The following is a 57,671-nucleotide window of genomic DNA, read 5'->3' on the forward strand; positions in this document are numbered from 1 at the left end:
CCCGGAGTCGCGAACGCCCTCTCAGGCCGAGACGCGGGTGGTGTTCACGCACTCGGCGACGTCCAGGACCAACAGCAACCGGCCCTCGGTCTTGTACGCGCCGGTGACCAACTGCCGTGACGGGCCGGTCAGTGTGGCCGGCGGGTCCTCGAACAGCTGCTGGTCGAGGTAGGCGACCTGCCCGATCCGGTCCACCAGCAGGCTCACCGGCTCACCCGCATACCGCACGATCACGTTCATGACCACGCCGGACATGTCCCGGCGGGGCAACCCGAACTGCACACGCAGGTCCACCGCGGCGATCACCTGCCCGCGGAGGTTGAACAGGCCGCCGATCGCGTTCGGCGCCATCGGCACCGGCGTGTACTCGCTGTACGACAGCACCTCCTGCACGGTCTCCACGTCCACGCCGAAGAATTGGCCCGCGACCTCGAAAGTGACGAACTGACGACTGGACATGCGAGACTCCCCGAGGTTGTGGCCGCCGGAGGACATGCCACGACGGGTCGCCAGGTTTATCGGACGTTCGAGTCCCGAGCCAAGGAAACAGCGCGATCTCCCGTAACCGGCACACCGCGGCGCAGGTGAGCGCTGCCGGCGGCCCACGGCCCACAAGGACGGCACCGGTCCGGCTCGGCTACCGGTCGCTGAGCACCAGCTGGAGCTCGAAGCGGACACGGGGGTCGTCGAGGTCGTCGCCGAGGAGCTCGCGCAGCCGGTTGAGGCGGTAACTGACCGTCTGCGGATGCACGAACAACTCGGCGGCGACGGCCGTACGCGAACCCCAGTGCCGTAACCAGCTGGACAGGGTGAGCAGGAACGCCTCGCGCTGGCTCGACCGCAGCCCCGCCAGGGGCGCGAGCCGCTGGGCGGTCAGGACCGCGAGAGCGCCGGGTTCGCCGCGCAACGCCAGCGCCGCGAAATGGTCGTCGACGAAGACCGGCTCGCGGCCGGTGGTGGTCAGTTCGGCCGCGCGTTCGGCGAGGCGGACGGCCTGCGGCACCTCGGTCCACGGCAGCGCCGGCCCGACCACGGCGTCCCGGCCGTCGAGGGCCTCGGTGAGCGCCGCCCGGTCGGTACGCGTCCCGGCGCGCAACAGCAGCACGGCGTCGCGGCCGCGTTCGGCGACCACACCGTCCGCGCCGAACCGGAACCGGGCGTCGCGGGCCTGGTCGGGTGGCAGCAGCACCGGCACGACGACGTCGACGGCCGGCCAGCCGATGCCGGCGGCGGCCTCGCGCACCGACTCGGGCGGGCTGCCGCCGGCCAGCAGCAGATCGGCCAGCTGGCGCCGCCGCCGGTCGCCTTCGCCGGCCTGTTCGCGCAGCTGGCGGGCCAGGCCGTCGGTGCAGGCGCTGGCCAGCTCGTCGATGAACGCGCTGGTGGCGTCGGACAGGTCGATGACCTCGGCGACGCTGACCGGCCGCTGTTCGGTGAGCGCCTGGGTGGCGGTGCGCAGCAGCAGACGGGACGCGACGCGCAGCGAGGCGAGCAGCGCTTCCGGGCCGCGGTTCTCCCGCGCCTCGGCGGCGCCGAGCGCCACGAACACCTCCCGGATGCGCGGCGGCAGCGCCGGCTCGTCGGTGCCGGCGAGATCCAGGAAACGATCAAGAGCGACCTGCACGGCGGTACGCACGTCGCGCTCGAATTTCTCGCCACCGGCGTCGCTGCTCTCCCCCACCGCGGCGGCGATCGCCTGCACGGCCGCGGGCAGGCGGGGCCGCATGGCGACGGCCAGATCCGCCGGCAGGTGGAGCCAGGGCGAATTTGTCACGCCGTGATAAGTCACCCGTTCATTCTTACTGGTTCGCCGATGATGCTTCGATCGGGAAGCCGGACGACGATGGTTCGGGTAGGACCCCCGCGACCTGAGGATCAGCCGTGAAACATCGCCTTTCCCGTCAGCACGTCGTCGACATGTGCCGGACGATGCTCGACCGCGGTTATCTGAAGGCGACCGAGGGCAACGTGTCGGTCCGCATTCCCGGTCATGAGCTGTACGCGGTGACGCCGAGCAACTACGACTACGACCGGATGCGGGTCGAGGACATCTGCATCGTCGACTTCAACGGCAAGCACGTGCCCGACCCGGGCGGTGCCGGCGGCCTGGTCCCGTCGATCGAGTGCGGGATGCACGCCAACGTCTACCGCGAGCGCCCCGACGTCAACGCGATCGTGCACACCCATCAGCCGTACGCCTCCGCGCTCGCCTTCCTGCGCAAGCCGATCCCGGCGCTCACCGACGAGCAGGTCCGCTTCCTCGGCAAAGAGGTCGCGATCATCGACTACGCCCCGTCGGGCACCGGCTTCCTGGCCAAGAACGTGCAGAAGAAGGTGGCGAGCGGCGACAACGCGTTCATCATCGCCAACCACGGTGTGGTGGCGCTGGGCACCGACCCGGACCGGGCGGTGTTCAACATGGCGCTGCTGGAGAAGGTGTCGATCGCCTATCTGATGGCGCTCACGTCGGAGGCGGGCAAGGTCTACACGATTCCGGACACGATCCGGGAGATCGCGTTCAGCAAGCTGCGCAAGGACGAGAAGCGGATCGCGGCGCAGATCACCGAGGCCGTCGAGCCGGTCCGGGTGCCGGAGGACGAGGAGCTGCCGACCAGCACGGTGGTCGAGACGCCGGCGGAATCCGCGAGTTCGGCGGAACTGGGCTACTCGATCAGCGAGTATCTCGACGTGGACGACACCATGCGCCGGCTCAAGGCCCTGGTCGCCCAGCCCTTGCGCGGCCTGCGCCACGATGCCCTGCTCGACACGCTGAACTACTTCGACACCAAGTGCACGGCGTCGAAGGAGATCACCGAGCGGGCCAAGAAGCGCATCCCCGGCGGGGTCCAGCACAACCTGGCGTTCAACTACCCGTTCCCGCTGGCCGTCGACAAAGCCGAGGGCGCATACCTGACCGACCGGGACGGCAACGTCTACATCGACTTCCTGCAGGCCGGCGGCCCGACGATCCTGGGCAGCAACTACGCGCCGGTCAACGAGGCCGTGGCCGACGTGATCAAGGCGTCGGGCCCGGTCACCGGCCTGTTCCACGAGTACGAGCTGAAGCTCGCCGAGATCATCAACCAGTACATGCCGCACATCGAGATGTACCGGTCGCTGGGCTCCGGCACCGAAGCCGTCATGGCCGCGGTGCGCGCCGCCCGGGCGTACACCAAGAAGAAGATGGTCATCAAGGTCGGCGGCGCCTATCACGGCTGGTCCGACACCGTGGTGTACGGCCTGCGCGTGCCCGGCTCGTTCCGGATGAACGCCAAGGGCATCCCGTTCGGCGCGACCGGCCGCACCCGGGAGGCGTTCCCGCACGACCTGGGCACGCTCAAGCGCAAGCTGGTCGAGAACCGGCTGCGTGGTGGCACCGCCGCCGTGATCGTGGAGCCGCTCGGCCCGGAGTCCGGCACCCGCCCGGTGCCGAAGGACTACAACGAGAAGGTCCGCAAGCTGTGTGACGAGTTCGGCGCGCTGCTGATCTTCGACGAGGTGGTGACCGGCTTCCGTACCGGCATGGGCGGCGCCGCCGGCTACTTCGGGGTCACTCCCGACCTGACCGTGTTCGGCAAGGCCGTCTCCGGTGGCTACCCGATGGCCGGCGGGGTGGGCGGCCGCGCCGACATCATGGCGGTGTTCGGCTCCGGGCTCGACGGCAAGCACGGCGCGCACATCCAGGTCGGCGGCACCCTGTCGGCGAACCCGCTGTCCTGTGCGGCCGGGTACTTCGCGATCAAGGAGATGGCCCGCACCAACGCGCCGGTGATCGCCGGTCGGGCCGGTGACCGGCTGACCCGTGGCCTGCAGAAGCTGATCGACAAGTACGGGCTGCCGTATGTCGCGTACAACCAGGGCTCGATCGTGCACCTGGAGTCCAGTGGCGTGCTGATGCTCGACATGCGCAACCCGGTGAAGCTGTTCAAGGAGAACAAGGGCCGCAAGACGCTGATGGAGCAGATGGGCGCCGCCTACGCCGCCCACGGCATCATCACGCTGGCCGGGTCGCGGATGTACACGTCGATGGCCGACACCGACGAGGTCATCGACGACGCGCTGTCCCGGTTCGACCAGGTCTTCGCGCTGGTCGAAGGGGTCTGACGTTGGCGCAGGTGGTAAAGGGAGCGATCCCGCCGCAGATCCTGGCGATCGACCTCGGTACGTCGGGGATGAAGGCCGCCCTCGTCGCGGCCGACGGCACGGTCACCGGCTGGGCCGAACGGCCGGTCCCGCTCGTGGTGCTGCCCGGCGGCGGGGCCGAGCAGGACCCGGTCGCGTGGTGGGACGCGCTGGCCGAGGTCGTCGCCGACCTCGGCCGCGACTTCCCCGACCACGTCCGCGCGGTGACGACGATCTGCTCGTCGACGCAGGGCGAGGGCACGATCGCGGTGGACGCCGCCGGTGAGCCGTTGACCCGGTGCATCAGCTGGCTCGACATGCGCGGGGCACCGCACCTGCGTAGGCAGTTCGGCGGCTTTCCGGCGTACGACGGCATGTCCGTCTTGAAGATCGCCCGCTGGCTGCGGCTGACCGGTGGCATGCCGTCGGTGACCGGAAAGGACCCGGCCGCGCACATGCTGCTCGTCCGGGACGACATGCCCGACGTGTACAGAAAGACCAAAACCTTCCTCAACGTCCTCGATTGGATCAATCTGAAGTTGACCGGCCGCACGGTGGCGACAGTCGACTCGATCCTGACCTCGTGGGTCACGGACAACCGGAAGGCCCCATCCATCCGGTACTCCCCCACGTTGGTCGCCGCCAGTGGAATCGACGCGGACAAGTTTCCGCCGATCGTGGCCTGCACCGAGGTGATCGGCACACTGGCCCCCATGCTGCCGATCACCTCGGTCTCCCCTCCTCGGTGCAGGTGGTGGCCGGGGCGATCGACAACACGGCGGCGGCGATCGGGGCCGGCACCATCGGCGACAACGAGACCCATCTCTACCTGGGCACCTCGTCGTGGATCGCGGCGCACGTGCCGAAGAAGAAGACCGACGTGCTGACCGGCATCGCGTCGATCCCGTGCGCGATCCCGGACCGCTATCTGATGACCGCGCTGCAGGCGACGGCCGGCGCCAACCTGACCTGGCTGCGTGACAAGATCGTCGAATACGACGACCCGATCGTCAGCGCCGGCCACGTGAGCCGGGACGAGGGCACCATCTTCGACGCCTTCGACAAGATCATCCCGATGGTCCCGGCCGGCGCCAACGGCGTCATCTACACCCCTTGGCTGTACGGCGAGCGTGCGCCCGTGGACGACCCGAACCTACGGGCCGCCTTCCTGAACATCTCCCTCGACACGACCCGCTCCGACCTGCTGCGCGCCGTCTTCGAGGGGGTCGCCCTGAACACGCGCTGGCTGGCGAAGGCGGTCGACAGGTTCCTCGGCGCCCCGGTGCAGTCGATGGTGATCACCGGCGGTGCCGCCCGTTCCGACTCGTGGTGCCAGATCTTCGCCGACGTCCTGGGAGTGGAGATCCGCCGCGACGCCAACCCGGTGACCGTCAACGCCCGCGGTGCGGGCTGGATCGGAGCGGTCGGCGCGGGCCTGATCGCGTTCGACGACATCCCGGCCCTGACCCGCAACGACCACGTCTTCACGCCGGGCCCGGATCACGACCGCTACCTGGAGATCTACGACATCTACCAGGACCTGCACAAACGCCTGGCCCCGGTCTACCGCCGCCTGAACCGGCAGACCGCCTGACGGCATCGAGCCGCCTGGGGCCGGCGGCCGCCACCGCCGCCCCAGGCCCCCCCTTCAGCTGATTACCGTCAGAGGCTCAGCACGCGGCGGGCCTCGGTCGCGACCGCCGGTGACGTGACCGGTGACCAGGCGGCGAAAAGCTCCGTGAAATGGTCGCGGTGCGCGGTCAACAGGGCCGGGTCGTGTTCGAGCACGTCCAGCTCGTTGACGATGCTCAGGTCGACGAAGGGCGTCAGCTGCCAGTCGGCGAGCCGCACGACGCCGCCGGTGAAGCGGTCGGTGATCCGGTGCGTCACGGCCAGGTCCGGCCAGGACCGGTCGCGATCGCAGGCCCCGTACAGATAGACCAGCTCCTCGGCGTCGGGGCCGATCAGCTCGCGCAGCGTGTCACGCTCGCGCCAGAACAGCAGCGCCAGATCGAAGCCGTCGGTGCCGTACGCCGCATGGGTCAGCCCCGCGGCCTGCACGTCGGCGTAGTGGCCGAGGCCGGCCAGACGATCCCGGACCCGGCACAGGTGGGCGTAGAGGGTGCCACCCGGATGCTGGATCGTCTCGGTGCCGCGCTCACGCAGCCATGCCTCGACACTCATCCGCCGAATGTACGAGCATGATCACCATTTCGCCGCCGCGGAGCGTGCCGAACGGACCACACACCGCTCCCCCACCTGGTCAGCCCTCATGCGCGAATCTCGATTGCCGTCGAATCGTGCCTTTGGCAGGGTCCAGGGCCATGGGAGCACTGGACGCGGTAGCCGCCCGGGTCGCCGCCGGGGCCACCGTCGAGTTCCGTCCACGCGGTGGTTCGATGGTTCCTCTGGTGCGCAGCGGTGACCTGGTGACGGTGGCACCGGTGGTCGCGGCGCGCGTCGAGCCCGGCGACATCGTCCTGGTCCGGGTCGCCGGCACGACCTACCTGCATCTGGTGTCGGCGGTCGACCACGAGCGGCAGCGGGTGCAGATCAGCAACAACCGGGGCCGGGTGAACGGCTGGACCGGTCACGCCCGGGTCTATGGGATCTGCGTCGCTGTGGGTGGGCGCCCGCGCCCGCGTACCGCCGGGAAATCGCCCTGATCGGTGACCGTGCGGGTCTCGGTGTCGTAGGAGCGGACGCCGACGGCCTCGCCGGAGATCGCCGGGATCCCGGTGAGCAGCGCCAGCGCGCCGGCCCGCTGCGTCTCGGGCATGTTCAGGGCCAGGCTCACGTGCGGCGCCCAGACGTCCGGCGTGTGCAGCGGGTTCTCCGCGTCCAGGGCCCGCCACACCTCGGCCTGCAACTCCCGCAGCCGCGGGGAGTCGGCGTCGCGGACCAGGGCCCGGCCCAGCATGCGGACCGGCCCGAGACGGACCGGCACGGGCAGCCGCACCGGCGGCAGCGTCTCCAGGGACGCCGCGACCGCCAGGGTGATGTGCGGACGGTTGCTGGGGTGCGTGTGCGTGGCGAGGCTGCGCAGGCCGGCGACGTGCAGCATCCGCCACAGATCACGGACGGTCGCGTCGAGGGTGTCGTCGAGCACCAGTTCCACGGTCCGCACGGTCTCCGATGCTGCCACAGACCGGCGGGCTCCTCCGCGGAGAGGGTGATCAGCCCAGCTCGTGCAGCCGGCCCTCGATGAGGTCGCGCAGCCCGGCGTACCGGTCGCGCAGGATCCCGCCCAGGCGGTCGATCTCGGCCAGCGCGGCAGCCCGTTCCCCGGCCAGGCCGTGCACCGCGGTCGCATGCCGGTGCCGGGCGTCGCTGTCGATGGTGGCCGCCCGGAGTTGTGCGTCGCTGGTCACCTGGTCGGCCTTGGCCCGGGCGTTGTCGAGCAGGATCTTGGCCTTGTCCTCGGCTTCGCGCAGGTGGTCGTCGGCGTGCCGCTGGGCCACCGCGAGCACCCGGTCGCCGGTCTCCGCGGGCCGCTGTGCCGTCTCCCGGGCGCGGGCGAGCTCGGCGGTCAGGGCGCGGGCCTGCTGTTCGGCTCGTGCCTGCTCGGACCGGAGCCGGTCGAGCTCGGCCGCGACGGCTGCCGCCTCCTGCTCCGGCGCCGCCTCCCGGAGCCGTTCACGTAGTGCCCGGTTCTGGCCGTTGAGGCGGGTGAACGCTCGCTCGGCCACACCGAGGAACTCGTCGACCTGTTCCCTGTCGTAGCCGCGTTCACCCGGCATCGGGTCGCTGAACGCCACGTTGTGGATGTCCGCCGAGGTGAGGGGCATGGTGGATGTCCGTTCGGTCAGATCGGGGTCCGCCTGGGCCGGCGCGGTGAAGGCGGGCGGCCCGGGCGGCTTTCGGCGCTGGACGGGTCGGAACGAGCGGCCCGGATGACGGGGCGGCGAGTCGGGGCGATCAGATCGGGGCCAGGGCCCGGAACACGGTCGCCTGTCCGGCCGGCACCTCCACGAGTCGCACGAGACCGTCGGCCCGGACCAGGCGATGGTTCGGGAAGTTCACCGAGCGCAACGCATACCCGCCGGCGGACGCCTCCGGGCAGAAGGTCGCGTCGGCCCGGTAGAGGGCGCTCGGCTCGGCCCGCTCCACGAGGAGGACGTAGTTGCGATGCCGCAGGTGGAAGCCGGGGAACTCGGCCGACTCGAAGGACACGCAGCGGGCGTCCGCGAGTCCCTGCCGTACCACGAACCGCCCGCTCGGTCCGCCGGCGGCACTGTCGGCCTCGATGCGGGCGACGAAGTCCCGGTTGCGCAGCCGGTGGCCGGTCAGTCCGGTCACCCCGACGCCGACGGTGCGGCCCACGGTGAAAGCCGGATCCGCCGCGGGCGAGGTGCCGGCCGCCGAGGTCGGGGAGGCCGGACCGCGGCCGGGGCGGGCGGTGCTCTCGACCCGGACCGTGCGGATCTCCCGGGTCGGCACGGCCGACTCCGCCGGCGGTGAGGGGAGCACCGACACCGGTGGGGTCGCCTGGCCGGGCACCCACTCCGGGGCGGGGAGCGCGCGCTCGGGTGTTCGTGCCGAGTCGGTGCCGATCACCACGACCGCCGCGATGCCGTAGCCGATGACGGCCAGGCCGGTCGCCGCGGCCAGCACCAGAAGCGGGCGGCCGGAGCGTACGGGTGGCGGCCCGTCGAGCCGGTGTGGGCCGGGCCCGGCGCCGGTGGTGGCGTGTTCCGTACCTCCCGGCGCGCGCGGTGGAGTCCATCCGCTGATGCGCTGGGTCTCGGAGTTGTCGGCCTTCGTCATCTGGTGTGGGGCTCCTGGTCACGACAAAGGTCAGCTGGGGCGGGACGGCGTGTCCCTGACAACGTTGTCAAGGGAGTGAACGTTAGCCGCCCATCGTTGTCAACAGATTGTTTCGGGAAGCTTTGTTTGCCGTGGTCAGCGAAGCGTTTCGACGATTGTGCCACCCCTGACATCGTTGTCCCGCTCCCGGGCTGCACTTACGCTGTACCCCGATCAGCATCACGGGGGACGGGGAACACGGGTGGCACCGGAACGGGCGTCCCGCGGGCGAGGCAACGGCCGGCCCACGATGAACGACGTCGCCAAGATCGCCGGCGTCAGCCTGAAGACGGTCTCCCGCGTGGTCAACAACGAGGAGAACGTCTCCCCGCTCCTGGTGGCCCAGGTGCGCAGCGCGATCGAGATCCTCAACTACAGCCCGGACATCGGGGCCAGCACCCTGCGGCGCAACGACCGGCGTACCGAGATGATCGCGCTGCTGCTCCAGGACGTCGGCAACCCGTTCTTCGCCACCCTGCACCGGGCCGTGGACGACGAGGCCCGCTCCCGTGGCGTCCAGGTGATCACCGGCAGCCTCGACGAGTGCTCCAACCGCGAACGCGAGCTGGCCCGAGCCATCACCATGCGCCGGGCCGACGGCCTGATCATGGCGACGGTGAGCGCGGACCAGAGCTACCTGGCGTCGGAGTTGCGGATCGACACCCCGGTGGTGTTCGTCGACCGCCCCGGCCACGGCTTCCCCGGCGACACCGTTCTGGCCACCAACGCCCTGGGCGCCACCGAGGCGACCCGGCACCTGATCGCCCACGGCCACCGCCGGGTGGCCTGCCTCAGCGACCATGTCCGGATCCCCACGGCCCGCCTCCGCCAGGACGGCTACCGTGCGGCGCTGCGGGAGGCCGGCATCGAGGCCGACGAGCGGCTGATCCTCGACGACCTGGGCTCCGAGTCGTTCGCCGAGAGCCGGGTGCTGGAGCTGTTCCACCGCCCCGATCCCCCGACCGCCCTGTTCACCGCCCAGAACGCCGTCACGATCGGTGCGATCCGGGCGCTGCGCCGTCTCCAGCTGCACCAGAGCGTGGCCGTGGTCGGCTTCGACGACTTCCCCCTGGCCGACCTGCTGGAGCCGGCGATCACCGTGATCGCCCAGGACCCGGCGGCGATGGGCCGCACCGCCGCCCAGGCCCTGTTCCGCCGCATCGACGGCCACACCGGCCCGCCCGCCGAGCACTGGATCCCCACCACCCTGATCCGCCGCGGCTCCGGCGAGCTGCGCCCCACCGCCGGCCGGTAGCGACCACCACCCTGATGCGCCGCGGCTCCGGCGAGCTGCGCCCCTCCGGCGGCCGGTAGGGCCCACCACCGACTCGCACTCCGACGACGCCCGGGCCGACGGCGGAAATGTGATGCGGTGCATCGACGGCCGGGTGCAACATTCACCGGTGACGATCCTCGAGGACGAATTGATCGAGCTCCGGCGGGAGATCCACCGCAACCCGGAGTTGGCCGGTGAGGAGCGGGAGACGGCCGGCCTGGTCGCGGAGCAGCTGCGCGCCGCCGGGCTGGAGGTGACGACCGGCGTCGGCGGCCACGGAGTCCTCGCGGTGCTCGACGGTTCCGGGGACGGCCCGACGGTGATGTACCGGGCCGACATGGACGCCGTCGACGTGCGATACAACTCGCTGTCCTTCCCTCGGTCCGGCCGGGTCTTCGACGAGAGCTTCGCCTCCCGCGTCCCGGACGTCGCGCACCTGTGCGGGCACGACCTGCACACCGCGATCGGGGTCGGCGTCGCCCGGACCCTGGCACGGGACTCCGAGGGGGTACGAGGCCGGCTGGTGTTCGTCTTCCAGCCGGCTGAGGAGCCCCTGCAGGGCGCTCGGGCGATGCTGCAGACCGGGCTGGCGCAGAGGCTCGCCCCCCGCGAGAGCTACGCGCTGCACTGTGCCCCGTTCCCGGCCGGGACGATCACGGTGTCCCCGGGGTACGGCCTGCCCGGGGTCGACAACATCCGGATCGTGCTGCCCGGCGGGGACGACGCGGCGGTCGCCTCCGTCGCGTCCGCGGTGGAGGGGATCGACTCGGCCGGGTTCCCGCAGAGCGTCGCCGACTATCGCGCGCGTTTCCACGCGTTGCTGGACCCGGAGATCGCGGCCACGCGCCAGGAGTCCGTGAGCCTCGCCCAGTGGACCGAGCGCACCCCGGACGGGCAGCCCGCCGCCGGCATCATGCTGAAGGTATGGCCGCAGGAGCGGTTCCCGGAGCTGCGCACGCGGATCGAGCGGCTCGCGGCGCGGGCGGGCGGCCACGTCGAGTACCCCTACGACGACCCGTTCCCCGCCATGGTCAACTCGGTGGAGCTCAGCACGGCGGCCGGGCTTCACCTGAGCACGGCGCTGGGGCCCGAGTCCGTCCTGTGGGGCCGGGCGTCGTGGCCGTACAACTGCGAGGATTTCGCCCTGTTCCTCCGCGAGGCGCCGGGCGCGATGCTCTACCTCGGCGTCGCGGACACCGAGGCGGGGATGAACGGCGCACCGCACACGCTCGACTTCGCCGCCGACGAGCGGGCGATCGGTCACGGCGTTCGGGCCATGACGGGCCTGCTGACCCATCGGCTGACGGCCGGTCCGGAGGGCGACGGCCCCACTCCCCCGGTCACCGGCGCCGGTGGTTGACCGGCATACTTGCCGCCGATCATCCCGCTGCTGGTGGACGGGGTGATGGAACCGACGAACGGCGGAGAGTTCCTGTGGGCGATGAATTGACGACGCGTGATCCCGCGGCGGGTGCCGCGGTGGCCGATCGTGACCTGCGGCAGCTGCTGGCGGGGTTGACCGCGGTCCGTGACGGTGACTTCGGCACCCGGCTGCCCGACGACGGGGAGGGGCTGCTCGGGGAGATCGCCACCGTGTTCAACGGCATGGTCGACCAGCTGTCCCTGTTCACCTCCGAGGTGACCCGGGTGGCGCGGGAGGTCGGGACGGAGGGTCAGCTCGGCGGTCAGGCCGAGGTGCCCGGTGTCTCCGGCACGTGGAAGGACCTGACCGACTCGGTGAACGCGATGGCCGGCAACCTGACCGACCAGGTGCGTGACATCGCGCAGGTGGCCACGGCGGTGGCCCGCGGTGACCTTTCGCAGAAGATCACCGTGGACGTGCGCGGCGAGATCCTGGAGCTGAAGAACACCATCAACACGATGGTCGACGAGTTGTCGTCGTTCGCCGACGAGGTGACCCGGGTGGCCCGCGAGGTGGGCAGCGAGGGCCGGCTCGGTGGTCAGGCGGAGGTGCCGGGCGTCGCCGGCACCTGGCGTGACCTCACCGACTCGGTGAACTTCATGGCCGGCAACCTGACGAACCAGGTCCGTAACATCGCCCAGGTCACCACCGCCGTGGCCAGGGGCGACCTGTCGCAGAAGATCACCGTCGACGCGCGCGGCGAGATCCTCGAGCTCAAGTCCACGATCAACACCATGGTCGACCAGCTGTCGTCGTTCGCCGACGAGGTGACCCGGGTGGCCCGCGAGGTCGGCACCGACGGGCGTCTGGGAGGGCAGGCCCAGGTCAGCGGGGTCGCCGGCACCTGGCGTGACCTCACCGACTCGGTCAACTCGATGGCCGGCAACCTGACCGATCAGGTCCGCAGCATCGCCCAGGTGGCCACCGCCGTGGCCAGGGGCGACCTGTCGCAGAAGATCACCGTCACCGCGCGCGGCGAGATCCTGGAGCTGAAGAACACCATCAACACGATGGTGGACCAGCTGTCGTCGTTCGCCGACGAGGTGACCCGGGTGGCCCGCGAGGTCGGCACCGAGGGCCGGCTGGGTGGTCAGGCCGACGTGAAGGGTGTCTCCGGCACGTGGAAGGACCTCACCGAGTCGGTGAACGTGATGGGCGACAACCTGACCGCCCAGGTGCGCAGCATCGCCGAGGTCACCACGGCGGTGGCCCGCGGTGACCTGACGCAGAAGATCCGGGTCGACGCCCGCGGCGAGATCCTGGAGCTGAAGGAGACCATCAACACGATGGTCGACCAGCTCTCCGCGTTCGCCGACGAGGTGACCCGGGTGGCCCGCGAGGTCGGCACCGAGGGCCGGCTCGGCGGCCAGGCCCGGGTGCTCAACGTGGGCGGCACGTGGAAGGACCTGACCGACAACGTCAACGTGATGGCCTCGAACCTGACCAGCCAGGTGCGCTCGATCGCCCTGGTGGCCACCGGTGTGGCGCAGGGCGACCTGAGCAAGAAGATCACCGTGGAGACCAAGGGCGAGGTCGCGGTCCTGGCCCAGACCATCAACACCATGGTGGATACGCTGAGCGCGTTCGCCGACGAGGTGACCCGGGTGGCCCGCGAGGTCGGCACCGAGGGCCGGCTCGGCGGCCAGGCCCGGGTGCCCAACGTCGCCGGGACGTGGAAGGACCTCACCGACAACGTCAACTCGATGGCGAACAACCTGACCGGCCAGGTCCGCAACATCGCCCAGGTCACCACCGCCGTGGCGCAGGGCGACCTGACCAAGAAGATCGACGTCGACGCGCGCGGCGAGATCCTGGAGCTCAAGACCACCATCAACACCATGGTCGACCAGCTCTCCAGCTTCGCCGCCGAGGTGACCCGGGTGGCCCGCGAGGTCGGCAGCGAGGGCCGTCTCGGCGGGCAGGCCGAGGTGGAGGGCGTCTCCGGCACGTGGAAGCGGCTCACCGAGAACGTCAACGAGCTCGCCGGCAACCTCACCCGGCAGGTCCGGGCGATCGCCGAGGTGACCAGCGCGGTCGCCACCGGTGACCTGACCCGGTCGATCACCGTGGACGCCTCCGGTGAGGTCGCCGAGCTCAAGGACAACATCAACTTCATGGTGGAGTCGCTGCGCGAGACCACCCGGGCCAACCAGGAGCAGGACTGGCTCAAGACCAACCTGGCCCGGATCTCGTCGCTGATGCAGGGCCACCGCGACCTGGAGGTCGTCGCGTCGCTGGTGATGAACGAGCTGGTCCCCCTGGTCGGCGCACAGCTGGGCACGTTCCTGCTGGTCGACGACACCGGAGCGGGCGCTGACCTGCGGGTGGTCGGCACCTACGGGCACAACGGCGCGGATCGTCGCTACGCCCTCGGCGAGTCACTGGTCGGCCAGGCCGCGGTCGCGAAACGGCGCATCGTCGTCGACGAGGTGCCGGCCGACTTCTTCACCGTCTCCTCCAGCCTCGGTTCGGCCGTACCCCTGCAGGTCGTGGTCTTGCCGATCCTGGTCGAGGATCAGGCGCTCGGCGTCATCGAGCTGGCCGGGATGTCGCGGTTCACCCAGGTGCACCATGACTTCCTGGACCAGCTGATGGAGACGATCGGCGTCAACGTGAACACGATGGTCGCCAACGCGCGCACCGATGTGCTGCTCACCGAGTCGCAGCGGCTCGCGGCCGAGCTGCAGGCCCGGTCCGAGGAGTTGCAGGCCCGCTCCGAGGAGCTGCAGCGCTCGAACGCCGAGCTGGAGGACAAGGCGTCGCTGCTGGCCCGGCAGAACCGCGACATCGAGACGAAGAACTCCGAGATCGAGCAGGCCCGCCAGGAGCTGGAGGCACGGGCCCAGCAGCTGGCGCTGGCGTCGAAGTACAAGTCCGAGTTCCTCGCCAACATGAGCCACGAGTTGCGTACGCCGCTGAACTCGCTGTTGATCCTGGCTCAGCTGCTGGCGCAGAACCCGTCACGCAACCTGACCACCAAGCAGGTGGAGTACGCCACGGTCATCCACTCGGCCGGCACCGACCTGCTGCAGCTGATCAACGACATCCTCGATCTGTCCAAGGTCGAGGCCGGCAAGATGGACATCGCGCCGGAGGCGTTCGAGCTGCGCAATCTGGTCGACTACGTGGAGGCGACGTTCCGGCCGCTGACCACCTCCCGCGGGCTCGACTTCGAGGTGTCGACCGCGGGGGACGTGCCGCGTGGTCTGTTCACCGACGAGCAGCGGCTGCGCCAGGTGTTGCGCAACCTTCTCTCCAACGCCGTGAAATTCACCGAGCAGGGCGGCGTACGGCTACGTATCGAACGCGCCACGCCCGGTGAGCTGTCGCCGGCGATGGCCGAGCAGGACACCGTGATCGCGTTCCGGGTGACCGACACCGGCATCGGCATCGCCGAACAGCAGCTGACCGCGATCTTCGACGCGTTCCAGCAGGCCGACGGCACCACCAGCCGACGCTACGGCGGGACCGGCCTGGGCCTGTCGATCAGCCGGGAGATCGCCTGGCTGCTCGGTGGGGAGATCAGCGCACGCAGTGTCCTGGGCCAGGGCAGCACCTTCACCCTGTACATGCCGGTCCAGCGAGTGGCCGACCTCGTGCCGCCGGCGCTGGTGTCGCCCGCCGCTCCGCCGGCGCACCCGCTGGCGCCCGCCGCTCCGGACGCGCCCCGGCGGCTGCTGGTGGTGGAGAGCCACGTGGAGGGGCTGTTGACCCTGATCGCCCGTGGCGCTGCGGCGACCGTGGCCGACACCCAGGGGCCGACCGACGTGATGACCGCGGTCTCCCCGGAAGCCGCCGTCGCCGAGCTGCGGTCCCAGCGCTACCACGCCGTGGTGCTCGACCTGGCGATGCCCGGCGACAACGGCCCGAACTTCCTCAAGGCGCTGCACGACGAGGCGGACCTCAGGGACGTCCCGGTCCTGGTCTTCCGGACCCAGAACGCGCCGTTGGGCAACGACACCCTGCTGCAGGCCTTCGCCCAGACCCGCCCGCTGGAGTCGCTGTCGAGCCTGGACGACCTGCGCGAGCGCATCACCCTGCACCTGTCGACCGAGGCCGGTCAGCGGGTGGTGCCGCCGCCGATGCCGGTCGACACGCTCGCCGACGTCTCGGCCTTCGCCCAGAACCTGGCGGGACGCAAGGTTCTGGTGGTCGACGACGACGCCCGGAACGTCTTCGCGCTGACGAACATCCTCGAGCTGCACGGCATGGAGGTCGTCTACGCCGAGAACGGGCGCAAGGGCATCGAGGTGCTCGCCCGGCACGACGACATCGACCTGATCCTGATGGACGTCATGATGCCGGAGATGGACGGCTACGCGGCCACCGCCGCCATCCGGGCCATGCCCAAGTACGCCGACCTGCCGATCATCGCCGTCACCGCCAAGGCCATGCACGGCGACCGCGAGAAGAGCATCTCCTCCGGCGCCAGTGACTACGTGACCAAACCCGTCGACGCCGAGGACCTGCTCACCTGCATCGAACGGTGGCTGACCGGAGGGAGCTGAGCTCGCGTCGCGTGGTTCGCCCACGGGTCAGGGTGCCGGTGAGGGGATCGGCACTCTGACCCGTGGGGGTACGACGGGGGCCTACAGCCGTCCGGCGGCGAACGTGGCGGCCCGGGTGGCGTCGCCGGTGTAGCTCAGGTGCGCGATCGTGCTGGTGCCGAGAGGGTCGCACACCACGTCCCGGTCGGCGCAGATGTCCAGGGTTCGCGCGGCGTACGCACCGGTGATGCCCCGGCCGAGCTTGCGCAGCGGGTATCCGAACACCAGGACGGCCACCACCCGCGGCTGAACGGCGGACGGGATGGTGGCGACGACCGGCGAGCCCACGGCGGCGCCCTGCGAGCTGATGCCGAGGGCGTTGCCGACCACGTTGGCTCCCTGCGAGTAGCCGACGAGGATGAAGCGCTGGGCGGGGCAGTCCCGCGCCTGGGCGGTCACGTGGTCGACCAGGGCGCGGTTGCCCTGGGCCGGTGAGGTGGGGCTGATGCTCGCCGGGTAGTCCACGGCGTGACCGGTCGACGTCGTGCCGGACAGCCGCCGCTGGATGGCCGAGTACACCGGGTCACCGACGATGAGGCCCAGTCGGCCGGGTTCGCCGGTGCCCCGGGCGACGACCACGTCGACGTCGGCGCAGTCGGCGGCGGCCGCGGCGGGAGCGGCCCCGATCATCGTGCCGCCGGTGGCCAGCAGGACCGTGGCGACGACGCCGGTGACAGCGCGGCGGGTGCGGGGACGAGACACGTGCATGGGGGTCACCTCTGCCTCTCGGGGGATGTTCGAGGGCCCGAAACTAACGAAACGGTCACCGGCTGTGACAGTCATCGAAATGCGCGTATCGATGGACAGAACTGTCACTCCGGTGTGTATCCCCACAGGCCCGTACGCTGTAGTAGCTTGACGGCAATAAGTAGACCGACGTCGATACGCGACCCGATGGGAGGGCGCGGCATGACGATGCGTGACACACCACGGCCCACCGCCTCGACGGCGATGACACCGGAGACCGTCGACCTGCTGCGCGCCGACATCCTCGGCTCGGCCGAGACGATGGTCCGGGAGATTCAAAAGCGCGTTCCGGAGTACGCCGCCGACCGCGCCGGCCACCCGTTGCGAGCCGGAGTCGACCTCGCGTTACGCCGTTACCTGCAACTGCTCGACCGGCACGTCGACCCCGATCCGGAGAACGACACCGACTGGCGTGACCTCTACCGCTCCGCCGGCGCGAACGAGATGCGGGCCGGCCGCTCCCTGGACGCGCTGCACGCCGCGGTCCGCCTCTGCGCGCGACTGGCGAACCGCCGGCTCCGGGTGTTCGCCGAACGCCACGCCCTCGCCCCGCACGCGGTGGCATGGCTGTCCGAAGCCATCTTCGACAACACCGACGAGATCGCCGAGGCGTCGGCCGAGGGGTACGCCCAGGCGCGCCAGGCCGAGGCCGGTGAACGGGACCGGCGCCGCCGTCACCTGCTCGGCCTGCTCGTCGGCGACCCCGCCCCGTCGGAACAGGCACTCGCCGCGGCCGCCGCTGCCGCCGACTGGCGCCTGCCACGGCGTCTTGCAGCCGTCGTCGCCGCGCCCGGGCCACAGGCGCCGCCGCCGATCCTGCCGCCGGAGGTCCTGAACGACTTCGAGCACGACCCGCCGTACTTCATCGTGCCGGACCCGGAGAGCGGCGCCGAGGTCCGCGCGCTCGTCAACTGCCTGGCCCACCGCCAGGTCGCGGTCGGCCTGCCGGTGGCGCCGACGGGTGCCGGCAGGTCGTTGCGCTGGGCACGGCTGGCGTTCGACCTCGCCGCGAAGGGGCGGATCCCCCGGCGGCACGTCGTCTGGTGCAGTGAGCACCTCGCCACCCTGACCGTCTTCCAGGACGAGGCACTGGTCGACGCACTGGCCGAGCGCAGTCTCGCGCCACTCGCACCGCTGCGCGCCGACAAACGCCGGCTGCTGGCCGAAACCCTGCTGGCCTGGCTGACGTTCAACCGCAACGCCATCGAGGTGGCCGCCCACCTGCACGTCCACCCACAGACCGTACGCCACCGCCTGCGCCTGCTGACCGACCTGTTCGGCCCGCAGATCCGCGACCCCCGCCGGGGTTTCGAGTTGGAGATCGCCCTGCGCGCTCGCCTCTGACGCGGCTTGCCCGGTGCGCCGCCGAACACCCGGCGGCACGGAGAAAGTCTGGTCCCTGCGGACTAGACTTTCTCCGCAAGGCGGGGTAACGTTCCTCCCGTTGACGACGGAGATCGGTAAAAGACGCCGACGAAACAGGCCGAGCGTCAAGCAGTGCCCGAATCCTTTCGTGGCTCGCTCGGTGACCGCGGTGGAAACACATCACTGCACGCAACAACGTAAGGCAAGGCAAGTTGTCAGGTGCACGTCAAGACCCTGACGTAAGTCCAGGTCAGGGCACCGCCGGCGGGGCTGATGCAGGTTCAGGGCTCCGTCGGATGCAGGTAGATCCGCCGTACGTGTTCGGGGCCATGAAGTCGCGTGGGGCTCTGACACCGGTGGGGTGTCAATGGAAGAGGTAATCAGAGGAAAGGGAGGGTTTGACGCCGTTGGATCGCCCGCCGTCAGGACGTGGTCCTAGTTCTGCGGTGGACACCGTAGTCCCATCGAACGTGAGATGGTCTCCGGTCACGCTTATGCGATCCTCGCGCCCTCTGTCGCCGATAGCGGCACGGTGCGGAAACGAGAACCCGACGAACCTGTCGGTAGATGGTGTATTCAACCCGTAACCCTGGGCCCCGGCGCAACACGCGCCGGGGCCCTCGTTCATGAAGAAGGAAGGTATGGCCCAGCCCGACGACCTGCTCAACGACGACGACTACCCCGCCTACACCATGGGCCGCGCCGCCGAGATAGTCGGCGCCTCACAGGACTTCCTGCGCCGCCTCGACGAGGCAAAACTGATCATCCCGTTCCGTTCCCCCGGCGGCCACCGCCGCTACTCCCGTTACCAGCTGCGCCTGGCCGTGCGAGCGCGGGAGATGGTCGATCACGGCACCGCCCTGGAAGCCGCCTGCCGGATCATCATCCTCGAAGACCAGCTCGAAGAAGCCCTTCACCACAACCAGAACCACCGGTGCCACCAGCAAGCCGACGCCGCATGACCTCTCACGCCTGACGGTCCCTTCCCCCTCAGGAAAGGGACCGCCGGGAAAGGGACCGCTCGCTGTCATCGGGCCGGAATCCAGCAACGTGCGGCGCACCACCGGCACGAACGAGAAGGCGCGCCGGCCGTGACAGCCACCACGTACTCGGGCAATAGACCGCGACCCGGGCGAAACTCGTGCTACGGTCTGCCCGTTGCAGTTTTGATTTCCGTAGACGTTTCCAGCGCCTGTTGGGGTTATCTGACACCCTCACAGGCGCTTTTTCGTTTGTCGTGTCGGTTCGGCGCGGGCGATCAACGCGGCGGCGTAAGGGGTCCGCACATCGCGGTCCCCTACAGCCTGCGAAGGAGCGAGACATGACTACAGGTACCGTGAAGTGGTTCAACGGCGACAAGGGCTTCGGCTTCATCACCCAGGACGGCGGCGGCGCCGACGTCTTCGCCCACTTCTCCGCCATCGCCTCGACCGGCTTCCGTAGCCTCGACGAGAACCAGCGGGTCGAGTTCGACATCACCCAGGGCCAGAAGGGCCTGCAGGCGGAGAACATCCGCTCGCTCTGATCCACCATCTTCTCGCCGAACGGCGGCCCGACTGGTTCAGCGGGCCGCCGTTCGGCGTTTCACCACCCAGCCGCCCCCGGACCCGTGCGCCTGCACCGGATCACCGGCGGAGAATCGGTTCGCGAGTGGTACGGATCCTGCGCTACTGTCCGCCGCATGACCTTGATCTGCTGCGCTGCTGCCGGTCGGACCCGCCGCTCCTGAGCGGCGAGCATCCTGCAGCATCTTGCTCCGCCGCTTCCAACGTCCTCGGCCCGTACGTGTCCACGTATCGGCCTCGCCGTCATGGAACGGAGCATCCGCATGCCCATCAAGTCTCGCGCCACCGTGCCCCCGTACCGAATCCGGCCTCTGACGCCCGCTGATCTGGAAGCCGTCGTCGAACTGTCCCTCCGAGCGTGGGAGCCGGTCTTCAGCTCGTTCGAGAGCATCCTCGGATCCGCGATCTTCGACCTGCTGTACCGCCCGCACTGGCGGGAGGCGCAGACCGCCAGCGTCCGGGAGCACTGCCTCGCCGACGGCGCCGAATCGTTCGTCCTCGTCACGCCCGACGATGTCGCGGCGGGTTTCGTCGTTCTCCGGCAGCACCGGGACGATTCGTTGGGGATCGTCGAGATGATCGCGGTGCACCCGGAGCACCAGCGTCGTGGTCACGGCCGGAGACTGATGGAGTTCGCCATCCGTCGACTCCGTGAGCAAGGGCTCGCCCTGGTAACCGTCGGCACCGGCGGCGATCCCGGGCACGCACCAGCGCGCGCTCTCTACGAAGCGGTCGGGTTCACGGGGCTTCCGCTCGTGAACTATTACCTGGCAGCCGAGTAGCGTCCGCAAGTGCGATCGGCCGTGCCGTCAACGCCGAAACGCCGGACGACTGGCTCTTCGACGCGCCGATCGATCTGTACGAGCCCGAACCGGCCGGGCAGGAGATCACCCCGGCCGAGTTCGAGCACGCCTGGCGCACGGCACGGCCCCACGCCCTGACGAGCAGTAGGTCAGGGCGTGGGCTGCCGACCGCGGACCGCCCCGGTGTCCGCGAGCGTGGTCAGGACTCGTCGTCTCAAGGTCTCGTACTGGCTGCGGCATCGTCGGGGCGCGCCGGGCGGCCGCTGCTGCACCCGGCTGCCGACGACGGTCTCGCCCGGATGGAACTGGCCGGCGGTGAGGTCCACCTCGCGGCCGTCGGGCAGCCGGTTCCAGTAGTGATGGCCGACCTTGGCCTCCCCCACGAGGACCTCGCCGAGGATCAGCTCGCCGCCGAGCAGATCGTGAACGATCAGGGCCGTCACCCCGCATTGGCCACGAGCCGGATTGCCGGGGTGCCAATCTCTGAGGTCGTGGGGGTCGCAGGTGTCCGGTCCCCAGCCGGCTCGCAGGGCGGGTCGCAGCAGTTCCAGGTCGATCATGGAGAACCTCCTCGCTTGGCGTCACCCGGCACTCTGGACCCTCGACCGGATCGAGAGTCAACCCGAGACGGGGGCGGACGGCCCCTTCACGCCGCCGACCGTCGGGCCGGCGTAGGCCGAGGCCGGTGTTCTCCGATCAGGCGGGGCTGGGAGCGGGGGCGGCACGGCGCCCGCCGACGATCGCTGCGGCGGCGAGCAGGCCCAGGGCGAGGGCGGTCAGCACCCGTACCCCCGTGGTGTGGGGAAGGAAGGCGGCCGGGAGGAACGGGACGACCGCGAGCAGAGGCACCGCGACCGCGGCCACGACGGACCAGAACCGGACCGGATGCCGATCGGCCGGTGGCGGGTCGCCGTGCCAGCGGCGCAGCAGGCGCCCGCGTCCGATGATCGCCGCGATCATCGCCATGGCCGCGAGCCCTACGATGTGGGCCGGGTATTCGATGTCCGGGTACCAGGCTTCGAGTCCGTCGAGGACGAGGTGGCTGGCCGCGCCGATGATCGCCGACGTCACGGTGATCCACCAGCGATGCCCGGAGTGGCGCAGCGCGCCGTAGTCGCGCAGGGCGAACGTCCGGCCGGCGGGCAGGTGGGCGGCGATCACCGGGATCGCGCGGCGCACCATGAGGCAGCCCAGCAGCGTGACCGGCAGGCAGAAGATGATCAGCCCGTGGAGCTCGTGGGAGAGCGGCCAGACCGGCAGTCCGCTGCCGTCGACGAGGTACGCCACGTCGGGCGACGCCGCTCCCAGGGTCAGGGCGACGCCGTCGAACCAGCGTGGCCGCCACAGTTTGAGGGGCAGGATTCCGGCGGGGTGGGTGGGAAATGTACTCGGCACCGCACGCAGGATAGCCAATAGTGCCCACCCGGCCCCTAATGTGCGGATCATGAAGTTGCGTGAAGAAGAGGTCCGGGTGGGCGACATCCGGACTGTCGTGATCCGCCCGGCCAACGACAAGGCGTGGCCCGGCCTGCTGCTCTACACCGACATCTTCCAGTTGACCGAGTCGACGCTGCGTACGGCCCGGCGGCTGGCGGCCGACGGGTTCGTGGTGGTGGTGCCGGAGATCTATCCGCACGGCGAGCTGGGCGGGGTCGCGCTGGAGTTCGACGACGCCGGCAAGCAGCGGGGCCTGGCCGGGGCGGCGGCGACCACGACGGCGGCGTTCGACGCCGACCGGACGGCGGTGCTGGACTATCTGGATGCCCGGCCGGATGTGGGCGACGTGTTCGTGACCGGTTTCTGCATCGGTGGACACCTGGCGTTCCGGGCCGCTTTTGATCAGCGGGTCAAGGCGACCGTCTGCTTCTACCCGACGGGGCTGCACAACGGCGCGCTCGGTGCGGACACCGCCGACAGTCTGGAGCGGGCGGCCGACATCCGGGGCCGGCTGCTGATCGTTTTCGGTAGCCAGGACCCGCACGTCCCGGCCGAGGCGCGCCTGGACATCATCACCCGGCTGTACGCGGCGGGCCTGACCGATGTGGAACTGCACGTCTACACCGGAGGCGAGCACGCGTTCATGCGGGACGTCGGCGCGCGTCACGATCCGGCGCTGACCGATCGAGCCCTGGTCGAGGCGGTCGCCTTCTTCCGCGAAACCTAGATTTCACATTCTTCAATGTCTTAGCATCCTGAGGAAGTTTCGCGTTCGTGGCGTACCCCGAAGGGACCCCCATGCGCCGACGCCTTTCTCTCTCCTTCGCCACCCTCCTACTGATCCCCGCGGCGCTCGTCACGGCCGGCCCCCAGCCGGCCGCGGCGGCGTACGCCACCAACGACTACTGCCTCGGCGAGTGCTCCGACATCCTGCCGCCCGGCCAGAACGGTGACGCCGACCTCGCCGCGATCCTGGCCCACCAGGTGTTCGGCACCATGCCGGCCAACGCGAGCAACCAGCTCGCCCCGTACGCCAATCTGACCCACAGCTACACCGGCCTGACGCCGGGCCAGATCAACACGTTCTTCAACAACGCCTCGTACGGGGTCGCCGCCGCGAACGTGGCCAGCACGATCACGCCACGCCCGGACGTCACGATCGTGCGCGACAGGACCCTCGGCGTCCCGCACGTCACCGGCACGACCAGGGCGGGAACGATGTTCGGTGCCGGCTATGCGGGCGCGCAGGACCGGCTGTTCCTGATGGACCTGATGCGGCACGTCGCGCGGGGCAGCCTGACCGGGTTCGCCGGCGGCGCCGCGGGCAACCGTGACCTCGAGCAGAGCGTCTGGCGCAACTCGCCCTACACCGAGGCGGACCTGCAGAACCAGATCAACACCTTGAGATCCTCCGGTACGCGTGGAGCACAGCTCTACGACGACGTGCTGCAGTACCTCGCCGGCATCAACAGGTACATCGACGACTGCATGGCCGCACGTGACTGTCCGGGGGAATACGTGCTGACGGGGCACCTCGACTCGGTGACGAACGCGGGCGGCCCGGTCGACTTCGTGCCGACCGACCTGATCGCGGTCGCCGGCGTGATCGGTGGACTGTTCGGCGGCGGTGGCGGCACCGAGATGCAGTCGGCGCTCGTGCGGATCGCGGCCCGCGCCAAGTACGGCGCCACGATCGGTGACCAGGTGTGGCAGCAGTTCCGGTCGCAGAACGACCCGGAAGCGGTGCTCACCCTGCATGCGGGGCAGAGTTTCCCGTACGGCGGCGGTGATCCGAATGCCACCGGAGTGGCCATGCCGGACGCCGGGACGGCGACCCCCGAACCGCTGATCTACGACCGGACCGGCTCGGCCGCCACCGGCGTGAGCGGGACCAGTGCCATCGCCGACTCGCTGAGCACGCTGACGATCGACGGCGCGCACCGGGGCATGTCGAACGCCGCGGTCGTCAGCGCCGCCCACTCGGCCACCGGCCACCCGGTCGCCGTGTTCGGCCCGCAGACCGGCTACTTCGCACCGCAGCTGCTCATGCTGCAGGAGTTGCAGGGCCCGGGCATCAGCAGCCGTGGTGTCGCGTTCAGCGGCCTCAACCTGTACACGCTGCTGGGCCGCGGCCCGGACTACGCGTGGAGCGCCACCTCGTCGGTGCAGGACATCACCGACACCTACGCGATCCGGCTCTGCAACGCCGACGGCAGCACCCCGACCACGGCGTCGACGAGCTACCTGTGGCACGGCACGTGCACCGCGATGGAGGCGCTGAGCCGGGTCAACTCGTGGGCGCCGACCACCGCCGACTCCACGGCCGCCGGCTCCTACCGGCTGACCGTGCTGCGCACGAACTACGGCCTGGTCACCTGGCGCGGCAAGGTCGGCGGCGTGCCGGTGGCCTTCGCGGCGAAGAGGTCCACCTATGGTCACGAGGCCGATTCGGCGATCGGTTTCCAGATGTTCAACGAGCCCGATCAGATGGGTACGCCGTCCGCGTTCCAGAACTCGGCGTCGAAGATCGCGTTCGCCTTCAACTGGTTCTACGTGAACTCGTCCGACACCGCGATGTTCACCTCCGGCACCGAGCCGATCCGCCCGTCCACGGCCGACCCGAACCTGCCCACCTGGGGTGACGCGGCCCAGGAGTGGACCGGGGTGCGCCCCGCCTCCTCTCATCCGCAGGCGGTGAACCAGGACTACTTCGTGAGCTGGAACAACAAGCAGGCGGCCGGATACTCGGCGGCCGACGGCAACTTCAGCTTCGGCTCCGTGCACCGCGGCGACCTGCTGGACGCGCCGCTCAAGGCCGGGATCGCGGCGGGGACGAAGTACGACCGGGCGTCACTGCTCAAGGTCGTGCAGCAGGCCGGGCTCACCGACCTGCGCGGCTCCCGCATCCTCCCCGTCCTGCTCCGGATGATCGACACGACGGCCGTCACGGACTCCACCCAGGCCGCCGCTCTCGCCAAGCTGCGGACCTGGCTGGCCAACGGGGCGCTGCGGAAGGAGACGGCGCCGGGCAGCAAGGTGTACGCCGACGCCGACGCGATCCGGATCTTCGACGCCTGGTGGCCGAAGCTGGTGCAGTCCCAGTTCCAGAGCGGCCTGGGCACCGGGTTGTACACGGCGCTCGTCGACACGCTGCAGATCAACGAGTCACCGTCGGGCGGGCAGACCGGTCAGGTGTCGACGCTGCCGCACTCGGCCAACGCCGCCCAGGGACACAAGGGCAGTTCCTTCCAGTACGGCTGGTGGGGCTGGGTGCACAAGGACCTGCGGGCGGTCCTCGGTGACGACGTGCCCGGCTGGCCGACGAGGTACTGCGGCGGCGGGACCGTCAGCGCCTGCCGCGGCGCGCTGCTGACCAGCCTGTCCGCGGCGATCGCCGAGCCGGCGGCCACCACCTACCCGGCCGACGACCACTGCGCGGCCGGTAACCCGTGGTGCGCCGACGCGATCCTGCAGAGCCCCCTCGGCGGCATCACCCACCCGCTGATCTCCTGGCAGAACCGGCCCACCTACCAGCAGGTGGTGTCGTTCCCGGCCAAGCGCGGCGACAACCTCGCCAACCTGGCCGCCGGCCGGACGGTCACGGCGTCGGGCAGCCAGTCCGGCAACGCGGCGGCCAACGCGGTCGACGGCAACATGTCGACCCGGTGGGCGAGCGAGTGGGCCGACGGGCAGTGGATCCGCATCGACCTGGGCTCGTCGACGGCGGTGGGACGCGTGCGGGTCTTCTGGGAGTCGGCGTACGCGTCGGCGTACCGGATAGAGACCTCGGCCGACGGGAGCACCTGGACCCGGGTCGCCTCCGTCACGGGAGGTGACGGAGGCGAGGACAACGTGGCGCTCACCGCGAGCACCGGGCGTTACGTGCGCCTGACCGGGGTCACCCGGGCCACCCAGTACGGCCTGTCCACCTACGAGATCGAGGTGTACGGCCGCTGAGCAGGCCGTCCCGCGCCGTGCCTCACCTGTGAGACACGGCGCGGGACGGTCAGCGGCCGGTGATGCCGCGGATCCAGCCGGCGATGTTGTCGGTGCGTGCCGGGATCTCGAGCTCGGTGTGCGGGCAGCTCGGGCCATCGCTCACCACCGCCACCAGCTGCGGAGCCTTCCCGCGGGACTCACGGAAGAACGGGCCACCGGAGTCGTACGGGCACGGTGTGGTGTCGGGGTTCGGCGCCAGGCCACGCACGCCCAGCGTGGAGTCCGCCAGCGACTCCACCACCAGCTGCCCGGTCTGCAGATGTGTCGCCGGTGTCGCGTTGGTGCTGGTCAGTGAGCCGTAACCGGTCAGCCGCAGCACCTCGCCGACCTTCGGGGCGCGACCGCTGACCACCAGCGGCCGGATGTCGGTGATCGGCTCGGCGAGCCGGGCCAGAGCCACGTCCGCGGTGGCCGACTGCCGCACCTCGACGATCTCCAGGTCGTGACCGCCGGTGCCGGTGGTCAGATCGGTGCGCCCGATGGTCGCCACCGTCGAGGCGGCGACCGGGCGTTCGACGCGGACCCCGTTCTCGTCACGGAAGCAGTGCCCGGCGGTGATCACCCACTCGCGGGCGATCAGGGCGCCCGAGCAGGCGCTGTTGCGGGTTCCTCCGCCGAGGACCGGGATGCCGGTCATGGTCAGTTTGGCGGAGAACGCGTACTTGCCGTCCTTCACCGGTTCGCCGTTGGCGATCGCGCTGGCCGGCAGGCTCCCGGCCAGCGTGATGCCTGCCGCGGTCACCGCGACGGCGGCCGCGGCGATCATCGTTCGTCTTTGTGGCACTTGCTGTCCTCCTCGAAGCGAATGTCCTCTTTGACTAGACGCGGCAGGAGGGGAGAAATGTTCACTCTCCGACAGAAAGGCACACATGGGGGAGACCGCTCCGGCCTCGGAGCGGCCCGCCGCTAGACCGACGCCGAGATGCAGAACGGGTGGCCGGCCGGGTCGAGCAGGACCCGCCAGCGATCCGGCTGCGGCTGGTGGTCCGGCTTGGTGGCGCCGATCGCGAGGACCGCCGCCTCGCCGGTCTCCAGGTCGTCGACGCCCAGCTCCAGGTGCGCCTGTTTGGGCACGTCGGAGTCGGGCCAGGTCGGCGGCACGTACTTCTCCACCTTCACGAAGCCGAGGCCGTTGCCGGGTCCCCCGAGGTAGACGAACTCGTCGCTGGTGTAGCTGATCTCCATGCCGAGCAGCTTCACGTAGAAGTCGGCGAGGGTCACCGGGTCGTCGCAGTCCAGCGAGAAACCAACATAACGGGCGAGTGCCATGGTGGTGCTCCTTCCTTCGACACCGACTCTGTCAGGCATGACTGACATCCTGTGGCAGTCTTCTGAGAATGCGTGCCAGCCGTCTCCTGTCCGTGGTCCTCCTTCTGCAGGACCGCGGGCGGCTCACCGCCCAGCAGATCGCCGACGAGCTCGGCGTCTCGGTGCGCACCGTCTACCGCGACATCGAGGCCCTCGGTGCGGCCGGCGTCCCGGTCTACGGCGAGCTCGGCGCCAACGGCGGATATCAGCTGGTCGACGGCTACCGGACCCGGCTCACCGGCCTCACCCCGCAGGAGGCCGGGACGATCTTCCTGGCCGGGGTACCCGACGCCGCCGCCGAGCTCGGGCTCGGTGCCGTGCTCACCACCGCCGAGCTGAAACTGCGGGCGGCGCTCCCGGCCCGCCTCGCCCGGCACGTCGACGAGGTCCGCGACCGTTTCCACCTCGATCCGGCCGGATGGTTCCGCGAGACCGAGACCCACCCGCACCTCGCCGCGCTGGCCGCGGCGGTGTGGAACCGGCGGCGCGCCCGGATGCGCTACCTGCGGTGGCGGCAGCCGCGCGAGGTGGACCGCGACATCGAGCCGCTCGGCATCGTGCTGAAGGCGGGCGTCTGGTATTTCCTCGCGCGGGTCGACGCGGACATCCGGACCTACCGGGTGGCGACGATCCTGGACCTGACCGTGCTCGACGAGACGTTCGAGCGGCCCGACGGCTTCGACCTGGCCGCGACCTGGGCGCAGTGGGCCGCCGACTTCGAGCGGCGGCTGCACCGCGACAGCGCGACGGTCCGCCTCTCCCCCGCCGGCCTGGACCGCATCCCGTACCTGATGACCCGGGCCATGGCCCGCAACGTCCGCGACGCCGTCGGCGACCCGGACCCGGACGGCTGGACCACGGTAACGCTGCCGATCGAGTCGGTGAGACACGCCCACGCCGAGTTCCTGCGCCTCGGCGAGGACGTCGAGGTCCTCACCCCACCCGAGCTGCGCGACCTGATGCGCGCCAGCGTCACCGCGATGGCCGGCCTCTACCGGTGTTAGCGTGCCTGCCATGCCGATCAAGCCCGTGACGGGTGAGCCGCCGATCCCCGTGGACAGCGCCGACGACGTTGCCGTGATCGTCGAGCATCTGGCCCGCGGCGACCGGGATCCGCGATGGCTCGGTGACCATTTCGCCTTCCTGGCCGGCACCCGGCCGGAGTGGTTCCGCCCCTATCAGGAGCGGGTCGTCGCCGAGCTGCTGGACCGTTTCGAGGCGGCCTTCGACGACCAGCTCCTGCTGTTCGCCGGTGCGCCGGACGACAGCGTGGAGGTCCTGGCCCGGCGCCTGCGTGACGGCGAGGAGCTCCACGACGTGCTGGCGCTGGCCGCGATCGGCACCGAGGCGGCACGCACGGCGATCGCCGAGGCGGTACGGGGCGGCGCCGACCGGGCCGTCTACGAGGACACCGGTATCTGGATCCCCACCACCGGGCCGGCGGAGTACCGGTTCAGCACCGAGCGCCGGGCCGTGTTCCTGGAGCTCGGCGACTTCCCGGACGCCGACCACCCGGTGGGGCTGCCGATCGACCGGGTGGTGACCGGGGCGTCGAGCCCGGTGGTCTGGCACTACCTGTCACTGGGGCTCGCCGAGGTTCCGGGGCTGCCGGCGTGGCCGACCGGGCACGCCCACCTGGTCGCCCCGGCGTCGATCGGCCACTGGACGCTGTTCGCGGAGCCGGCCCCCGACGGCCGGTACCACGGTGAGCAGGTCGTCGACGACGATCCGGACGACTTCGTCGACGCGCCGGAATTCGGCCGCGGGCGCGTGGTGCTACGCCCCTACGGCGCTGATCTCGTCTATTGCAACGGGCACGTTCACCTGACGCCGGGACTGGTCGGCACGGCCGGCGGACCGCCGATCGGCCTCTACCCGAACCCGTCGTGCCCGTCGTGCAAGCGCCTGATGTTCCACACGATCACCGTGTCGAGCACGGTTCGCGAGTACGGCGACGGCCCGCGCAGCCTCTACCTGTGCGAAGAGTGCCGGACCGTCGCGGTGACCGCCACCGGCTGGAACTGACCGGATCAGGCGGCCTCGACCGACACCGGCGCGACCAGCTCCATCAGCGGTTCGACCGCGGGACGGGCCAGGTAGTAGCCCTGCGCGTGGCAGATCTGGTTCTCGGTCAGGGCGGACAACTCGCCGGAGGTCTCCACGCCCTCGGCGATCACCACCATGTCCAGCGACGCGGCGAAGTTGGCCATCGCGCCGATCAGGGCGAACCGGGCCGGGTCCACGTCGCTGTCGGCGACGATGCTGCGGTCGAGTTTGATGATGTCGGGGCGCAGCCGCAGGATGTGCTGCATCGAGGCGTAACCGGCGCCCGCGTCGTCGACGGCCAGCCGGGCGCCGAGCGCGCGGATCTTCGCGAGGACGATGGAGACCTCGGTGTAGTCGTCGATCGCGGTGTGCTCGGTCACCTCGACCACGATCCGCCGGGCCTGGTCGCCGAGCGCGGTCAGCAGGTCGAGCAGCCGCGGGTCGGTCAGGGTCTGCGCCGACAGGTTGATCGACAGGTAACCGTGTGCGGGCAGCTCCGGCAGCCGGCGGCAGGCCAGCTCGATGGCGTGCAGTTCCAATGCGATGCCCAGGCCGACCTCCCACGCCTCGTCGAACCACAGGTTCGGCGGGCGCTTCGGCTCGGCCTCGAACCGGGCGAGCGCCTCCATCCCGGCGATCCGCTGTCCGTCGATGTCCACGATCGGCTGCAGCACCACGTACATCGCCGCGGGGTCGTCGAGGGCCTGCTCGATCCGGGCGCGGGACTCGGCGTACCGGCGCTGCTGCTCCTCGTGCGCGGTCGAGGCGACCGTCTCGGCCGTGACGTCGGCGGTGAACCCGCGGTACCCGACCGTCCGTCCCGTCTCGTCGAACATCGGGGCGACCGTGGTGCTCAGGTGCCGGGTCGAGCCGTCGGTGTGCCGCGTCTCGGTGGCCAGGTCCTGCCGGCCGCCCGGGTCGACGTTCGGCTTGGGCGCCGACTCGTCGCTGATCAACTCACAGACGGTACGGCCCGTGACCTCCGCTGACCCCAGCCCGAGCAGCGCGTGCACGCCGTGGCTGGAGTAGGTGATCCGCATGTCGGCGTCGGTCTGCCAGATCCAGCCGTGCGCGTTGTCGACGGTGTCCTGGAACGCCTGCACCGCCTCCCGCTCGCGGGTGGTCAGCAGCCGCTCGAAACGCACGAGCCGACGGGTGACCACGGCCGCGTACGGCAGCCCGGCCAGCCCGAGCATGCCGAACCACTCGTCGGGTTCGGGGAACTCGCCGGCGTTCAGCGCGTCGACCCAGTCCCACACGTAGGACACCAGCGCGATCACCATGCTCACGGCGAGCACGACGACAGCGGACGACACGACGCGACGCGAGTGAAGGATCTCCTCGGTCGCCACCTGACGATGCGGTGCCTGGTCTGTCACATGCTGTTAGTCGGCACACACGGGCCGTGGTTGAGGTGACGGGCGACACGATGACCGCGGACGACCACGGCCATCGTGTCGCCGGCCGGTCAGGACAGCGTGCAGGTGATCGGCGCCGGGGTGGTGGCGGCGCCGTTGCCGACGAACCCGAACGTGGTGGACGCCCCGGCGGCGAGAGCCCCGTTGTGGGCGGCGTTGCGGACGGTCACCGCCGGGGTGCCGGTCACGCCGTTCCACAGCGAGCCGATCGTGGTGCCGGCCGGGTAGGTCCAGTTCACGGTCCAGGCCGCGCCGCCGGTGGTGCCGGTGTTGCGTACCGTCACCTCGGCCTGGAAGCCGCCGGCCCAGGAGGTGAGGGTCTTGTAGGTGGCGGTGCAGCCCTGATCGCCGCTCCCGCCGCCGGCGCTGGTGGTGACGGTGCGGCCGGCCGACGCCGCACCGACGTTCCCGGCCGCGTCACGGGCACGGACACTGAAGGTGTACGCCGTGGAGGCGGCCAGTCCGGTGGCGGTGTACGAGGTGGCCGAGACGGTGGCCACCACGGTGCCGTTGCGGAGCACCTCGTAGGCGGTCACGCCCACGTTGTCGGTGGCCGCCGTCCAGCTCAGGGCCACACTGTTCGCGGTGATCGTCGCCGCGGTGGGCTGCCCGGGCACGCTGGGGGCGGTGCTGTCGCCGTCCGACCCGCCGTCGCCGTAGCGCTGACCGAGGCTGATGCCGGTGGTGCTGCCGTCGCCGCCGAGCGGGATCTGGTGGTCGAGGCCGACGAACTTGCCGGAGTGCTGCCACAGGGCCGGTTTGAGCAGCGCGTACTTCTGCTCGTCCCAGGTCTTCCAGTCGTCGAGCAGCAGGCCGCCGGTGTCGCCGGAGTTGGGGTTGAGCACCCAGAACGTCTGGTGCAGCCGGTTCTCCACGATCAGGTCACGCAGCGCGGTCATCCACTTGTCCTGGCGCGCGTCCTGGCCGAGCCGGCCGCCCCATTCACCGATGAGCAGCGGGGCGGTGCCGTTCTCGTGCAGGTAGAACCAGTTGGGCCGCCACACGTCGTCGGTGAGGCTGGCCTTGTCGAACGGCTTGTCGAACCACGGCTGGTTGAACACGAGCGGCCCGTAGTCGTGCGGGGAGTAGACGAGTTGATCCTGGTTGGCGCCCAGGTTGATCGGATACTGCTTGGCGCCGCGCAGGTTGCCGCCCCACCAGTTGTAGTAGTAGTTGGGCGACAGGTCGGGGTCGGTGTTCGGTGAGCTCCAGGTCTCGCCCTCCCGCGGGTACACCTCGTTGCCCTCGACGAGGATCAGCACCTCGGGGTTGATCGCGAGGATCCGCTTGGCGGCGGTCTCGGCGGTGTTCTTCCAGTTGTCGACGTCGGTCGAGTTGTCCCACTTGGCGCGCACGGGGTCGTTCGGGGTGCCGTGCGGCTCGTTCTTCAAGTCGAAGGCGACCACCGTGTCGTTGGTCTTCCAGCGGGTCGCCGCCCACTCCCACGCCTGGTAGTACAGCTCCGGAGTGACCGTCCCCTTGTACCAGACCGGGTGGATGTGGCCGGAGTTGTCGGCTTCGGCGGAGTGCACGTCGAGCAGCACCTTGATGCCGTACCGCTCGCACAGCTGCAGCCAGTACTCGAAGACCTGCAGGCTGTTCATGCCGGCCAGTTCCGGGTTGGCGTAGGTGTTGACGTTGGGGACGGTGGCCTGTCCCGCTTTCCATTCGAGCAGTAGCTGAGTGGAGATCGGCACGCGGACGAGGTTGATGCCGCGCTGGGCCATCGACCCGGTGATCTCGGTGATGTTGGCCGACCACAGACCGTGGAACACCCGTTCGGAGGCGTTGAAACCGAACCAGTTGGCGCCCGTCAGGCATGCCAAACCATGCTGTCCGCTGACCTATAGCTAAGCAGATGCTCACACCTGAGGTACAGCTGGACATGCGGCCAGACCTGCAGCCTCCGAGGACCATTTAGGCAGAGCGCACCACCGGTAAATCATCCTAGGAACCTGGCTTGATTCCTAATGCCGCCCAAGCTTCGGCCACCAGAGCGGTTCGCCCAACGCGTGCCAACTCGGCGGCTGGCAGGCAATGCTCATAGACCCACTACTACGAGCCCGCACGGCCAGAACCACCACGAGCCGGCCACCAGATCTCGACTATCAACCGACGGAACAGGTGCCCGCTCGGGATGATTACTGGCCGCCCAAGCGCCCCCTGGGCAAGAAACGCGCCCTCCTACCTGATCATTCAGCAGCCGAGGCTGAGCCTGACTCCTGGACCCGCAGCATCCCGGCCTCAACGACTGAACTGGCATTCAGCCACCTCCTCCCCGACGACGCCGCCCGGCCTGCCATGGCAACAGACGACCGCGAAGCCCAGAGAGACTCATTCTCATGCCGATGTGAGTGCGCCAACGAGTCGCTTCCGCCAAGGGGGATCGGTGCGCATAGTGCTACAGGTGAGTGAGTACTGCCAAGCAGGCGCCCGATACATCAGTACGAGGAGGGGTTGACGGTGAACCCACAGCGCGACGGCACCAAGCGGATACTCGCGTTGACGTTCACGCTGGTATTAGGTGCTCCCCTACTACTGGAAGCCATCCTCGAGGACCGCGGCTGGCCCCTGTCTGTCAGGGTGAGTTGGGGCCAGCGGCTCATAGCAAGTCCGCCGGACAGGGCGAGTTCAGGATCGAGAGTCGTTGAATACTGCTGTTGACGTCGTGGCCGTCCAGGATGGGGTCATGAGTCGCAAGAAGGGTCCGCGTGCGGACGGGCCTCGGGCACGCCGGTCGTTCACGCCGGGGCAGAAGCTGGAGTTGCTGGCCGGCTATGAGCAGGCCGTCGCGGCCGGTGAGGGCGGGGCGTTTCTGCGGCGCGAGGGCTTGTACTCATCGTTGATGTCGGAGTGGCGCCGGTCCCGGGACGCGGGATTGTTGCAGGGTAAACCTGCTGGTGAGACGGTCGGGCGGCCCAGTGTCGAGCAGGCCGAGATCGCCCGGTTGCGGCGGGAGCTGGCGCTGGCGCAGGCGAAGCTGGCGCGGACGGAGACGGCGTTGACGATCATGGGAAAAGCGCACGAGCTCTTGGAGGACATCTCCAGGAGCGAGCCGGACGGTCCGGACGTCTTCGGGCTCGGCAAGCGCTGATGGACGCCTTCCAGGCGTTGACGGGTGCGGGGACCACGACCCGGGCTGCGGCGGTGATGACCGGCATCTGCCGGTCCAGCGCCGATCGGGACCGGCGCCGGCCGAGCCCGTCACCTTCGCCGCGTCCGGTGCCGGCGAACGCGTTCACCCCGGCCGAACGCGACCGGGTGCTGCGGCTGCTGGACAGTCCGCAGTTCGTCGACGCTGCTCCGGCACAGGTCTACGCCGCTCTGCTCGACCAGGGCGTCTACGTCGGCTCGATCGCGACGATGTATCGGATCCTGCGTGAGCACCGGCAGGTCCGTGAGCGTCGCCGGCTGGCCCGACATCCGGCCCGCGCTCGCCCGGAGCTGGTCGCCGACGGGCCACGGCAGGTGTTCAGCTGGGACATCACGAAGCTGGCCGGCCCGGTGAAGGGCTCCTACTTCGACGCCTACGTGATGATCGACGTCTACTCCCGCTACATCGTCGGCGTCCGGGTGCACTCCCGTGAGTCCGGCCCGCTCGCGGCGTCGATGATGCGGGAGGTGTTCGACGTCCACGGCATCCCGCACGTGGTTCACGCCGACCGGGGTACGTCGATGACCTCGAAATCGGTGGCGGACCTGCTCGAAGACCTGACCGTGACCCGGTCACACTCGAGGCCGAAGGTGTCCAACGACAATCCCTACAGCGAGGCCTGGTTCAAGACGTTGAAGTACGCGCCGGTCTTCCCGGACCGGTTCGCGTCCCTCGCGGACGCGCGGGTGTTCATGACCGACTTCGTGACCTGGTACAACAACTGCCACCGGCATTCCGGAATCGGCCTGCACACCCCCGCCGAGGTCCACCACGGCCGCCACCACACGGTCCGCGCCGACCGCGAGGACACCCTCGCCGCGGCCCGCGCAGCCCACCCGGAACGCTTCGGCACCGACCGGCTCCTACCCAAGATCCTCGACCTGCCCAAACAGGTCTGGATCAACAAGCCGGAGCCGGAACTTCAAGCCGCTTAACTCCCGCTGGCCTCAAATCCTTGACACGTTCCGGGCGCGCCTGGGTCGGCAGCATTGCCTATGTCTCAATGCTGTGGTCCCTTGTCGATGAGGTCCGCACCGCCCTCCGACAGCGCAAACCCGCCGGACCACAGCAAGTCGAGTAATCGATTCGCAGCTTGCTCCAACGACTGGTCTGGACGCGCGTGTATTCAGGTTCTTCCCGCGGTACTCATCGAGGACACGCTCCTGCGGTCCTGAGTCGTACTCTCCTGCCGCGATCCGGTGCGTGAGGCTCAATCCGTAGAGTTGTACGACCAGGCGATGGCGACATCCGGCTTCATCTGTAACCAGAGCGTCGGGGCCGGCGAGCTGTCTGGAAAATCGACCCTCAGCAACTCGCGGCCTTTGAGGTGCTCGGCGCTGGCGGTACGCACGCCTTGAAGATCCAGGTCGATCACCTTGATGCCGGCGGCATGGAGTCGTAGGGGGTCTGCTGCACCGATAGGTGACAGATCAAGTCACGCGGCCTGACTGGCCGGTGTGGTCATGATGGTTTCGTACTCGACAGGCGTCAACCGGGTCAGCGATCGCTGGCGTCGGCGGCGATGGTAGGTCCGTTCGACCCAGGTCACGATCGCGGTCCTCAGGGACTGCCGGGTGGTCCAGGTCCGGCGGTTGAGAACGTTGTTCTGCAGCAGGGCGAAGAACGATTCCATGGCGGCGTTGTCGCCGGCGGCGCCGACGCGGCCCATCGACCCGATCATGTTGTGACGGTGCAGTTCACCGACGAGCTTCCGGCTACGAAACTGCGACCCGCGGTCGGTGTGCAGCACGCAGCCGGCCACGTCACCGCGGCGGGCGACAGCGTTGCGCAGGGCGTCGACGGTCAGCCGCGACTTCATCCGCGAGTCGATGGAGTAGCCGACGATCCGGCTGGACCACACGTCCTTGATCGCGCACAGGTACAGCTTGCCCTCACCGGTGCGGTGTTCAGTGATGTCGGCCAGCCACAACCGGTTCGGCCCATTCGCGGTGAAGCCGCGCCGGACGAGGTCGTCGTGGACCGGCGGACCCGGCCTTCCACCCTTGCCCCGCCGCCGTTTGCGGCTGAACGAACTCCACCAGCCCATGCCGGAACAGATCTTCCAGGCAGTGCGCTCGACCATCGGCTGCCCGGCAGCACGGGCTTCGTCGGCCAGGAACCTGTAGCCGAACTCCGGGTCGTCACGGTGGGCGCCGAACAACGCGTCCGCCCGGTAGGCCTGGGTCAGTTCGGCGTCGGTGACCGGGCGGGCGAGCCACCGGTAATAGGGCTGTCGAGCGATGTTCAGCACCCGGCACGTCACCGCGACGGGTATGCCGTCGGCGGCGAGCTCGTTCACGAGCGGGTAGAGCCTTTCCCGGCAGGTTCGCCTGCGACAGATACGCCGCGGCCCGACGCAGGACCTCGTTCTCCTGCTCGAGCAGCTTGATCCGTTTGCGGGCCTCCCGAAGCTCGGCCGCGTCGCTGCGGCTCACACCTGGCCGGGCGCCCTCGTCGATGCCGGCCTGGCGCAGCCACTTGAACAACGTCATCGGGTGGACCCCGAAATCCTTCGCGATCTGCTCGACCGTCACGCCCGGGTCGCGGTCACGAGCGACCCGCACAACATCGTCACGGAACTCACGAGGGTAAGGCTTGGGCACAGCAACATCCTTCCAGCCCGCCGTCACGGCAAGCCATCTCAAATGTCACCTATCGGTGCAGCAGACCCTTGGATGTGGTCGAAGGGCGTCGCTACGAGCTTTCCGTACGAGGCTTGGTGGACCCTCTGCCGCCGCCCGTGACGTTGTCGCAGCTTGTTGAGCGGGCCAGGGCCATCACGGATCCGGTGGTCGCCATCGAGGCGCTGTGGGACGGCGACACACAGCGCTGGGGCGTTCTCCTGTTGGCTATCGTCCGGTGTCCCAGCCTGCAGCATCCCATCTTCGACCAGTACGAGCTCATGGTCGCCGACGGGCGGGACGCGCCGACAGATTCCGTCGAGGGCATCCGTACTCCACAGGCCGCTGAAGCGGTAAACAAAGGCTCGGCGCTCGCCCGTGAGCTGGGCGTGCCTTTCAGCTTCCCGGATCCGAACGCCTCACTGCTAGAAGACCTGCGGTGGTGGGACTCGCGATCCGCCTGACGAGGAGATCTAAGTGGTCCGAGCGGTAAGTCCTTCGGGGGTTATGCGGCCAGGGCGAGTGCGGCAGGCTGGTGATCGCAGCCGGCGTGCTGCTGGAGGTTCTGCTCTTTCTGTTCGTGTCGCTCGATCCGGGCCATGAGGTCCTTGTCGAGTCCCGGGTTTGATGGAGAGTTGGTTGGCTGATTCGCCGAAGCCAACCAGCTCTCCATCGAGTTCTTCCAGCAGCGCACCGGCACAATCGCCTTCCGTGCCGAGGTCCGCGGCATCCAGCGCGACGATTGCTAAAGAGTCAGTTGCGTCGCTGGCCGCGGCCTGCGACGAGTGGCGCCACGTCTCAAAGCATGTAGAGGTTTCTGGGCTGAATGCCTTGCCCCGGCGGCACGGCTAGATTCTCACGGTTCGACCAGATCTGACCCCAGAACTCGCGCGGGAACGCGGTGACCGCAACCAAGTCGTCGCGGGCGTTGTCGAGGTGACCTTCTATCGCAACATCCGCATGACGCCGCGGCACTATCGCCGGGACAGGCCGAGATCTCTCGGCGAGTACCGGTCTGGCACCACGACCGGCGAGAAGGCGGATAGCCTTCGGGCCTCCGCCGTTTCGTCGCGTTAGCCGCGCTGACGGCCTCGAGAGGTCAGCGTGCGGGTCAGTTGCGGCGGCCACGAACCCGCCTTGATCCGTCGTTCCGGCGGCGGGTTGAGCCGCTCGATCTGCTGAGGACGACCGGGTTGGCGGCCGGCGGGGAGAATCCGCCGCCGGCACACCAGACCTTTCCGGTACGGGTGGGTCAGGACGCGGAGCAGGTCACGGTGGGTGTCGCCGCCGCGCCGGAACCGATCAGGCCGAACGTGGTAGTGGCCCCGGCGGCCAGGGCGCCGTTGTGGGCCACGTTGCGCACGGTTACAGCCGGGGTGCCGAGCACGCCGTTCCAGACCGAACCGGCGGTGGTTCCGCTCGGGTAGGTCCAGTTGACCGACCATCCGGAGCTGGTGGTGGTCCCGGTGTTGCGTACCGTGACCTCGGCCTGGAATCCGCCGGTCCAGGAGCTGATCGTCTTGTAGGTGGCCGAGCAGCCCCGGTCCTCGCCGTCACCGCCGCCTGCGGTGGTGGTGACGGCGCGGCCGGCGGATGCCGCCGAGACGTTGCCGGCAGCATCGCGGGCGCGCACGCTGAAGGTGTATGCCGTGGACGGCGTCAGTCCGGTGGCGGCGTAGGTCGTTCCGGAGACCGTGGCCACTACGCTCGCCGCGCCGGAGCTAGTGGCCCGCAGCACGTCGTAGCCGGTGACGCCGGTGTTGTCGGTCGATGCGGTCCAGGTGAGCGTGGCGGTGGTGGAGGTCACGTTGCTCGCGGTGGGCTGGCCGGGCACACCCGGTACGGTGGTGTCGCCGTCCGAGCCGCCGTCGCCGTAGCGCTGGCCGAGGCTGATCCCAGTGCTGCTGCCGGCACCGCCGAGCGGCACCTGGTGGTCGAGGCCGACGAACTTGCCGGCGTGCTGCCACAGCGCCGGTTTGAGCAGCGCGTACTTCTGCTCGTCCCAGGTCTTCCAGTCGTCGAGCAGCAGGCCACCGGTGTCGCCGGAGTTGGGGTTGAGCACCCAGAACGTCTGGTGCAGGCGGTGCTCGACGATCAGGTCACGCAGCGCGGTCATCCACTTGTCCTGGCGCGCGTCCTGGCCCAGCCGGCCACCCCATTCGCCGATGAGCAGCGGCGCGGTGCCGTTCTCGTGCAGGTAGAACCAGTTGGGCCGCCACACGTCATCGGTAAGGCTCGCCTTGTCGAACGGCTTGTCGAACCACGGCTGGTTGAACACCAGCGGCCCGTAGTCATGCGGCGAGTAGACAAGCTGGTCCTGGTTGGCGCCCAGGTTGATCGGGTGCGCCTTGACGCCGCGCAGGTTGCCGCCCCACCAGTTGTAGTAGTAGTTCGGCGACAGGTCGGGGTCGGTGTTGGGCGAGTTCCAGGTCTCGCCCTCGCGCGGGTAGATCTCCTGGCCTTCGACTAGGACTAGGACGTTCGGGTTGATCGCCAGGATCCGCTTGGCCGCGGTCTCGGCGGTGTGCTTCCAGTTGTCGATGTCGGTGGTGTCGTCCCATTTGGCGCGGGCGGTGTCGTTCGGGGTGCCGTGCGGCTCGTTTTTGATGTCCATCGCCACGAGCGTGTCGTTGGCCTTGTAGCGGTTCGTCACCCACTCCCAGCCTTGGTAGAACAGCTCAGGGGTGATCGCGCCTTTGTACCAGACCGGATGGATGTGCCCGGAGTTGTCGGCTTCGGCGCTGTGGACGTCGAGCATGACCTTGATGCCGTACTGCTCGCAGAGCTGTAGCCAGAAGTCGAAGATCTGCAGGCTGTTCTTGCCGGCCAGCTCCGGGTTGGCGTACGTGTTGACGTTGACCGTGCCGAAGGTTCCGGCCTTCCACTCCAGCAGCAGCTGAGTGGAGATCGGTACGCGCACGATGTTGATGCCGCGGTTCGCCATCGATCTGGTGATCTCGGTGATGTTACCGGACCACAGGCCGTGGAAGACCCGCTCTGAGGCGTTGAAGCCAAACCAATTGGTTCCGGTAAGCCAGACCGGACTACCGGCTTGGTCGACGATCTGGTTGCCCTGCACGTGGAGCCAGTCGGACGTCGGCACTGCCGCTGCCGCCTCGGGCGCGGCCACGGCTGGCGCGGTGACGCCGCCAGTCAGCGCCAGGGCAAGCCCGGCAGCTGCGGCGGCCAGGCGTCTCCTTGCTTGCCTGTCGAACACGCTCGAACTCCTTCGTGGGGATCGGGGACAGGAGCGCGGGAGCGCTCCCACAACATCCTGTGATCTCCCGGACACAAAGCACAACCCTCAGCCATCAATGAACGTTAAAGTTCCGAAAAGTGGGCCATCGCCCCGTCCTCTGAGTCCCTGCGTATCCGCCCCGCCGGCACAGACCATGGACCGCCGGCGGCGACCACCGACCCGGCAGTGACCCGGGCAGGTGTTCCTACTGCCGCACAACGGCGCGCCAGCGACTCTGGCGCCGTGGCTTGCCGCCGACCGGTCCCCGGAATCCGACGGGTACCGCCTGTTTCAGGACGCCGGATCGGAAGCCCACCCCAGCGCAGACTCGGCGCTGCGGCACGCCAACGTGACCGACCCCGGAGGCCCTCCCCCACCGCCCCATACGGCAACCTGGAGGATGCTCGCCCCGTGGGCACCGTGGGAACCTCCACGGGGTGACGTGCGATCGGTCCATGCCGGCAGCGTCGGCGTAGGGACTCCGAAGGGAAGTCCCGTAACCAACCTGTTGTGCGCACACCTCGGCGTGGTCCTGACCGGCGCCGCCGTTGTCGACACCGGCCAGGACCATGACCCTCGTGCTCGCTTGGTGCCTTATGAGCACGCCCCGCCGTGAGCTCCACGGCGGTTGGGGCGTTGGCCGTTCCGTTGGCGGTGAACCCGACCGTGACCATGGTGCCCGCTGCGTAGCTCGGTGCGGCTACGGTGACGGTGGTTCCGTTTGGGTGACGGTTGCGTTGCAGCCGCTTGCCGGGGCGACTGCCGCGACGCGAGGGCGGTGGCGCCCGCGAGCCATTGTCGGTGTTTCACGGGGGCCCTTCGGGGACCGGAGGGGATGTCGCCAACCCCATGGAAGCGCTTCGAGTTCAACGCTCGTCGATGCATCGATCAGCGCATGACCCGCTATGGGAAGACGGCTGAATCAGGTCGGCGAGAAGGGTCTCGATGAGGCTCTCCTCGTATGCGGCGACCCCCTTGGCTGCCATGACCTGTTGCAGCGTCGGGCACCAGGGTGTGGGTGGCAGGGCGTCAGCGCGAAGGTGGATGCGATCGTCGGCGGGTGTGTCGGCCAGGCTCACCAGGTAGTCCTCGGTGTTCATCCGCCAGGGCAGGGCGGTGGGCACTCCGTCCAGCAAGGCGTTGACGTGCTGGAGGCCGGCCCGGTCGAAGTCGGCGCGCACCAGAATCTGCCAGCCGGTGTCCGCGAGGCGGCGGACGGCGTCGATCTCGCTCCGGGACGGGGTGCCCACGGTGCACAGCAACCGGACCTGCCGGGATGGTGGGGTGGCGAGAACCCGGTCGGCCGCAGCTGTGACCACGGACGGATTCTCGGTGACGAAGATCGGTGTACCGGGGTGTGGTGGAACGGGCCAGGCACAACGGCTGAGTTCTCGCGGCGGTAGCGTGACGACGGCCTCGGCGGGCAGGTGCCAGCCGGACGGGGCGATGCCGAGGGCGAGCAGGCCGCCGGTCAGGTCGTCGCAGTCGACGCCGACGGCTGTCCACGCGGCGCGTGGCGGCGAGCCGGGTGGTATGCGGCCGGCTGCTGTGAGGATGGCGAGGACCAGGCCTGGCAGGGTGCCTGTGTCGAGTGCGTGTGGGAAGCGGGTGACGGTGTCGGCGAGCCTGCGGCGGTCGATGTGCTTCTCGCCGTCCGGGAGTGCGGCGATGACGGCTACCGCCTGGTTGATCAGCAGCTCCGGGTCGTCTTGCCCGTTGATCCGTGCGATCCAGCCCGATCGGCGAAGGGTTTGCCACAGCGATTCCGGATCGATCAGGAGCGGTGTGCGCGTGCCAATGGTGTCGGCCAGCTGGAGTCGGAGTTTCTCCATCTGTTCGCGGTGGCGTGCGTTCGCCCGCTTGCGCTCCCCCAGTGCGCGGCCGGCGGCGTGTGCGGCGACGATGCCGGGGGTCAGTTGTCCGTCGTGCACCCGGATCAGGGCGGTCAGTGTTTCAAGATCGATCGGGACGGTCTGCCCGGCACGCGGTATGCGGCCGTTGAGGAAGCCCATCGCGGCGGCTCGGTCGGCGGCTGCGGCCGGTGCGGTGACTCGGGCGGTGCCGCTGGTCAGCTCGGGGTCGCCGCGCCGGTCGGCGATGTCGGCGAGCTGGCGCCACACCCAGTCGAGGTGGGGGCCCCGGACGGCACTGTCGTCGAGGTCCCGGCAGTCCGTTCGGCACCAGGGGCATGGGTCGGGTGTGCCGGTCATGACAGGTCGTCGCCGGGTAGTGGGGTGAGTCCGCGGATGAGCATGGGGAAGGCGACGACGGTGGTGTCGGGGCCGGCTTCCAGGTCCCAGGCGTCGATGCCGTCCCAGGCGCCGGGTGCCCCGTCCCACAGGTAGCTAGTGCAGATCAGGTCGAGGTCGAGGTCGGCGATGTATCTGGCCAGGCCTTCTCTGCCTCGTTCGTCTACTTCGGCGGGCACTTCGTCGAGGGCGATGAGGCGTGGTCCGGTGGTGTCGAGTTGGTCGAAGTAGGCGGCGACGGCGGCGAGCATGGGGGCGAGTACGACGAGGCGGCGCTCGCCGCCGGACAGGCCGGTCTTGGAGGTCCAGCGGCTGGTCTGCCCGTTGGGGCGGAGGATCTCGTACCAGATGTCGAGCCACTGTCGTACGTCGATGGCGTTGGCGAGTTTCTCGGTCATGGTGGCGCCGTCGGCGGCTGCGATGAGTGACCGGAGCGCTTCCCCGACTTCGGCCTGCTGTTCGGCGGTGAGTATCGATCCCTTGCAGGCGAGCCGGTGGACGGTGAGTTCGGCGGCGCTCAGGTCCTTGGCGAGGGTTCGGGCGATGCGGACGCCTACGCCGGAGGATGCGGCGGCGTTCTGCATCTTGCGGTTGACGTCCTTGATCCAGTCTTCGATGCCGACCCAGGCGGTTCCGATGGCCAGGGGCAGTCGTCCGATGACGAATTCGCGGAGTGCGGATTCCTCGGCCTGGTCGAGTGCTTTCTGGGCGCGGTCGCGTAGTTGGCTGCCGGCGTCGGCGGCGGCAGGCGGGGTGTAGGCGATGCTGTCGTGGGTCAGTAGGTAGGTGTCGAGGTTGCCCACGGTGTCGCTGGGGTCGAGGGTCCACAGGCCGGCGAGGGCGGCCCGGCACGCGTCGTAGCGTTCCCGCAGCAGGCGGCGGCTGGTGGTGCGCCGGTTGCGGAGTGCGTGTCCGACGGCGGTGACGAGGCTGTCGCCGGGGTCGACGGTTTCGGAGCCGAACAGTACGGCGGGCACGCCGGGCACTTCGGTCAGGGCTCTCAGTCCACGTTCTGCGATGGTGACGGCGGGTCGTACGTCGTGCGCACGTTGCTCTGCCGCTTCGAGTTCGATTCGGCTTCTGGTGACGGCGGCCTGTGCTTCCCGCACTTGTTGGGCGGCGGCGGTCAGTCTGGTCGTCAGGCGTTCCCGTTGTCGGATCGCGTCGGCGTGACGGCGGACGGATTCTTCTGCGTCGAGGCCGACGGTGGTCAGCAGTGCTTGATGTTCCGCCGTGATCGTCCTGGCCTTTTCTACGGCGGTGGTCGTTTCTGCATGCTCGTCCGCCAGATCGGCGTTCAGCTTTCCGTCCTCGTCGGCGGTAGCGGTCAGGCGGTCGAGTCGCGCCTTGAAACGATCGGTCAGCCGTTGTGCGAGGGTGCGCAGGCTGGTGGTGCGCCGTTCGGCGCTGTCGCGGAGGTCCGCCAGCCTTCCCAGGTCGATGGGGAGGTCCCGGGCTCGGGTTCGCTGTTCCCACTCAAGGCGTAGGCCGAGTGCCGTGGCCTCGAGTTCGGCGGCTTCCGTTTCGGCTGAGCCGGCTTCGCTGGCGAGGCCCGATGCGCGAGTGGCGGTCGCGGCCCGGGTGGCCTCGGCGTGCGCGGCGGCTGTTCGGGAGGGGAATCGCCGTACGGCCTGGTCGACCCGGCTGGCGTCGTCGGTGGCGCGGCGGGCGTCGGTTTCGTGTTGGCGGGCCTCGGTCTCCAGGTGGGTGGCCTCGGCATCGAGGCTGTTGGCACGGGCCAGTGCGGCGGCCCGGCGCTGGGCCGCGCCGACGTGTTCGGCGGGCGGGAGCGACAGGGGGTCGTCGGTGCCGGGTGGTCGTCCCCGCAGTGGACCTGCGGTGAACGTGCCGTCGCGGCCGATGACGAGTCCGGCGGGGCCGTCCGCGCTGTCGGTGGTGTGACGAAGGGGTATGCGGTGCAGGATGTGATCAGCGATGGCGGCCTGGGGGTGGCCGTGGTCGGTGCTGAGCGCTTCTGCCAGATTCGGTGCGGTGGGCGGGGAGGTCGCGTCGACGTACCAGGTGGCGGTGCGGGCGCCGTCCGGTGACAGCGTCGCGCCGAGGAGCCCACTGGTGGCAAGGGCGTTCTCGATCAGGGCTCGATCGGTAGGGTCGGAGAGGTTCGCATGCCAGGTGACGGCGTCCGCGAACGTCTCCCCGTCGGGCGCCGGCCCGGCCCAGGCCGGGCGGGGAATCGGCAGCATCTTGCCGTCGCGTAGCTGGCGTGCCTCCTCTCGGCGTGTGGCGGCTTCGCCGCGGAGCCGTTTCATTTCTCGGCGGGCGGTCGCCGCTGCCGCCCGGAGCATTGCCACGGCCGCTCCCCCGGTGCTGGTGAGCGCGGTGGCGATGTCCTCGACCACGGGTAAGGCGGCGGCGGGGTCATCGAAGTCGAGCTGGTCCAGGCGGGGAGAACGCCACGGGTCGCCGCTGTCGTCGTGGGGATGGGCGTGCTCGACGACGTCCGCGAGCGCACGGTGTTCGGCGTACCATTCGTTGATCCTGTCGATGAGGTGGCCGAGTGCCTTTCGGGCGTCTTTCGTCGCTGCGGTGAGGCGTTGCTGTTCGCGGTCGGACTGTGCCCGCAGGTTGGCGGCGCTGCTCTTCTTCTGTCCGGCGGTGTCCTCAGCGTCGGTGGTGGCTCGCCGGTCGGTGAGTGCCAGCCGCGCGGCGTCACCCTTCGCCTGGTGGGCTTCGGCCAGCTGTCGCCAGGTGGCAGCACACTCCCCGAGGGAGGTCCGGTCGACGCTGATCGTGGTGCCGGGGCCGGGGTCTACGGTGATGTCGCCGATGCGGTACGGCGGCCGTGGCCGGCTGGTGATCGTCATGGCGGGCCGGTGCGGCATGGCTTGGATGTCCACGGCAGTGGCCTCGGCGGACAGCGCCTCGATGTCGGACAGCAGATCCCCGGCAGTGGTGGATAGGTCCTCGGCGCGTTTCCGGCTGCGGCCGACGGCACTGCGGAACGCCTTCAGGACGAGGTCGGCGGCGCCCTGCTCGGCGACGACTAGAGCGTGCAGGTCGGTGAGCCGGCCGGCGGCCTTGTACGGCTCCGAGTTCTCCAGAGCGTGAATGTTCGCCTCGAGTTGCTCGGCGGTGCCCTGCAGTTCGCTGAGGTGCTCCTCCGCTCCGCTCTGCTGGGCGGCCGCGTCGGCGAGGGTCTCCGACGCCTTGCCGGCCGCCCGTTCGGCGGCGGCGACGGTGGCCACCGCACCGGTCACCTCCTTGTGGGCCTCGCCGACGATCTCCACCACGTGGCCTGCCCAGGCTTCGGTGAAACGGGCTAGAGCGTCAGCCGCGTCCCGGTCACGCTGGAACGCCACGCGGGTCGCCTCGGATTCCGCGAGTGCGTCGGCGGTCGCCGTCACCACGTCGTCGGAGACGCCGGGCAGTGCGTCGCGCAGGGTGTCGGCGGCGGCTTTCGGCGAGACGTCGCCGAGGAGGGTGGGGTTGCGGAGCGCCCGGATGCGGTTGGCCATCTCGGTCAGGCCCCGCTCGTCGGTGCGCCACAGTCGGGCTGCCAGGTGCGCGACGTAGGCGTCCTCGTCGTCGAAGACGATCCCACCGGCGGCGGTGACGGCGTCGGTGAACTGGTCGCTGTTCAGTGCGGCGCGTTTCGGCCCGTACAGTTCCATGTCCCGCAGCGGCACCCCGGGGATGGTGAACGGTACGACCTTCACGGCCGGGGAGCCACTTTCGCTGAACTGCAGCCGTACGCCATAGGAATGGATGTTGCCGTCGCCCGGACCGGCGATCGTCAGCCACAGGTAGCCGAACCGGCGCCGGGCGCCGTCGGCGCCCTCGCGCATCAACAGCGACAGCGACGTCGGTCGCGCTTTGCCGGCGGCCAGCCGTTGGGCGTTCAGGTCGAGCAGGTACGGCCAGAGTGCCTCCAGCGCGGTGGTCTTGCCGGTGCCGTTCGGGCCGCGCAGCAGCAGCCGTCCGGACGGTGCTTCGAGTTGCATGTCGCCGTAGCGCCACACGTTGGCCAGTCCGGCCCCGATCAGCCGCCATCGTGTGGTGAACCGTTGCGGACGACCCGCCGGGGCGATGAGGTCCTCGCCGAACAGGGGGTTGTCAACGAAGGTCATGGGGCTCCTCGCCTCGAGGTGTGCCGGCTCGGCGGGGTGTCGCCGTCCGTGGTTGTGGGGGTGGCTCCCATCTGCCGGCGGTCGGAGTGAACCACCAGACGCCGTTCTCGACACGCAGCAGGTTCGCGCCAACCAGTAGCGCCGTAATCTCGGTGGCCAGGCCGGTCTGGTCGGCCACGTGCTCGGCGGCCCAGCCCTGATCTTTGTAGCGTTCGGCGAAGATTCGCAGGTGGGACCGGATGTCGTCGTCGGTGATCGCGCGCCAGCCGGGTCGTTGCGGGTCGATGATGCCGTGGGCTTCGGCGGTGTCGCAGAGCAGCATCCCGGCGTGGGCGACGGTGCCGCCGCCGGGGAAGACGCAGTCGCCGAGGGCGTCACGGCCGCGGAAGGCATCAGAGGGTACGACGAACGCCGCACCTTCGGCTCGGCGTTCCAGGTGCAACCCGAACGCGTCGGCAAGGGGCAGTCCGTCGTCGCCGCGGACCCGCCGTGACAGCCAGTCGGCCTCGTCCGGGTCGAGGTCGAGGGCGTAGACGGCGGTGTCGTCGATCAGGCGGCGGCGCATCCGCCGGGCAGGATCGGTTTCGCGTTCTACCTGGTCGAGCCAGCCGGCCGGATCGTGTACGGGGTCGGCGGCACCGAAATTGGCGATGACGTGGATCAGCCGGTGATGGTGCACGGCGAGCAGCACCGGCGGATCGTCGTCGCGCAGGATCTGGGTGATGTCGCCGTCGAGGCTCTCCACCACGCCGCGTTCCTCGAGCATCCGGAAGGCCGCCAGGACGGCGTACCGCTCCGGCATGTCGTCCGGTGTCGGGATCTCCGCTTCGGCGGCGGCGCTACGAGCCGCGGACAGCAGCTGGCCGATACCGACCCGGGGTGGCATCGACTCAGCGGCGGCGACCAGCAGAAAGAACCAGGAGCACGTCCGCGGGCTGGGGCCGGCGGCGGCCCAGGCCTCACGCCGGACCGGCGGGGATTTCCGCAGCCGTACGAAGTCCCGGTCGACGACGATGACCCAACCCAGTCGGTCCAGGACTTCGCGGACGGCGTCCTCGTTGCGGCGTACCGTGGCGATGGCCCCGTCGTCGCGGCCCGCCACCAGCCATGGCCGGACCATGAGCAGACGGAGGACGGCTGCGGTCTCCGCTGCGGCTTCGGGTGCGGTGGTACGGCGTTGCCGCCACGCCTTCGACCCTGCCGCTGGGCCGGTCATGCCGCCGCTTCGGGCAGCGGCTGCCGGAGCAGGACCGCTCGCGGCGCGGTGTCCGGCGTGGTCGGCCGCGGTGGTGTCACCCAGTTGCCCGGCAGGTGGAAGACCAGGATTCGGCCGGGGATCAGCACCCGCCAGGTCGGGGCGAGGACGGTGCCGGTCTGGTCACCGACGTGGAAGAGGGTGCACGCCAGTCCGTCTTGTTTCGCCGTCCGCCGGTCGGTGGAGCCCACGACCAGTGGGGCCCGGACCGCGGCCATCAATGATGCCATCGCCACCCGGGCGGCGCGTTCCGTCAACGGCATGCCGGGCTCGGTCGCCAGGATCTCTTCGATCGCTGCTGCATGCTCGGCCCGGCGGCGTTCCCGTGCTTCCAGCACGGCTGCCCGGGCGGCCGTGTCGTCGCGGGCCGCCGGGGCCCGGCCGCGGGCGCCGGTGCGGCCGGTGGTTCGCAGCAGCTCCGGCAACGGCACCGGCGGCCCGCCCCGCCACGTCGGGTTGCTCGCCAGTTCGGTGTCGTCGGCTTCGCCGTGCAGCTTGCGCCATTTGTGGTCGCCGGTGGCTGCCAGCAGGATCGCCGTTCCGTGCTTCGGGTCCAGGCAAGCCTTCGCCAGCAGCAGCGCCCGGGCCCGGCCGGTGGCGTAGCCGGCCGAGCTGTGCAGGCGGCGCAGGTTGGCGTGCATCCCCGGCAGGGCCCGGACCAGGCGCAGGGAGAATCTACTCGACCGGCCCGTGTACGGGTCGCACCAGGCAGTGAGTCCTTCCCAGTCACTGACCCTGCCGCCCTTGGAGGCGGTGAGCGCGCCACGTTCAATCAGCGCCCGGGCCTGCGAGGCGGCGACCGCGATCCCGGCCAGCGTCGCGAAGTATGGCCGCAGCATCCTGTTCAGGACGTCGAACGCCTGCTGGGCGCCGCGTTCCAGCTCACCGGCGACATGGGTGGCGTAGTCCACCAGTAGTCCTTTGAGCTCGGCGGTCGCCTCCTGGTCGAGGTCGAAACGGTCGGCGAGGCCGGCGAGGCTGTCCTCCGCGCCAACGAGCGCAGTGTCCAGATCGTCGTGGCCGGTGAAGAGACGGCCGATCAGCTCAGCGATCAGCTTGTCATCACGGCGCGGCATCGCCATCGCTGTCGCCAGCTGCTCGGCGGAGTCGACGATCCGGGCCAGGCTCGGTAGGGGGATCTCGCGCATCGTCGGTGTGGCGGCCAGCACCGAGGTGTAAAAACGGTGCACCTGCCGGCCCGCGGGTGTGGCCGTCCACCGCCAGTTCCGGGCCAGGATATCGGCGTGACGCCGGATCCTGGAAGGGTCGGAACGGCCGGTGGCCGCGGTCCAGTCCTTCAGCTTGTCGAGTCTCTTCTGCACCACCGCGTCGGACATTGCCGGGCCGGTGGCCGAGACCTGAACCGCTATCTCGGCCGGCGTCAGGTCGTTCACTGACGACTCGAGCACCGCCATGATCCGGATGTAGTCGTCGGAGCCGGGCGCGACCAGGTATGCCATGGCGCGGCGCGAGTCGGTGACGTCCACCTGGAACGTCCGTGCATTGTCGTCATCCGACCGGAGCCCATCCACCACGCTGCGATACCTCCCCCTCGCCGTGGCGGGGCATCGCGGCGCTCACCTCCCCGGCGTCGAGGGAATCCTATCGACCACCTACGACATTCCGTGACGCCGAGATCACTCGATCGGACTGGACGACCGCCCCGGCATCCGTCGTTCCGCCGATGGGCGGCGGTCTGTGCCGTTCAAGCGAAGCGAACCGCGTTCCCGTCAGCTCGTCACGGATCAGCACCTGGCGGTAACGGTGGTCCCCTCGACGCACAACTTCATGGATGCGGTTGTCCTTGATGGTCTACACTCGCAGCACACCGGTACGGCCCGAGTCGGGCCTACGGTCCACTTCGATCGGGCCGCAGTAGACTCTGCATTCCCAGAATCGCCACTTCCGGCATGTCGTAGCCAAGGACATGCCCGCACCACCGCCAAGCGCCAATAGTTACATCGCGCGTGCGATCACCAGCGGTTTTAGGCGGCAGTTATAGACGGTGGGGGTTCAAGTCCCCCCTCGGACACGTTAACCCACACCAAGGTCATTCACGTTTTGGATGATTCTGGTGTGGGTTACTGAGCTTTTGGAGTCAGGGTCAGGGCGGTGCCAGACCGCTGGTGGCGAGGAATCCTGAGGCGAGACTGGGCCGGTACTGCATCCGTTTGAGCCGGTTCTTCGCCACCCGGAACAGGTCGTCGATGCCGCCGGGTGCGAGGTTGGCCATGCTGCGTTTGAGGCTGGACCACATGTTCTCGACGGGGTTGAGTTCGGGGGCGTAGCCGGGGAGGCGGTAGACGCGCAGCCATGGTCGGGCGGTGATCAGGGCGCGCATCTTGGCGGACTTGTGCTGGGGCAGGCCGTCCCAGAGCAGGACGATCGGCGCGCCGAGATGCTGGTGGGCGGCGTCGAGCAGGTCAGCGAAGTGGTCTTCGCCGAAGCCTTTCGGCTCGCCTTTTCGTCCTCGGTGGACCATGGTGCGGTAGATGATCCGCGGCTGATGTCCGGCGCGGTAGGCGACGATCCCGGCGAGGGAGAGTTTGCGTCCGTCGCGGCCGGCGACGGTGACGATCGGGGTGGTGCCTCGCCGGGCCCAGGTCCGGGCCCGGGCTGGTCTCAGCGAGATGCCGGACTCGTCGGCGAAGCAGATCCACGCGCCCAGCCTGCGCGCGACTCTTTTACCGCGGGCCACTGATACCGCTTGAAATGGTCGATGGCGGCCTCGTCGCGTTCGGCGGCCCGGTGGACCGGCTGTTGCGGCGTGTAGCCAGCGCGGCGCAGCGTTTCCCACACGGTGGCGATGCCGACGGTGAGGTGGAACATCCGGCCGATCAGCGTGCGGACCCGGGCCAGCGTCCAGCGCTGGTCCTCGTCCCAGCCCGCCGCGGCCGGGCCCTGCTCCAGTCTGTCGATCAGCTTCTGGACCTGGACCTCCGACAGCACGGGGTCGGGTCCGGGTGCCCCCTTGGAGGCCAGGGCCTGTTCACCGCCGGCCTTCCAGGCCCGCCGCCACGCGTACGCCGACTTCGTCGAGATCTCCAGCTCGGCGGCCACCTGCGGTGCGCTCACTCCGTCAGCGAACATGCGTGCCGCCTGCCGGCGTATCTGTTCCCGGCGGGCGCGTTGCTGCGGGCCGACCCCGCCGCCATCCCCGTATCGCATGCCCTAAATAGACACCGCTGCCATACAGCTAGGAATCACCCAAAGCGGCGATATGGACATGCGAGTGACCTCAACTCCGATAGCTCAGTAAATGCTTTCCGCCGCTGATGCGGAATGACCGACAGACCCGGCAACGGCAACTGCGCAGACTCCGGCGGCGCCTCCGGCTCGTCTTCCGCTCTTTCGCATGCTGCGCCTGGCTGGGGTGCCGGGACATCGGTACTCGCGCAAGCCGTGTCGGCGCCGATGTCGAGGGTGATGCTGACTGGCGTGCACACGAGCGTGTACCCGCGCCACCGCAACTGCCGGCCCAACTCCCCACCGTCCAGCACCCGCGGGTCAACGCCGGCATGGTGCGCCAACTGATGACGGGCCTCCGCCACCACCTGGTCCTCCCGCAGGTAGAGGATCTTCGCCCGGTCCGGCCGCACATCACCGCCGCTGGTGTAGCCGTGCCGACACCGGTACCCGGCCCGGCCGTGCACCCACTGCCCTTCCAGCCGGCGCCCGCACACCCCACAGATCAACAGACCGGTCAGCTGGTAGCGGTGCGGGTTCGCGTCGTCCAGGACGGCGAGCGCGCTAATCTGCTGGGCCCGAACAAAGTCCTGCTCGCTGACCAGCGGCGGGTGCACCACTGCGGCGGAGATCACCCACTCGTCCCGGTCGTTCCAGTGGTGCGACGGCTTCCGGCCCTCCGGCCGGCTGCGCTTGTCCCCCGGTCGCACCTCGTGATGGTCGATTCCCTGCCGGTTCCACACCTGCCGGCCGGTGTACCGCGGGTTCTCCAGGATCGCCGCGACCGTGCGCACCGTCCATGACGTGCCGCTGCGGTGCGGGTTCCGGGCCCGGTCGTACGCCGACGGCGACGGCGTCCCGTTCGCGTTCAACGTCCGCGCGATCCCCGCCACACTCCACCCGGCCAACCGCTGCGCAAACATCCACCGCACCGTCGGCGCCGTCACCGGATCCGGATCCAACCGGTGCAACCGCCTGCCCCACCGCGCATGCGCCGCATTCGGATGCGAACCCGCATCCACCAACCGATACCCGTACGGCGGACGGCCACCCAGATGCCGACCCTGATCCCGCGCCTGCACCCGCATCGCCGCAGTCGTCCGGAACCGCGCCCGCAGAATCTCCCGCTGCGACTGCTGCCCCAGCATCACCATCATCGCCTGATGAACCGGATCCCCCGAATCGACCGGCCCACCCATCTCCGGCAACCACAACCCGACACCATGCTCGTCGAACAACGGCAACAACTCCTCGAACTGCCGGGTAGAGAAGGCCCGCTCGAACTCCCCCACCACAATCGCATCGAACGACCGCCCCGGACCGGCGACCGCAGCCAACAGAGCAGCCGCCTGCGGCCGCCGCGACCACGGCAGACTCCGCGAGCAACCGGCGTCGAAATAGCTGGCAACGATCACCCCATGACCGGCGATCAGGTGCAGGGCGCTGTCACGCTGCCAGCCCCGCGACGACAGATCATCCTGATACTCCACGGTCGACATCCGCCCGTAGAACGCGAACCGCAACGCCCCGACCCGCGTCTTCTGCGACTGGCCGCGCACTCGCGTCGAGCCAGGACGGCTGGTCAGCCAAGCGTCCATCAGATCAGCGGCAGGCGGCGTCATCACGTTCACCCCATCCGGTTCGGATGCAGGTGGGAGCAAGCCGGCCAGCGACGATGACGCCGCATCGAAAGCGATCACCTGCTGGAGTGACCGCGGCAGTCATCGATCAACTGTCGGATTCGCCTGCTCATCGCTGATCCTGCGGGTCGGCGGTCGAGCTCGGTCGGTCAGGCCACCATCGCTTCAGGCTGATCGAGACGATGACCAGCTTCGACCGTCGCCTACTCTGGCGATGTTCTTGTTAAGGGAACAGCCCCGAAGTCTTCTAACCTGATCGCATGCTGAGGCTCGGGGAACTTCAGAACGTCGTGAGCCGCGACGCCGCTGCCGCGATCGCGGGCATGCCGTCGTTGGCGGCGAAGTGGGCGGCGCTACATAGTTCCGGTGTTCCTGCTGCGGCGTTGCCGTATGTTCGAGCTTCATTCCAGGTGCAGTCGATGCTGGCGTGGTCGAGCGCCCAGGGTGTGATGACGGGTCCGGCCGGTAGGGCTGCGGCACAGTATGCCGCCTGGTCGGCCGTGCGGAACGCCGGCAAGATCGCCCTTGAGTGCCACGCGTCGGCCCGAGTCTTGGCTGCAGTGAGCGGCGGGTGCGTCTCTCCCACGCTCATGGCGGCTCTTGACTTCGCGCACAGCTATCGGGGGAAGGGCAGGCCGACCGCCAAGCAGGTAAGGCACAACCGTGCCCGGTTGCTTGAATTGAAGGCGGCCGTCGCGGAGCTGCGCAAGCTCCGGCAGGAGCACCGAATTCCGGCAGAGACCGCCGACCTGGCCGTGAAATTCGTCAAGGCGATCAGCGAGGCGGTCTTCCGGGCCGCTTTCATGATCCGGCTGCAGGTCACGCAGACCGTGCCGCCGAACAACATCGTCCATGCCACGCCTCGCAAGGTGCGTGGACCCAACACCGCGGGCCGACCCCGAACCATCGGCCTGCGGGACGGCGCACGGACGAACCGTGGCCTCCCGTTCTTCCTGGGAGACCCACGTGTCCGACCTGAACCTGGCATCGTTTGCTGAACTGCTTCCGGATTTCCCTGACCTGACACCGCTCGTCTGGGCAGCCGCCGGGGCGGTCGGCTTGTTCGGTGCTTCCCTTCTGCTGTTGCTGCCGTTCACGCTTGTGGCCGGGCCGGTCGGTGAGAATGCCCGGCACGTGTTCCGTGACGTACTCGGCGTGTTCCACCACCTCCTCGAAGTACTCACATCGTGGCGGGGCCCCGCCGGTGAGCAGGCCACGAGTGTGCCCGGACGACACCTTGCTGCTGGTCGTGCAGATGCACCGGGCCGGATGGACGATGCGCGCCATCGTGGATGTGCTGAACACCTCAGGTATCCCGACACCGGGCGGCTGCCAGTGGTGGTGGCCCTCGTACGTGTCTCGCCTGCTGCACCGTGCGGCTGCACGCCGGCTTCTCGCCGCCGCTGATCCGTTCGCTGAACTGGCAATGATGACCGGGCGGCCGGCCGCGCAGCTCGATGAGGCCCTGGGCGCGTCACATCGCCTCGACGGTGGCTGCACCGATTCTGCGGTGCCGCCGGGCAAGGCTTCGGCGGCTGCCGGTGTGAGCGAGTGCCTGGCGGGTAGCCGCCTCGAGTGTGCGGCTGGCCGAGTTGTCTCTGCTCGCGCGGCTGGCGGGGTCGGCTCAGGAGCCGTGCGTGTCGGCCGACGCGGGCGGGCAGCAGCAGGTGAGGTAGACCTGCAGGTCGGTGATGCGGGCGTTGATGGCGGTCGGGTCGGCGCGGTAGCGGACGAGTTTGCCGTCGCGGGTGGAGGTGAGCAGGCCGCCGCGCCGCAGGATGGCGAGTTGTTCGCTGGCGGTGGACTGGCCGAGGCCGCAGGCGGCGGCGATCTCACCGACGGTGAGTCCCCGGCCGCCGACGAACAGCATGAGGATCTGCTGGCGGGTCTCGCTGGCGAGGGCCTTGAGGAAGTCCCGGGTGGGGCCGTCGAGCGGTGTGGGTGTGGTCATCGGCTACCAGTGTCCCCCCGAGCTTTCATTTCGTCATTTCCCGATGTAACGATACATTGCTGGCATGACTTTCGCAGACCTCGTCGTCATCGGTGGCGGCCAGTCCGGTCTCGCCGCCGCCCGTGCCGCCGCGCGGCGTGGGCTCCGTGCGCTGGTGCTGGACGCGTCGCCCGGGCCCGGCGGCTCGTGGCCGGCCTACTACGACAGCCTCACGCTGTTCTCGCCGGCCCGGTTCTCCGGCCTGCCCGGCATGCCGTTCCCGGGCGATCCGGACCGATATCCGGTACGCGACGAGGTCGTCGACTACCTCACCGCGTACGCCGGGGCTCTCGACGCCGACCTCCGCTTCGGCACCCGCGCCGAACTGGTCATCACCGAGGACGACGGCGGGTTCACGGTCCTGGCGGGCGGCGAGGCGGTACGGACCCCGTCGGTGATCGCCGCGAGCGGCGGGTTCGGCACGCCGTTGCGGCCCGCGTTGCCGGGCCTGGACTCGTTCACCGGCCGCGTGCTGCACGCCGCCGAGTACCGCAGTCCCGGCGGGCTGGCCGGGGCGCGGGTGGTGGTGGTCGGTGGCGGGAACTCGGCGGTGCAGATCGCCACCGAGCTCGCCCAGGTGGCGACGGTCAGCATCACGACGCGCGGGCCGCTGCGGTTCCAGCGGCAGCGGATCCTCGGCCGTGACTTCCACTGGTGGCTGACCAGGTCCGGGCTCGACACCTCGCGGTGGGGACCGCGGCTGGCGCCCGGGACGGTGCCGGTGATCGACGACGGCCGGTACCGTGCCGCCGTCAGCGTCGGCCGGCCGGATCACCGGCCGCTCCCCCAGCGATTCGACGACAACCGGGTCGTCTGGTCCGACGGCACGTCCGAGCCGGTCGACGTGGTGCTGCTGGCCACCGGCTACCGCCCGGACCTGCCGTATCTCGCCGGGACCGGCGCCGTTGATGAGCACGGTGTCCCCCGGCATGACGGCGGGGTGTCGACGGCGCTGCCCGGGTTGGGTTTCGTAGGGCTGGAACGGCAGCGCAGTTTCGCCTCGGCGACCCTGCGCGGTGTGGGCCGGGACGCCGAGTTCGTGCTCGACCGGGTGCTGCGGCGGGCGGGCCGTCACGTCGCGGAGGTCCGGTGAGCACGGCCGCGGTCGCGGTTCTGCTGGTCGCGTCGATGCTGGCCGTCGGCACGGCGGCGACCGTCGACGACTTCCGCGCCCTCGTCCGGCGGCGCGGGCTTCTGACCGTCGCGGTCGTGTTCAACGTGATCGTCCTGCCGGGGCTGGCGGTCGTTCTTGTCACGGCGGCGGGCCTGCCTCCGGAGGTGGCGCTCGGGGTGGTGCTGGCCGCCGCGGCTCCGGGCGGCGGCACCGGCGCGCTGCTGACGTTGCACGCCCGGGGTGATCTGGCGGTCAGCACCGGGCTTCAGGTGGTGCTCGGCCCTCTGGGGCTGGTGGCGGTGCCGGTGTGGACGGCGGCCGCCGGGCAGAGCGTGGTTCCGGCGGGCGCGCTCGGACTGCTGGTGGTGGGCGGTGGACTGCTCGGTCAGGTGGTGCCGCTGGCGGCGGGGATGTGGCTACGCCGGTCCCGGCCGGGGCTCGCGGAGCGGATCCATCCGGTGGCACGGCGCGCGGCCGACGTACTGCTGGCGGGTTTGGTCCTGTATTTCCTGATCACCGGCCTGGGGCGGCTGTCGCGGGTCGGGTTGGCCGGTGTCGCCGTGATCGAGGTGCTGGTGATGGTGAGCCTGACGCTGGCGGCACTGCGGTGGCTCGGGACCGGGCCGCAGCGGCGGGCGGTGACGATGACGACGGGGGTCCGCAACCTGACGCTCGCCCTGTTCTTCGCCGCCGCCGCGTCGCCGACCGTCGTTCTCACCGTCCTGGCGTACGGGCTGCTCATGTACGGGATATGTGTGCCGGTGGCGCTGGCGCTGGCCCGTACGAAGCCGGTAGCCGCGCTCTGACGCCTGAGTGGTCAGCCGCGGCCGGCGGCGGATGCCATGGCGTCGACCGGTGCGGGTCTCGGTGATGTGGCACGGGTGAGGATGCCTCCGGCGGCGACCAGGCAGGCGCTGCCGATGGCCGCCAGAGCGATCAGGTATCCGCCGGAGCTAGCGAGCAGGCCAGCGGCGGCGAGTGGCGCTCCGGCTTTGGCGAGGGTGACGCCCGCGGCGAGGGTGCCGGCGATGCGGCACTGGGTCTGGGCTCGAGCTGACGCCAGCGCGGCAGCCCGGCGGCGGGTCAGTGGTCGGCCGTCGGGCGGCTGGGTGTCAGCAGGGCAGCGATGACGGCGCCCACGGCGGAGGCGATAGCGGCGACGAGGAATCCGTTGCGGAAGCCGGCGAGGCTGTCGCTGGCGAAGCTCGCAGCGGCGACGCTGGAGACGACGGCTGCGCCGACGGAGGCACCGAACTCGTGGAAGGTGCTCACGATGCCGGAGGCGACGCCGGCCTCCTGGGGTGCCACGTAGCCGAGTGCTGTGGCCGAGGCGACGACGAGCAGGGCACCGGTTCCGGCGGCGGCGAGGGCGACACCGGCGGTGACCGCGAGCGGTTGGAGGGTGATGGCGGGGACTGTCATGCCGGCTGCGGCGGTCAGCAGGGCGGTGATGGCGAGGGGCCGCGCGCCGAGGCGGCCAATGAGGGTGCCGGTGAGGTGGGCGCCGAGCATGGTGATGATGGCGACGGGCAGGAACAGCAGGCCGGTGTGCAGGGCGCCGTAGCCGCGGGCGTGCTGGAAGTAGAAGGTGCCGAGGAAGAAGGCGGCGACCATGAGTGCGGTGGCCATGAGGATGAGGAACGCTCCGCCGGCGACGGGGCGGCGAGCGAGCATCGTGACGTCCATCAGCGGTGAGCGGGCCTTCTTCTGCCACGTGGTGAAGGCGGTGTAGCCGATCGCGGCAGCCAGCACGAGCCCGCCGGTGGCGAGGGTGAGCCAGCCGTGGTCACCGGCTCGGATGAGGGCGTAGATGAGGGTCGCGGTGGCGCCGGTGACGAGTAGCGCGCCGAGGATGTCGAGTCGCGGGCGCGGGTTCTGGCCGGTGGTGGCGGGCAGCACGACGGCGAGTGCGGCGATCACGGCCAGGCCGATCGGGACGTTGATGAAGAAGACCCAGGGCCAGCCGGGCCCGCTGGTGATGAGACCGCCGAGCAGAACACCGAGGGCCGCGCCGCCACCGCCGAGAGCGGACCAGACGCCAAGGGCCTTGTTGCGTTCGTCGCCGGCGAACAGGGTGACGACCAGTGAGAGCGCTGCGGGCGACAGCAAGGCGGCGCCGACGCCTTGGGCGATGCGCCCGCCGATCAGTACCTCGGCGGATCCGGCGAGTCCGGTGGCCAGGGATGCGGCGGTGAAGACGAGCAGGCCAGTAAGCACGACCCGCTTGGCACCGATGAGGTCGGCGATGCGGCCGCCGAGCAGCATGAGGCCGCC

47 protein-coding genes (1 of these 47 running past the window's edge) are annotated in these 57,671 nt (G+C 69.7%); 21 read left to right on the forward strand and 26 right to left on the reverse strand.

All coding sequences use genetic code 11. The annotated features are described in order from the left end of the window. Positions 1 to 21 precede the first annotated feature (21 nt). Together ACQPZW_RS31070 and ACQPZW_RS31075 are read right to left on the reverse strand one after the other, a co-directional pair. A complete protein-coding gene (locus tag ACQPZW_RS31070; protein ID WP_433789594.1) occupies positions 22 to 459 on the reverse strand; it encodes a chemotaxis protein CheW in 438 nt (145 codons plus the stop codon). A gap of 178 nt (positions 460 to 637) precedes the next feature. Then, positions 638 to 1,789 carry a PucR family transcriptional regulator gene (locus tag ACQPZW_RS31075; RefSeq protein ID WP_433789595.1) on the reverse strand — a complete coding sequence of 384 codons (1,152 nt, stop codon included), beginning with the start codon at positions 1,787 to 1,789 and terminating at the stop codon, positions 638 to 640. Positions 1,790 to 1,881: 92 nt separating this feature from the next. Here ACQPZW_RS31075 and ACQPZW_RS31080 point away from each other — a divergent pair, with 92 nt between their 5' ends. Genes ACQPZW_RS31080 through ACQPZW_RS31090 form a run of 3 tightly spaced genes read left to right on the forward strand, consistent with a single transcriptional unit; the run spans position 1,882 to position 5,716 of the window. Then, positions 1,882 to 4,104: an aminotransferase class III-fold pyridoxal phosphate-dependent enzyme gene (locus tag ACQPZW_RS31080; protein ID WP_433789596.1), complete on the forward strand. Its 2,223-nt coding sequence runs from the start codon at positions 1,882 to 1,884 to the stop codon at positions 4,102 to 4,104. Positions 4,105 to 4,115: 11 nt separating this feature from the next. Continuing rightward, positions 4,116 to 5,009 carry an FGGY family carbohydrate kinase gene (locus ACQPZW_RS31085; protein WP_433797666.1) on the forward strand — a complete coding sequence of 298 codons (894 nt, stop codon included), beginning with the start codon at positions 4,116 to 4,118 and terminating at the stop codon, positions 5,007 to 5,009. Beyond that, entirely contained in the window at positions 4,982 to 5,716 is a 735-nt protein-coding gene (locus tag ACQPZW_RS31090) for an FGGY-family carbohydrate kinase (RefSeq protein ID WP_433789597.1), read from the forward strand. The genes ACQPZW_RS31085 and ACQPZW_RS31090 overlap by 28 nt, the downstream gene beginning before the upstream one ends. A 68-nt stretch (positions 5,717 to 5,784) precedes the next feature. Here the strand turns inward: ACQPZW_RS31090 and ACQPZW_RS31095 are convergent, their stop codons facing one another. Further along, entirely contained in the window at positions 5,785 to 6,306 is a 522-nt protein-coding gene (locus ACQPZW_RS31095) for a DUF6817 domain-containing protein (protein ID WP_433789598.1), read from the reverse strand. Between the two features lie 140 nt (positions 6,307 to 6,446). Between ACQPZW_RS31095 and ACQPZW_RS31100 the strand changes: the two genes are divergently transcribed. Further along, entirely contained in the window at positions 6,447 to 6,788 is a 342-nt protein-coding gene (locus ACQPZW_RS31100; RefSeq protein WP_433789599.1) for a S24 family peptidase, read from the forward strand. On the opposite strand, the gene ACQPZW_RS31105 is transcribed toward ACQPZW_RS31100, so the two are convergent. From ACQPZW_RS31105 to ACQPZW_RS31115, 3 genes are all read right to left on the reverse strand, one after another. Then, entirely contained in the window at positions 6,725 to 7,249 is a 525-nt protein-coding gene (locus ACQPZW_RS31105) for a 2'-5' RNA ligase family protein (protein ID WP_433789600.1), read from the reverse strand. The two genes, ACQPZW_RS31100 and ACQPZW_RS31105, sit on opposite strands and share 64 nt — an antisense overlap. Positions 7,250 to 7,298: 49 nt before the next feature. Further along, positions 7,299 to 7,910 carry a DivIVA domain-containing protein gene (locus ACQPZW_RS31110; protein ID WP_433789601.1) on the reverse strand — a complete coding sequence of 204 codons (612 nt, stop codon included), beginning with the start codon at positions 7,908 to 7,910 and terminating at the stop codon, positions 7,299 to 7,301. Between the two features lie 130 nt (positions 7,911 to 8,040). Further along, the gene (locus tag ACQPZW_RS31115) at positions 8,041 to 8,889 is read right to left on the reverse strand and encodes an AbfB domain-containing protein (RefSeq protein ID WP_433789602.1); all 849 of its coding nucleotides are present in this window, start codon (positions 8,887 to 8,889) and stop codon (positions 8,041 to 8,043) included. 241 nt (positions 8,890 to 9,130) lie between these two features. Between ACQPZW_RS31115 and ACQPZW_RS31120 the strand changes: the two genes are divergently transcribed. The 3 genes from ACQPZW_RS31120 (at position 9,131) to ACQPZW_RS31130 (ending at position 16,135) form a co-directional block, all read left to right on the forward strand. Continuing rightward, positions 9,131 to 10,183: a LacI family DNA-binding transcriptional regulator gene (locus tag ACQPZW_RS31120; protein ID WP_433789603.1), complete on the forward strand. Its 1,053-nt coding sequence runs from the start codon at positions 9,131 to 9,133 to the stop codon at positions 10,181 to 10,183. 148 nt (positions 10,184 to 10,331) lie between these two features. Beyond that, positions 10,332 to 11,564 carry a M20 metallopeptidase family protein gene (locus tag ACQPZW_RS31125; protein ID WP_433789604.1) on the forward strand — a complete coding sequence of 411 codons (1,233 nt, stop codon included), beginning with the start codon at positions 10,332 to 10,334 and terminating at the stop codon, positions 11,562 to 11,564. Positions 11,565 to 11,638: 74 nt separating this feature from the next. Then, a complete protein-coding gene (locus tag ACQPZW_RS31130; RefSeq protein ID WP_433789605.1) occupies positions 11,639 to 16,135 on the forward strand; it encodes a HAMP domain-containing protein in 4,497 nt (1,498 codons plus the stop codon). 81 nt (positions 16,136 to 16,216) lie between these two features. On the opposite strand, the gene ACQPZW_RS31135 is transcribed toward ACQPZW_RS31130, so the two are convergent. Further along, positions 16,217 to 16,882, reverse strand: coding sequence for a cutinase family protein (locus tag ACQPZW_RS31135; protein WP_433789606.1), 666 nt, complete (start codon positions 16,880 to 16,882; stop codon positions 16,217 to 16,219). 201 nt (positions 16,883 to 17,083) lie between these two features. Here ACQPZW_RS31135 and ACQPZW_RS31140 point away from each other — a divergent pair, with 201 nt between their 5' ends. From ACQPZW_RS31140 to ACQPZW_RS31155, 4 genes are all read left to right on the forward strand, one after another. Beyond that, positions 17,084 to 18,265 (forward strand): PucR family transcriptional regulator, encoded by a 1,182-nt coding sequence (locus tag ACQPZW_RS31140; RefSeq protein ID WP_433789607.1) that lies wholly within the window; start codon positions 17,084 to 17,086, stop codon positions 18,263 to 18,265. 662 nt (positions 18,266 to 18,927) lie between these two features. After that, the gene (locus ACQPZW_RS31145; RefSeq protein WP_433789608.1) at positions 18,928 to 19,248 is read left to right on the forward strand and encodes a MerR family transcriptional regulator; all 321 of its coding nucleotides are present in this window, start codon (positions 18,928 to 18,930) and stop codon (positions 19,246 to 19,248) included. Between the two features lie 359 nt (positions 19,249 to 19,607). Further along, a complete protein-coding gene (locus ACQPZW_RS31150; RefSeq protein WP_433789609.1) occupies positions 19,608 to 19,811 on the forward strand; it encodes a cold-shock protein in 204 nt (67 codons plus the stop codon). A gap of 303 nt (positions 19,812 to 20,114) precedes the next feature. Continuing rightward, entirely contained in the window at positions 20,115 to 20,633 is a 519-nt protein-coding gene (locus tag ACQPZW_RS31155) for a GNAT family N-acetyltransferase (RefSeq protein ID WP_433789610.1), read from the forward strand. A gap of 170 nt (positions 20,634 to 20,803) precedes the next feature. Here the strand turns inward: ACQPZW_RS31155 and ACQPZW_RS31160 are convergent, their stop codons facing one another. Continuing rightward, complete coding sequence (locus ACQPZW_RS31160; RefSeq protein ID WP_433789611.1) at positions 20,804 to 21,214, reverse strand: YunG family protein; 411 nt, start codon at positions 21,212 to 21,214, stop codon at positions 20,804 to 20,806. A gap of 136 nt (positions 21,215 to 21,350) precedes the next feature. Then, positions 21,351 to 22,049, reverse strand: coding sequence for a DUF4184 family protein (locus ACQPZW_RS31165; RefSeq protein WP_433789612.1), 699 nt, complete (start codon positions 22,047 to 22,049; stop codon positions 21,351 to 21,353). Positions 22,050 to 22,098: 49 nt separating this feature from the next. On the opposite strand from ACQPZW_RS31165, the gene ACQPZW_RS31170 reads away from it, so the two are divergent. Together ACQPZW_RS31170 and ACQPZW_RS31175 are read left to right on the forward strand one after the other, a co-directional pair. Beyond that, the gene (locus ACQPZW_RS31170; RefSeq protein ID WP_433789613.1) at positions 22,099 to 22,818 is read left to right on the forward strand and encodes a dienelactone hydrolase family protein; all 720 of its coding nucleotides are present in this window, start codon (positions 22,099 to 22,101) and stop codon (positions 22,816 to 22,818) included. Positions 22,819 to 22,889: 71 nt separating this feature from the next. Next, a complete protein-coding gene (locus ACQPZW_RS31175) occupies positions 22,890 to 26,048 on the forward strand; it encodes a penicillin acylase family protein (RefSeq protein ID WP_433789614.1) in 3,159 nt (1,052 codons plus the stop codon). Positions 26,049 to 26,097: 49 nt separating this feature from the next. Here the strand turns inward: ACQPZW_RS31175 and ACQPZW_RS31180 are convergent, their stop codons facing one another. Beyond that, complete coding sequence (locus tag ACQPZW_RS31180; protein WP_433789615.1) at positions 26,098 to 26,874, reverse strand: S1 family peptidase; 777 nt, start codon at positions 26,872 to 26,874, stop codon at positions 26,098 to 26,100. Between the two features lie 122 nt (positions 26,875 to 26,996). Next, positions 26,997 to 27,398 carry a VOC family protein gene (locus ACQPZW_RS31185; protein ID WP_433789616.1) on the reverse strand — a complete coding sequence of 134 codons (402 nt, stop codon included), beginning with the start codon at positions 27,396 to 27,398 and terminating at the stop codon, positions 26,997 to 26,999. Between the two features lie 29 nt (positions 27,399 to 27,427). Here ACQPZW_RS31185 and ACQPZW_RS31190 point away from each other — a divergent pair, with 29 nt between their 5' ends. Together ACQPZW_RS31190 and ACQPZW_RS31195 are read left to right on the forward strand one after the other, a co-directional pair. Beyond that, positions 27,428 to 28,402: a helix-turn-helix transcriptional regulator gene (locus ACQPZW_RS31190; protein WP_433789617.1), complete on the forward strand. Its 975-nt coding sequence runs from the start codon at positions 27,428 to 27,430 to the stop codon at positions 28,400 to 28,402. Between the two features lie 10 nt (positions 28,403 to 28,412). After that, entirely contained in the window at positions 28,413 to 29,423 is a 1,011-nt protein-coding gene (locus tag ACQPZW_RS31195; protein ID WP_433789618.1) for a hypothetical protein, read from the forward strand. A gap of 5 nt (positions 29,424 to 29,428) precedes the next feature. Here the strand turns inward: ACQPZW_RS31195 and ACQPZW_RS31200 are convergent, their stop codons facing one another. Further along, complete coding sequence (locus ACQPZW_RS31200) at positions 29,429 to 30,760, reverse strand: sensor domain-containing phosphodiesterase (RefSeq protein ID WP_433789619.1); 1,332 nt, start codon at positions 30,758 to 30,760, stop codon at positions 29,429 to 29,431. 152 nt (positions 30,761 to 30,912) lie between these two features. After that, on the reverse strand, positions 30,913 to 32,688 hold the full coding sequence (locus ACQPZW_RS31205) for a cellulase family glycosylhydrolase (RefSeq protein WP_433789620.1): 1,776 nt from the start codon (positions 32,686 to 32,688) through the stop codon (positions 30,913 to 30,915). Positions 32,689 to 33,551: 863 nt separating this feature from the next. On the opposite strand from ACQPZW_RS31205, the gene ACQPZW_RS31210 reads away from it, so the two are divergent. Then, positions 33,552 to 34,951 (forward strand): IS3 family transposase gene (locus tag ACQPZW_RS31210; RefSeq protein ID WP_433788777.1). Its coding sequence is split into 2 segments (ribosomal slippage): positions 33,552 to 33,885 and positions 33,885 to 34,951, totalling 1,401 coding nucleotides; the frame shifts between segments, so codons are not numbered across the junction. 275 nt (positions 34,952 to 35,226) lie between these two features. On the opposite strand, the gene ACQPZW_RS31215 is transcribed toward ACQPZW_RS31210, so the two are convergent. Together ACQPZW_RS31215 and ACQPZW_RS31220 are read right to left on the reverse strand one after the other, a co-directional pair. Then, on the reverse strand, positions 35,227 to 35,391 hold the full coding sequence (locus tag ACQPZW_RS31215) for a hypothetical protein (RefSeq protein WP_433789621.1): 165 nt from the start codon (positions 35,389 to 35,391) through the stop codon (positions 35,227 to 35,229). A 60-nt stretch (positions 35,392 to 35,451) separates the two neighbouring features. Further along, positions 35,452 to 36,619 (reverse strand): IS3 family transposase gene (locus tag ACQPZW_RS31220; RefSeq protein ID WP_433789622.1). Its coding sequence is split into 2 segments (ribosomal slippage): positions 35,452 to 36,333 and positions 36,335 to 36,619, totalling 1,167 coding nucleotides; the frame shifts between segments, so codons are not numbered across the junction. A gap of 113 nt (positions 36,620 to 36,732) precedes the next feature. Between ACQPZW_RS31220 and ACQPZW_RS31225 the strand changes: the two genes are divergently transcribed. After that, entirely contained in the window at positions 36,733 to 37,101 is a 369-nt protein-coding gene (locus tag ACQPZW_RS31225) for a hypothetical protein (protein ID WP_433789623.1), read from the forward strand. 41 nt (positions 37,102 to 37,142) lie between these two features. On the opposite strand, the gene ACQPZW_RS31230 is transcribed toward ACQPZW_RS31225, so the two are convergent. The 9 genes from ACQPZW_RS31230 to ACQPZW_RS31270 form a co-directional block, all read right to left on the reverse strand. Continuing rightward, positions 37,143 to 37,310, reverse strand: a complete 168-nt coding sequence (locus ACQPZW_RS31230; protein ID WP_433789624.1) for a hypothetical protein — start codon at positions 37,308 to 37,310, stop codon at positions 37,143 to 37,145. 579 nt (positions 37,311 to 37,889) lie between these two features. Next, on the reverse strand, positions 37,890 to 39,854 hold the full coding sequence (locus tag ACQPZW_RS31235; RefSeq protein WP_433789625.1) for a cellulase family glycosylhydrolase: 1,965 nt from the start codon (positions 39,852 to 39,854) through the stop codon (positions 37,890 to 37,892). Positions 39,855 to 40,741: 887 nt separating this feature from the next. Further along, positions 40,742 to 42,085 carry a DUF2399 domain-containing protein gene (locus tag ACQPZW_RS31240; RefSeq protein WP_433789626.1) on the reverse strand — a complete coding sequence of 448 codons (1,344 nt, stop codon included), beginning with the start codon at positions 42,083 to 42,085 and terminating at the stop codon, positions 40,742 to 40,744. Then, positions 42,082 to 46,212, reverse strand: a complete 4,131-nt coding sequence (locus tag ACQPZW_RS31245; protein WP_433789627.1) for an SbcC/MukB-like Walker B domain-containing protein — start codon at positions 46,210 to 46,212, stop codon at positions 42,082 to 42,084. Before ACQPZW_RS31245 ends, ACQPZW_RS31240 begins: the two co-directional genes overlap by 4 nt. Next, positions 46,199 to 47,428, reverse strand: coding sequence for a DUF2398 family protein (locus ACQPZW_RS31250; RefSeq protein ID WP_433789628.1), 1,230 nt, complete (start codon positions 47,426 to 47,428; stop codon positions 46,199 to 46,201). The genes ACQPZW_RS31245 and ACQPZW_RS31250 overlap by 14 nt, the downstream gene beginning before the upstream one ends. Beyond that, positions 47,425 to 48,954 (reverse strand): DUF2397 domain-containing protein, encoded by a 1,530-nt coding sequence (locus ACQPZW_RS31255; RefSeq protein ID WP_433789629.1) that lies wholly within the window; start codon positions 48,952 to 48,954, stop codon positions 47,425 to 47,427. The genes ACQPZW_RS31250 and ACQPZW_RS31255 overlap by 4 nt, the downstream gene beginning before the upstream one ends. 617 nt (positions 48,955 to 49,571) lie before the next feature. Next, on the reverse strand, positions 49,572 to 50,165 hold the full coding sequence (locus ACQPZW_RS31260; protein ID WP_433789630.1) for an IS630 family transposase: 594 nt from the start codon (positions 50,163 to 50,165) through the stop codon (positions 49,572 to 49,574). Then, complete coding sequence (locus ACQPZW_RS31265) at positions 50,090 to 50,635, reverse strand: helix-turn-helix domain-containing protein (RefSeq protein WP_433788858.1); 546 nt, start codon at positions 50,633 to 50,635, stop codon at positions 50,090 to 50,092. The genes ACQPZW_RS31260 and ACQPZW_RS31265 overlap by 76 nt, the downstream gene beginning before the upstream one ends. Positions 50,636 to 50,670: 35 nt before the next feature. Beyond that, complete coding sequence (locus tag ACQPZW_RS31270; protein WP_433789631.1) at positions 50,671 to 52,353, reverse strand: recombinase family protein; 1,683 nt, start codon at positions 52,351 to 52,353, stop codon at positions 50,671 to 50,673. A 200-nt stretch (positions 52,354 to 52,553) separates the two neighbouring features. On the opposite strand from ACQPZW_RS31270, the gene ACQPZW_RS31275 reads away from it, so the two are divergent. Further along, on the forward strand, positions 52,554 to 53,291 hold the full coding sequence (locus tag ACQPZW_RS31275) for a hypothetical protein (protein WP_433789632.1): 738 nt from the start codon (positions 52,554 to 52,556) through the stop codon (positions 53,289 to 53,291). Further along, positions 53,260 to 53,700, forward strand: a complete 441-nt coding sequence (locus ACQPZW_RS31280) for a hypothetical protein (RefSeq protein ID WP_433789633.1) — start codon at positions 53,260 to 53,262, stop codon at positions 53,698 to 53,700. Before ACQPZW_RS31275 ends, ACQPZW_RS31280 begins: the two co-directional genes overlap by 32 nt. A gap of 217 nt (positions 53,701 to 53,917) precedes the next feature. Here ACQPZW_RS31280 and ACQPZW_RS31285 read toward each other — a convergent pair whose 3' ends face one another. Next, entirely contained in the window at positions 53,918 to 54,244 is a 327-nt protein-coding gene (locus ACQPZW_RS31285; RefSeq protein ID WP_433789634.1) for an ArsR/SmtB family transcription factor, read from the reverse strand. 64 nt (positions 54,245 to 54,308) lie between these two features. Between ACQPZW_RS31285 and ACQPZW_RS31290 the strand changes: the two genes are divergently transcribed. Continuing rightward, positions 54,309 to 55,376: a flavin-containing monooxygenase gene (locus tag ACQPZW_RS31290; RefSeq protein WP_433789635.1), complete on the forward strand. Its 1,068-nt coding sequence runs from the start codon at positions 54,309 to 54,311 to the stop codon at positions 55,374 to 55,376. Then, positions 55,373 to 56,203 (forward strand): hypothetical protein, encoded by an 831-nt coding sequence (locus ACQPZW_RS31295; protein ID WP_433789636.1) that lies wholly within the window; start codon positions 55,373 to 55,375, stop codon positions 56,201 to 56,203. Before ACQPZW_RS31290 ends, ACQPZW_RS31295 begins: the two co-directional genes overlap by 4 nt. Positions 56,204 to 56,480: 277 nt before the next feature. Here the strand turns inward: ACQPZW_RS31295 and ACQPZW_RS31300 are convergent, their stop codons facing one another. Then, a protein-coding gene (locus ACQPZW_RS31300) for an MFS transporter (RefSeq protein ID WP_433789637.1) crosses the window boundary here: on the reverse strand, positions 56,481 to 57,671 show its 3' portion. It continues 198 nt past the right edge of the window; the window shows 1,191 of its 1,389 coding nt (coding positions 199-1,389); its start codon lies off the right edge, out of view — the gene reads right to left on this strand; its stop codon occupies positions 56,481 to 56,483.

The organism is Actinoplanes sp. CA-252034, from assembly GCF_050956125.1.
Lineage (GTDB): Bacteria > Actinomycetota > Actinomycetes > Mycobacteriales > Micromonosporaceae > Actinoplanes.

Excerpts from the sequence above, each read along its gene's own strand:
- ACQPZW_RS31195 (WP_433789618.1), top strand. The coding sequence starts at position 28,413 with ATGCCGATCAAGCCCGTGACGGGTGAGCCGCCGATCCCCGTGGACAGC.
- ACQPZW_RS31175 (WP_433789614.1), top strand. The coding sequence starts at position 22,890 with ATGCGCCGACGCCTTTCTCTCTCCTTCGCCACCCTCCTACTGATCCCC.
- ACQPZW_RS31275 (WP_433789632.1), top strand. The coding sequence starts at position 52,554 with ATGCTGAGGCTCGGGGAACTTCAGAACGTCGTGAGCCGCGACGCCGCT.
- ACQPZW_RS31150 (WP_433789609.1), top strand. The coding sequence starts at position 19,608 with ATGACTACAGGTACCGTGAAGTGGTTCAACGGCGACAAGGGCTTCGGC.
- ACQPZW_RS31155 (WP_433789610.1), top strand. The coding sequence starts at position 20,115 with ATGCCCATCAAGTCTCGCGCCACCGTGCCCCCGTACCGAATCCGGCCT.
- ACQPZW_RS31245 (WP_433789627.1), bottom strand. The coding sequence starts at position 46,212 with ATGACCTTCGTTGACAACCCCCTGTTCGGCGAGGACCTCATCGCCCCG.
- ACQPZW_RS31100 (WP_433789599.1), top strand. The coding sequence starts at position 6,447 with ATGGGAGCACTGGACGCGGTAGCCGCCCGGGTCGCCGCCGGGGCCACC.
- ACQPZW_RS31240 (WP_433789626.1), bottom strand. The coding sequence starts at position 42,085 with ATGACCGGCACACCCGACCCATGCCCCTGGTGCCGAACGGACTGCCGG.
- ACQPZW_RS31285 (WP_433789634.1), bottom strand. The coding sequence starts at position 54,244 with ATGACCACACCCACACCGCTCGACGGCCCCACCCGGGACTTCCTCAAG.
- ACQPZW_RS31135 (WP_433789606.1), bottom strand. The coding sequence starts at position 16,882 with ATGCACGTGTCTCGTCCCCGCACCCGCCGCGCTGTCACCGGCGTCGTC.
- ACQPZW_RS31265 (WP_433788858.1), bottom strand. The coding sequence starts at position 50,635 with ATGCGATACGGGGATGGCGGCGGGGTCGGCCCGCAGCAACGCGCCCGC.
- ACQPZW_RS31140 (WP_433789607.1), top strand. The coding sequence starts at position 17,084 with ATGACGATGCGTGACACACCACGGCCCACCGCCTCGACGGCGATGACA.
- ACQPZW_RS31290 (WP_433789635.1), top strand. The coding sequence starts at position 54,309 with ATGACTTTCGCAGACCTCGTCGTCATCGGTGGCGGCCAGTCCGGTCTC.
- ACQPZW_RS31230 (WP_433789624.1), bottom strand. The coding sequence starts at position 37,310 with ATGGAGAGCTGGTTGGCTTCGGCGAATCAGCCAACCAACTCTCCATCA.
- ACQPZW_RS31115 (WP_433789602.1), bottom strand. The coding sequence starts at position 8,889 with ATGACGAAGGCCGACAACTCCGAGACCCAGCGCATCAGCGGATGGACT.
- ACQPZW_RS31095 (WP_433789598.1), bottom strand. The coding sequence starts at position 6,306 with ATGAGTGTCGAGGCATGGCTGCGTGAGCGCGGCACCGAGACGATCCAG.
- ACQPZW_RS31185 (WP_433789616.1), bottom strand. The coding sequence starts at position 27,398 with ATGCCTGACAGAGTCGGTGTCGAAGGAAGGAGCACCACCATGGCACTC.
- ACQPZW_RS31070 (WP_433789594.1), bottom strand. The coding sequence starts at position 459 with ATGTCCAGTCGTCAGTTCGTCACTTTCGAGGTCGCGGGCCAATTCTTC.
- ACQPZW_RS31250 (WP_433789628.1), bottom strand. The coding sequence starts at position 47,428 with ATGACCGGCCCAGCGGCAGGGTCGAAGGCGTGGCGGCAACGCCGTACC.
- ACQPZW_RS31110 (WP_433789601.1), bottom strand. The coding sequence starts at position 7,910 with ATGCCCCTCACCTCGGCGGACATCCACAACGTGGCGTTCAGCGACCCG.
- ACQPZW_RS31145 (WP_433789608.1), top strand. The coding sequence starts at position 18,928 with ATGGCCCAGCCCGACGACCTGCTCAACGACGACGACTACCCCGCCTAC.
- ACQPZW_RS31170 (WP_433789613.1), top strand. The coding sequence starts at position 22,099 with ATGAAGTTGCGTGAAGAAGAGGTCCGGGTGGGCGACATCCGGACTGTC.
- ACQPZW_RS31160 (WP_433789611.1), bottom strand. The coding sequence starts at position 21,214 with ATGATCGACCTGGAACTGCTGCGACCCGCCCTGCGAGCCGGCTGGGGA.
- ACQPZW_RS31190 (WP_433789617.1), top strand. The coding sequence starts at position 27,428 with ATGCGTGCCAGCCGTCTCCTGTCCGTGGTCCTCCTTCTGCAGGACCGC.